Raw genomic sequence first — 47,597 nt, forward strand, 5'->3', positions numbered from 1 at the left:
CTTGAATATCTCTAAGACTTACTTTCTCTGTCAAGTGTGCATACATCATCGTATTAAGTTGCCGAAGAACAGTAAATTTCTTTGTTCCGTGTTCTGCATTGGTTTCCTCAATGGCTTTTTCCAAAATGTTCTTGGGTAAAAGGCCTGTTAAAGTTTCAAAAACTGTAGTACAATCAACCATATCATTAGCTCCTTAGTTAATTATTGTGGTTGCTTGTCAGGCCAACCCACTTGATATTAACAAAGGAGCTTTCACATTTTTACAGGTAAATATTACAGTTGATTTTTATTAAAGTTTTTTATGCAACACTAATATAATTATGTATAAAACTAAGAGGTGAAAATTATATGAAAGTTACAAATTTACAAAGTAAAGTTAGGGTACTATACTTAAAGATTTTAAAGAATAAGGTTATAACAGTGTGCATTCTATTTTCTGTTTTTACATTGTTGGATACCATATCAATCCTTTTAGGTTTATGGCCTGCAAAGGAGGGATTGGGACCGTATGTTCACTTGTTAGGTAGATTTGTTTTGCATTCAATACTTGTCGTCGGATTATACATATTTGATATTTTAAAAAAATGGCTAAAGTCAAAAATAGCAATATATTTTATAACATTTATTATAACGTGGGGATTTCTTTTGTCTTATATTTGGTGTAATAGTCTTTTTATAGAATTACATCCAGATGCATATATAGATATGTCTATTAGTTATACATTTATGTATACTCTTTTAGGAATAGTAATTTTAATTTTTGAAAGGATTAAAAGAAAAAAATAATAAAGTGATAATGAACTGATTTACGGATAAATATAATCTCTACAGAGTGATTATGGTAAAAATAAAGTTAAGTTTTTAAAAAGAAGAAATTGTAAAAATAGGTAATTAATTAGGTATTCCTTAAGGGTCAGTATGATTTCCATCACCTAACAAGGTTATTCCCGTTCGCTGAAGCACATTCCTTCACTGGGTGCAAGCACCGCCTACGAAGAAGGGCTCTTCGGGTCCAGTTCAGGAACGTCGGGAATAACAAAACGTTAGGCGAAAGACCATGCGGGGAGGCCGGGCATCCATACCCGGATTTGCTAGGGTTGGTCTTTGGAGTAAAAGAAAAAATCAAAAATCAAGGAGCATTATATGAAAAAGATTTGTTTGTTTTTGGTCACATTAGTTTTCTTATCTCTTTATTTGATGGGGTGTTCTAACAAGTCTGAAGATGTTAAGGTCAAAGAGAGTTTTTTGAAAAGTGGTTCAGATGATTCGAATTATGTGGAATTAACAAAGATAAATGATTATATTTGGGTACATACTACATATGCAAACTATAATGGCAGTAGGACACCATCCAATGGTGTTATTGCTGTTTCTTCGAAAGGATTAGTCTTAGTTGATACTCCGTGGAATAATCCTCAGACAAAAGAACTTATAAAGTTTTCAAAAAGTGTATTTAAGAAAGATATCGTTCTTGCAATTATAACTCATGCACATGAAGATAGGATAGGTGGAATTGATACCTTGATTGAGAATAAAGTAGATGTAAGAAGTACAAGTCTGACAGTTAAAGAAGCTGAAAAGAATGGTTTTAAGAAACCAGTGCCAGAACTTGATTCTGAACCCAAAATTACTTTTGGAAATATTAATATAGAGGTATTTTATCCAGGAGAAGGTCATACTGTAGACAATATAACTGTATGGTTTCAGCAGTATAAAGTGCTATTTGGTGGATGTTTGATTAAATCTTTAGATGCAAGTGATATTGGAAATATAGCAGACGTAAACGTTAAAAGGTGGCCAGATTCGGTGAAGAAAGTTTTGGAAAAGTATGCAGATGCTGAAGTAGTTATACCTGGACATGGAAAGTGGGGGAGTTTGGATTTGTTAAATCATACATTGGAGCTAGTCAGTAAGTAAGGAGATTTAAGGCCGCAGCATCCGTACTGTTTGCAACGTGGGGCGTGGTCCTTCGCCTAACAAGTCCATTTGCGTAAAGGGCAAAGCATGGAGAACGTTCTCTGGAGTAGGAGCATGAAGGCATCATGCCCGCATCGATTCATCGGGTGCCGAGCACCGCCTTCGCAAAAGGGCTCTGTAAGTCCGATTCTTCGACGCCACAAATGGCGGACGTTAGTTGAAAGATGACGCGTTCGTGAAATGCTGCCGTTTGTAATTTTTTGATTTAGAATTAATTCTAAGAAATATGATTTTTTGGAGGATTTCATGGTAGAAAAAATGTACTTATCATATTTTGAAGTAGATAAGGATATTAAAAGGCATAAAGATTTTGATATTAAGGTTCCAAAACTTTTAGAAGAATTAAAAAATCATGGTGTTCGAATAGTATATTTAAAAGGTTTCGTAGGATATGATAGAATTGAGAAAACAATATCAGATTGTGATAGTCTACTTGCAATTGTTGATGAATATTGGTTAAGTTCAACATGGAAAGCAAGTGAGGTTACATATGCAAACGGTGATAGTGAATCGGGGGCAATTAACAATCCACGGATTCAAAGAAAACCTGTTTTTATACTTCCTGTTTATGAAAATGTTCAATTGTCATTTTTAGAAAGATATAAAGGGCCAATTATTCTTCCAAGTGATGTGGAAGAGGCAGTTAAAAAGTATTATTAGTAGGCTACGCGGGGAGTCATCCATCAACTAACAACAGATTCACACAAGGGCTCATAAGAAAAAGCATGAAGCAGTTCTCAGGAGCGTGAACATGAAGAAGGGCTCGCCACATACTTAAAAATTATTGATAGGATTGAGTTACTAACAGATGGATCAAATAGAGAGTTTCAGACTTGGATTTATTTTGATGGACTTTCGGGGGTAAATGATGCGATTTACTTTCATACAAGTAATCCAAATAGTGGTTTTCCTTTTAGTCTACCTAATTTTGAACCAAACAGCGAGGGATCTAAAGAAATTATTGAACTGCTTGATTTATCTAAGTACACTATCGGAAGATTTTGCCGTAGTAAGGGAGAAGGTTTTGATTATATTATCCAGAAAAGAGGGGTAGGTCTGGAATTTAAACAGAAGACTTAAGGTGCAGCGTCCGTGCTGCTCTGAGCTACGGGGCATGGGACTACATCTAACAAGATCATTCAAGTAAAGGGCAAAGCATAAAGTAAGGCTATGAAGTAGGAACATGAGGTCATCCTGCCCAAATCCATTCGCTGGTGCAAGCACTCCAAGAGGGATTCCTCACGGGTCCAGCTCATGGACTTCTTGAATGGCGAACGATATATGAAAGCTAGGTGCAATTGCCGTGACATCCTTGTCACGGGTTTTTAGGTAAAGCTCTGAAGTTTTTTTATTTCATGTTAGTTTGAAATTGAGAAAGTTATTTATGCACTGTTTGTCGGCAATTTGTTGTTTCATAGGAGGTATAATGAAGATTGCAGTGTTTCACGGGAGTCCCCGAAAGGGTAATACCTATAAGGCTACAAAAATTTTTTTAGATGAGTTGACAAAATACGGAGATGTTCAATACACAGAGTTTTTTCTTCCTGAAGCCATGCCAGAGTTTTGCACAGGGTGTCAACTTTGCCTTGGCAACCCGTATGAAAAATGTCCTCATTCGCAATATGTCACTCCAATTTTGAACACAATAATTAATTCTGATGCACTGATATTTACCACTCCGCATTTTGGTGCTTGCAGCATGTCATCTTGTATGAAAAACTTATTGGACCATCTGGATTTTTTGACAATGAATGTTGCACCCAGGACCGAGTTGTTTAAAAAGAAAGCATTTATCATTACGACAGGTGCAGGTTCTATTGCAGCGATAAAACCAATTAAGAAGTATCTTAAGAATTGGGGTGTCAACCGTGTTTACTCGCTTGGGTTTAGGATGTTCATTGATAGATGGGATAAAATGTCGCAACCAAAACAAATGAGATTTGGGAAAAAGCTACGTAGAGCTGCAAATATATTTTATCATGCCCGGCAAGAATATCCATATATTACTACGATTTTCATGTATTACATGTCAAAGTTTATATTAAGGAAATACGTTGGTATAGGCAAATATCCATATGAGTATTGGAAAGAAAAAGGTTTTTTTAATAAGCGACCATTTTAAGAAATTTGATGAACTTAATAAGTATAATCTACATTATGGATAATTCGCAAACTTAATATAATGCGAAACAATGTGGTTGATGTAGTTTTCAAGGGCCGCGTCCGTGCGGCTCGGGCTTCGTGGGGCACCTAACCTTCACATATCAACACACTTACGTAAAGGGCGTGCTTACGGGTCATGCTTACAGGGAGGTTTATACATGTTGCTTAAACCTGGAATAAGCGGATTTACAAATATAAAAGAATGTTCCATGAATATATCAAATGATAGATGTAGTAGTCTTGATTTTAAAAGGTATGCCATTTGTTGGCAAACAGTGGGTTGTTTAAGGTTTTATCCTTTGATTTTGAAACTATTGGTAAAAATTTTTATACATGTGAAGTATATTATAAAGATAAGAGTATTTTTATTTTATTAAACATAGTCTTTCCGTATATTTGTTTTGCGAAAAGTATACAGTACTTTAATATCAAATACTTTGATGATGAGGTTCTAGAAAATAAGTTTAATGAGTTTTATGATGTTATAAAGACAAATGAACTTTTAAAGCCTTTAAATTTTGAGGATTATAAGCAATTGAACAAAACTGAAATAAAACAATTAAGGTATTATGATTCTTTGACTGTGGGAGAAGTTATTTTTAATTTCTTGGACTGAGTAAAGGGCGATTTGAGGATGGGACGTCCTGTCGCATGCTGGTCTCTGGGGACCTCATCCATCCGATAACAACAGGTATGCACAAGGGTGCGGGCGGGAAAAACATGAAGTAAGGCTAATGTGTGTCATCCCATGAAGAATGCCTCACCACAGCTCTTCGTCGAGCTAAAGCTGCCAGGGGATATTCCTTACGGGTCTGACTCAGAGCCGTCGCATACCTAGACGTTGGAGCGGAAGCGAGTGTAATTGAAGAGCCCGGTGCGGTAATTCCGCACGCTGGGATCTGTACGGGGTGTGCTGGGTAACTGGCACGTCTACCGTGACCAAAGAAGCCCGAGAAACGCCGTCGCAGATGGGAGACGATATATAAAATTCTTTTTCCGTTTTATCTTAGGTATGAGCGGGGCTATCGAGAGTAAGTTTTTGTGGTATAATATTAGTAGATCTATTTTAGAGAAGGTGGTTTATATGAAGTGGAGTGAAGTGAGAAATATATACCCCAATCAATTTGTAAAGTTTGAAGTGTTGAAATCTCATATAGAAGAGAATAAAGAATTTGTTGATGAGATGGCTGTTATAGGTCCTGTTGCAGATGATGAAGCAACAAAGGAACTTTTGCATGCAAAGGACAAGGTACTAGTTTATCATACATCCAGAGATAATGTTGTTTTAAAGATCCGGTCAAGAATTGGGTTGAGGAGAGTATACAAAGGATGAATATTGAGTATAGGGATGGCTTGCTTTTTACTGACATTGAGATTTCATTTAAGGGCAAATCCAAGATAATAAATAATGTTGTGGTTGATACAGGAGCTGCACAAACTTTGATTTCTCAGGATGCTGTAGATGATATTGGTATAAAAGTTAGCGGCGATGATGAGGTAGTCACGTCTTATGGAATAGGTGAAAAAGAGCATGCTTTTGTAAAGACCATTGATAGAGTAAAACTGGGTGAGTTTGTCTTAGATAATTGTTCATTGGATTTTACAAGTTTTCAGTATGATGATATAAATGGTCTGATAGGATTGGATTTATTAATAGAAGCTGGATTTATAATTGATTTAAAGAAACTAAAGAAACTAAAAATGTACCTGCAAGAATGACTTGCGGGATTTTTTTATAAAAAAGGAAGGGAACCCCTCAAAGGCTTCTTATGCAAACGATATATGAAAGACTTTGCCCTTATGAGCTGCTCGCCGCCCTGGCTCTCTAAGTAAGTCTTTGTAAAAGGTTTATTTACAAGAGGTGATAGAATGCAGATTGAATATTTATGTGACAATAAACAATATGTGGATATAGTTGTAAAATGGATATATAATGAATTTATTGATGGAATTAGGTCTGGAATTTCCTGCGAAAAAGTTGAAGAGAGTTTTAGAAATAGGAAAAAGGAGTTTCTGCCAATAACAGTAGTAGCTGTAGAAAACAAAGTTTGTATTGGTGTAGCATCATTGGTCGTAAATGATTTAAAGGCTAAGGAATATGCTCCTTGGTTGGCAGGTCTTTATGTTGACAAAGAATATAGGAACAAAGGAATCGGAAAAGTTTTAGTTGAAGAAATTCAATCTATTGCAAGTAGACTTGGATATGATATTTTGTATTTGAGAACAGAACATGCTTCTGAGTATTATAAAAATCTTGGTTGGGAATTTGTTGAAAGACTTATAGACGAGTTTGGGCTTGAAACAAGCATATTTTTAAAAAGTTTATAGGGAAAGTCTCTGAAGAAAAACGCCTACGCCATCCAGGGCTCCAGTTGGGCAAAGTCCATCATATATCAACACATGCTCGTAAAGGTACGGATAGAAATTCATGTAGAATTGCTTCGAGGGACATCCCATGTAGAAGAACCGTACCACACCGCTTCACCGGCCACACAGCGGCACTTACTGGTTATCCTCTGGGGTCCAGTTCAGACGGCGTCGGTCATGTACACGTTATATGGAATCGCAAGGGTTGACCGACATATCGTATGGCGGGGTTGAGGTATGGCTTACTTGACAATGTATAAATATAGTGGAGGTTTGAAGATGAGAGATATTAATTATCAAAATTATTTTTGGCAAAATGAAATAGTCCGTTTGCGAGCAGTAGAGGAAGGGGATTGGGAAGTGCACTACTATAACCGCTTTGATTCAGAATCAAGAAGACTTTTGGATTATGAAGTTGAACTTCCGCCAACAGTACAAGAAGCTAAAGATTTGATATGTAAGTTTATAAATTTTACACCAGGTACTGGACGTATAATGTTTACTATTGAAACTCTTGATGGTGTAAATGTTGGAGGGTTAAATCTAAATTCAGTAGATGAAAGAAATGGAACGTTTTCTATTGGGATGCAAATAGATCAGAATCACAGAGGCAAAGGTTATGGGACTGCTGCAATGAAAATTTTATTCAAGTATGCATTCCATGAAAGAAGGTTAAATAAATATTATGGAAGTATTCTAGATGGAAACATTGCATCAGGAACAATGTTGAAAAAATTAGGTTGTAAGGAAGAAGGACGAAGACGCCAGATGGTTTATTCAAATGGTAGATATTATGATGAGATTCTTTTCGGACTAACAAAAGAAGAATTTGAAGAAGCAAATAAATAAGCGTTTTTTGAGGGAACGACGTCCTGTCGTTCTCTGAATATAGGGTCTTGCGACTTCATATAACAAGGCGTCTCCGCAAGGGCTTCGAGGGAAAGAGCATGAAGAAGGCTCTTCGAGGTCATTCCATGAAGAATGACTCAGTCACGGCCTGGAAGCTAACGGACGTCGCCGTAAGCTTCCAGGCCGTCGGAGACGCGGGACGTTAGTCGAAATACACCGAAAACCGCACATCCATGTGCGGATTGTACGAGAAGAGCTTTGAAGGATTATTATAAAGAGGTAAGGGCTTAAATGAAGGATCAAACAGTTTGTATGACGTATTTTACAATTATTGGCGATATTAATCTTGATGAGGTGTCAAGTATTCTAGGAATAAAGAATACAGGAGGTCATTCAATAGGTGAAAAGAAAAAGCATGGTCCAGGTTTATATGATTGGGCTGCTTGGCAATATGGGACTGGTTATATTGAAACATTGTTAGCTGACGAACAGGCAGAAATAGTAGTAGCACCATTATTGTCTAAAGTTGATGAGTTGCTATTAATAAAAGAACGGTATGATTGCTGGTTTATCCTTATGCAAGTTCCAAAGATTGAGAATGGAAATACTCCTGCTTTAGGCTTTAAAAAAGATGTAATTGAGTTTTGTGCAAAAACTGGCACAGAGATTCAAATTGACTTATATGCTAACCCATACAGTTCAGAATTTGATAGTGAATAGTAAAATGAAGTTTTTCTGAGGGATAGCCGTCCATGGCTCTCTCTGAACAAGGGGGCGGTGTACTTCGACTAACAATCCATTTACATAAAGGGCAAAGCATTCAGAATGCCGGTGGAGCAGGGCATGAGGTCATTCGTGCGTCAAGCCAAGTTCAACATCATCTTGCAGGGTGAAAGTCCCTGTTGGGAAGGCCTAGCCAGTCACCTATATCGAGTGTTGCATTGAAGCTGGTAACAGTTAAATGAAGCGTACAAAGAGAACTATGTAGGTAAAAAGGGAAACCGTATTCACTGAAGCATATTAAGCCCCGTAAACTCGTTAAATGCAAATGACGATGTGGTGGATGACACAGAAGTCAACACAATGGATTTGCAAAGGCAAGAATCAGGAGGATCTGTCGGGGTCAAAGAACGTGACATGTATAGAGAGAAGATGTTGAAAACTTGAACACGTAGCTGGCAAAGGAAACATTGTCCGGACTGGGGGACTGGATAAACAATGCAAACCTCACTGCTGGGAATAGCAATTAAAGCAAAACAAGATAAGAAATACAAATTTGGCAACTTATACGAACTCATAAACAAACAAGCTCTGCATGAGGCGTGGAAGAGGATTAACAAAAGTTCAGCTGCTGGAGTGGATAAAGAAACAGCAAGGGAATTCAGAGAACACATTGAAGAAAATATTGAAGAGATGGTAGAAGAATTCAAAAGCAAGAAATACAAAGCGAAGTTGGTAAAAAGAGTTTGGATGCCAAAAGGGCAAAATGACAAAAGACCGTTAGGATTGCCGACATTACGAGATAAGATAATCCAAAGAGCAGTCTCCGATATATTGGAAGCTATATTTGAGCAGGACTTTATTAACGATAGCTATTGGATATAGACCAGGGAAGAATGCACATCAAGCTATAGACGCCATCAAAGAAGAGCTTAGAGGTAAATATAATTATGTAGTAGAAGCAGACATAAATGGATTCTTTAACAACATAGACCATAACCTGGTTAATAAGGATGTTGGAAGTACGAATAAAGGACAAGCAATTCATAAGGCTTATAAAGAAATGGTTAAAAGCAGGAGTATTGACCAGTATTGACCGAAGATGGAGAAATAGAAAAGCCATTCAATGGATGCCCGCAAGGGTCTGTAATAAGTCCGATACTTGCGAATATTTACCTACACTATGTATTAGATTTATGGTTCGAGAAAGCAATAAAGCCGAAGTGTGAAGCTGAGGCTTACTATTGCAGATCGGCTGATGATTTTATCTGTGGATTCCGAAACAAAAGTGATGCAAATAGCCTAATGAACATATTAGGAGCAAGACTGCAGAAATTTGGTTTGGAACTGGCAAAAGAGAAGACTGGGATGGTGGTATTCTCAAGATTTAAGAAGCATTTAAATACTAAATTCAGTTTTCTAGGATTCGATTTCAGGTGGGTGCTATCGAGAAAGGGAAAGGACTATATACGAAGGGAAACGAATCCCAAAAGAATGACGAAATCATTAAAAGCCTTTGCAACATAGTGCAAGAAAAACAGGAATAAAAGAATCAAAATGGTAGTGGAAATGGTGAATATGAAGTTGAAAGGCTATTTTAATTATTATGCTATATAAGGAAATAGCCATAAAATCAACAGATTTTATGATATAGCTGTTAGGACGTTGTATAAATGGATGAATAGAAGAAGCCAAAGGAAAAGCTTTATTTTTGAAGAATTCAAGGAAAAGATGAAACACTACGGATTGATAAAACCGAGGATAAAGAAAAGTTTGTACAAGCAATTGAGTATTGAAGATTATTGTTTTGTTTGAAGCGGAAGCGAGTGTAATTGAAGAGCCCGGTGCGGTAATTCCGCACGCTGGGATCTGTACGGGGTGTGCTGGGTAACTGGCACGTCTACCGTGACTGCCCAGATCCATTCGTTGAGGGCGTGGCCCACGAGGGGCCAACTCATGGACTTTGCAAATGTACACGTTCTCTGAAATCCTTTTAAATAAAGTGCTGATTTAAGTGATGTTTTAAAAGGCATCAAGTTAAATTTTGTTTGATATTACACATAAAATGAACTCAAATACAGTTTTAGAGAGGAGCAAAACTCTATGTTGAATATTGTAAATTCGAGAAGAATAGTGTTAGATTTGGCAGTGACTCTGGATGGATTTATCGAAGGTCCAAAGGGAGAAGTTGATTGGTGTATAATGGATCAAGATATGGGTTTTACCGATTTCTTGGATAGTATAGATACAATTTTTTATGGTCGTAAAAGTTATGACTTATGGGGACAATATATTCCAGATGATGGGGCTTGTGAGTCAGAAAAAGAAATTTGGAAGTTAGTTCATAGTAAAAGGAAATATGTATTTTCGAAGACTCTTACAGAAATTGATGGAAAGGCAATACTGATTAATGAACATTTACAGCATGAGGTGGAAAAAATAAAAAAAGAACCCGGTAAAGACATTTGGCTGTATGGAGGAGCAAGCCTTGTGACAACATTTATAAATTTAGGACTTATTGATGAATATAGATTGTCTGTTCACCCTGTAGTTTTGGGATCAGGTAAACCTTTGTTTAGTAATATAACTCAGAGAATAGAGCTTAATCTTATTAATATAAAGAGATTTACCTCCGGAGTAGTACAACTTTTTTATCATCCAAACTGATTGAAGCAATCATGGTGATGAAGTAACTGTTTTTTTATATATTCTGCACCCAGTGAAGGGTTTAATAGTGCTCATTTGGAATATAGTGTCGGCGGACTTCAGAGAACAAAATCTTCCCGTTCGTTCCGGGCGAAAAGCATGCCCTCCACATATCCCCAAGCCTAACCGAGGCGGAGGCACCCCTAACCTAAGATATGAGCTATCTAAGACTGGGTGCACCTCCTGTAAGGCTTGGGGACGGCGGGAAGACGAGACGTTATGTGAAAAGTGGTGCGTTAAGCTGGGCTGACGCGGGCTTTTTACGGCTAATAGGACAACATTATTATTAAAAAGATCGGAATGAAATTACAATGGGGAAGGGCTCGTGAGAAGGGGCATGAAGCAGTTCGCTGGAGCATGAACACGAAGAAGGACTCGCCACATTCCTTCACCGGGCCAAAGGCCGCCAAAGAAGAAATGCTCTGCGGGTCCGGTTCAGGAACATCGTGAATCAAAACGTTAGGCGAAAAACCACGCATAGACCGCGACATCGTGTCGCGGATTTTAAAAACATCGTAATAAATGCATTATTAAAGGAGAAGAATATGATAAATAAGATTATTACAAGCAGGATGCAAGAATCAGATATTACCCAAGCCCTAAAAATTTGGGGAGAACAATATGGTCGTCATTGTAGTAGTGAAGCATACCCTGATCATTGGAAAAAAAACACAAGAGAAATAGAAGAGTTTTTAAAGCGTAAGGTTGAAAGTAGAACTGGTATCGTTGCTAAGCTAGATAACAGTTTAATTGGGTACTTAACATATGATGAATTTCCGTTTAATGGCGAAAAGTCGGTATTCTGTCCATCAATAGCACATGCTGCCGTTGAGGAATATAAGGAAGAAGCATATTTATCTTTATATAAAAGTATTTCCAAAGAGTGGGTAGATACGTATATCTATAATCATATGTGGACAATCAACTATAATGATACTAAACTTAGGGATATTTTATACGATTTGGGTTTTGGTTCTTACTTAATTGATGCATTCACCATCACAGATAATAAGATATATAGTAATTCACCATATGAGATTAGAAGGGCCGAATTGCAGGACGTTGAAATATTATATAGTTTGGTAGAGGAATCAAGACAATACTACCATTCAGCTCCTCTTTTCCTGAAAAGAGACCAAAGTTCAAAAAATGAAATACTAGAAATTATACAAAAAGGCAATGTATTTATCGCATGGGAAGATAATAAAGCAATAGGATTTATTAATGTAAGTGTATCTAAAAGGGATAATATTATTGATTTGTCTGTAAGTAATAGCGGTTTGATTGATGAGATAGGTGCGTACATACAGCCAGAATACAGAGGCAAGGCACTGGGTAAAGAACTGTTAAAAAATGTATTTGACTATTGCAATAAAAATGACATAAAAAGTGTACACGTTGATTTTGAAACAGGGAATTTATTTGCTAACAAGTTTTGGAGGAAGTATTTTAATCCAATGCTTATATCGGTTAGAAGAACTATAAATAAGAACATTAACGATTGATTTTCATGAAATGAGATGCTAGGGGACGACATCCTATTGTCCTCTCGTTACGGGGGACATGGTTCATCACCTAACAAGTCCATTTTCGTAAAGGGCAAAACATGTAGAACGTTCTCTGGAGTATGAGCATGAGGTCATCCTGCCCGCATCGCTTCATCGGGTGCAAGCACCGCCAAGGGGTATTCCTTATGGGTCCGATTCAGCGATGGCCGCAAATGGCGGACGCTAGGCGAAAGACCATGAGTTATTGCGACGTTGTGTCGCATGATTTTTAGAAGGGTTTTGCAAGAAAAAATTATGGGGTGGTTTTATGAGAATATCTATAAAATATGCTGAATTTGTGGATTTAGAGTATCTTTTAAAAAATGATAAACATATAAGTAAAGAAATGCTTGAAAAAAAGATTGGGGAAAAAGAAGTAATTACAATTCGTGTTGATGACAATTTAGTAGGGTGGCTGAGATATAATTACTTTTGGGATAATACACCATTTATGAATATGTTGTATTTTGATGAAAGCTATAGACAAAAAGGATTAGGTTCAAAAGTTGTTTATTATTGGGAAAAGGCTATGAAGGAAAAGGGATATACAAGGGTTATGACATCAACATTGGCAAATGAACAAGCTCAGTTTTTTTATAGAAAACAAGGTTATAAGGATGCTGGATGTTTATTACTTGAAAACGAAGCCCTTGAAATATTATTTACTAAAAATATATGAGTACTATACTTGGGTTATGTATTAAGGCCACCACATACGTGTGGCTCTTGCTTCGCGGGTCATGGTCCTTCGCCTAGCAACGTATCTGAGTAAAGGGCATGCTTACGGGTCATCCTGCCCACATCGATTCATCGGGAACAAGTTCCGCCAAGGAGAAGGGCTCTGTAAGTCCGATCCATCAACGTCTCAGATATACACGTTAGTCGACAGACCAAGCAGAACGGTGTGTCCTTGCACCGATATTGAAAGAATGGCTATGTAGTTTTGCAAAAGAAAAATCATTTATTAATATATTTTAGTTTGTTCTGGTTTTGGGGTGGAGATGGAATTTTTAACCTTGTTATAGTTCCAATACTATTAGTTGCTTTCCAATTACCATTATTATTCTGCTTAAAAAACGTAAGTGTGTTTATAGGATAAAGCTTATTTTGTTAAATATTATATTGTTTGTATGCCCTACTGTAACAATGCTAATAACAAATGCAATAGCTTGGATATTTGGAATAGATAATTCAGTATCATAAAGTTTTAATATACTTAATATACTTTGCTTATTAAAATAAGTAAAGAGTGATGAATAGTTTAAGGCCACCGCATCCATGCGGTTCTTGCTCCGTGGGGCACCTGACTCCGTGTAACTAGTCCATTTGCATAAAGGGCAAAGCATGGAGAAAGTTCTCTGGAGTATGAGCATGAGGTCATTCTGCCCGCATCGCTTCATCGGGTGCAAGCACCGCCAAGGGTATTTCTTATGGGGTCCGATTCAGCGACAGCCGCAAATGGCGAACGTTCTCCGAAATCGTTATTAACTATGTGCAAACTTTAAGTGATTTTTGAAATGAGTTTAGATCACATTTGTTTGGTAACTCGAAATTGAGATTATGAGGTATTGCGTTTATGGAAATTAAAATAATTTCAAATAATAAGAAACAATTTATTGATTTGTTGTTGCTAGCAGACGAGCAAGAAGATATGATTGATAAATATTTAGAGCGTGGGGATATGTTTGCTCTATATGATGATGACTTGAAAAGTATCTGTGTGGTGACTCAAGAGGATGACGAAACATATGAACTTAAGAATATAGCAACATATGAAAAATATCAAAGTAAAGGCTACGGGAAAAAATTGATTAAATATATATTAGAATATTATAAAGACAGATGTAAAACAATGCTTGTTGGAACTGGAGATTGTCCGTTTATTATTTCTTTTTATGAGAGTTGTGGATTTGTAAAGTCTCATCGAATTAAGAATTTTTTTACTGACAATTATAACTATCCAATTTATGAAGGTGAAGTACAGCTAGTTGATATGATATATCTGAGAAAAGATTTTTGAGAAACTTGGATAAACTTTGTTCGTATTATTTATATATTCTGAACTACGAAGAGGTTTGGTGTAGTACTAATTTAAGCTTAGAGTTGACGGACTTCGGAGACCAACACATTTGCATAAAGGGCAAAACATGTAGCATGATGTTGGAGCAGGGCATGTAGTCATCCTGCCCAAATCCACTCGTTGAGGGCGGAGCTCCGCCAAGAAGAATGGCTTTGAGGGCCCAAATCGTGGACTTTGCAAATGTAGACGATATATGGAATTCCATGCGTTCCGACGCGTCCTGCGTCGGGTTTTATGGAATGACATAACTGAATCAATAAATATATGTAAATCTGATAAAGGAATAGGTGCGAGTAGAGGGTATTTAATTTTGAAAGTGGCAGGAAACTCCACATATCAACACATGCCCGTAAAAGTGCGGATAGAAGGGCATGAAGAATTGCTTTGCGGGTCATTCCATGTAGAAGATCCGCACTACACCACTTCACCCACGCAAGCGTGCCAAAGAAGAAGGGCTTCGTGGGTCTGGTTCAGTGGCGTCGGGCATGTGCACGATATAAAATCGCACGCAAGTTAAAGCCTAATATTCTGATAATTGGAATGAATAACATTCCAATTGAGCATGAACTGGAGTTTGAAGTGGTATTTAATGTATATTAAAAAATGTAGTAAATTTATTTGATGTTTGGTAAAATATATATTAAATGTTGTGCAAATGTGGATTAAATGTTAAAAATATTAAAATATATTGAATATATTGAATATATTGAATATATTGAAAAACGGATAACATTTTAAGTAAAATAGGTAGAATCAAATCGGACATTTCTGCTTTAAATAATACGTCAAAGCAAATGGATAAAAATTGATTTAATATCAAGTGCTGCAGTAAATTTAATGTTAGATACGGCGATAGCTTCTAAATTTTGGGTCGATGCATATTGACTAACAATTCATTTAAGACCATGAAAGGGATGGAATTAATGTTAAATAGTATGATGCTAAAGATTATTATGGTGTTATTTCTATGCTTCTTGAGTATATTTATATTTACTACCTGTGATTCTTCTTATTCTAGATATGAAGAGCAATACACAATTTCAGATAATTCTAAGGATATTAAACTCGCAATTGAAAATGAAATAAATACTTCTAACAAAAATGTTGGAAAACCTACAAATATCACAATCATTATAAGAAATGAAGCCATTATTGATGATTTAAAACTAGTATTATCTACAATGAGTGATGGAAATTTAGCACTTTATCAGTTTAAGATAAATGAAAAAAATATGTTGAGATCTGTTAGCGGAGGATATTCTTCTGGTTCTATTGGAATGCCAGTTATTGAAACAAAAAAGGGAAAATATCTATTAGTGTATGGAGGAAAATTTGAAAAGAAATTAAGTTATATTATTGTTAAACTCATGGAAAAAGAATATGTTTATAATATTGCAGATAAAGAATATTTTATTGATTATTATATGGTCGACAAAGATGTGCAGAAGACAAGTGGAGAATCTTATAGATTATTAGATGAGAAAAATATAGAAGTAACTGGATTTTGAAATAGTGATTAAATTAATATAAGGGGATAATTGGATTATGACAATTAATGAAATGAGACTAGATATTGCAAAGAGGAATAAAAAAGGTATATCCTTTATACTTGCCTCGATTATATTATGGATGGGGATTTTTGTTATATGGCTTTTACCTATAAAAGATATTCTTACCAGAAATCTATTTACCTTCTTTTGTACCGCACCGCTGGTTCCTTTAGCATTTCTGATTTCAAGAATAATAAAAGCTGAATTTTCAGCGAAAGATAACCCACTAAATAATTTAGGAATTCTATTTTCTATAAATCAATTTCTATACATTTTAATTGCTATGTGGGCATATGCCGCAGCTCCAAGCAAAATGGTAATGATCCTGGCAATAATTTTCGGTGCACACTTGTTACCGTTTTCATGGCTGTATAGGTCTAAAGCGTATATGGTAATGTCCATTATAATACCAATAGTTATTCTTGGTGTTGGAAGTAGCTTGAAATCAGAGCATACATTTATTCTTCCAGGAATAATGACTATTTTTGAAATTGTGTTTGCAATATGGCTTACTTTAGAAAATAGAAAAGAAATCTAGTAGAATTGACATTGTCATATAAAAATGTTAAAAAATGGGTATAAACAGGTGAGAAGATGAAAAAAACTATAATTTTAATATTAGGACTTTTTATTCCACTTACTTTGCTATAGGATGTGGAAGTGAACTTAATCACAAAGAGATTGCGACTAGCATAGCCGAACCAACTTTAGATATACCTGTAACGGAGGTTTTAGTTAATGAGGAAATTGAGTTTGTTCAACATCTGGTAAAGGTTGTTAAAGAAAAAGATATTTCTTCCTTTAAAAAAATAATGCCTGATGAAAACAGCATTCATATAGTGCGGTCATTTTGCTCGGGTAACGGCACACGAGGAAAAAACATCTCATTAAACGTTAAAGCAGAAGACATGAATGATAATCTAACTATACCTGTAGAAGATGAAACCCCTATAGAATTCGATATACTGCTTCAACAGTCTTTAAGCACTGATGTTTCTAATATTTCTAAAGAGGTAGTGGATGATAAGATAGATTTTGACTCAATTCTCATTTCACAAGATGTATGGGATAAGTGTACAGAGATAGTGGATAAGCTTGGTGACAAGGAGTGGAAACCCTATATTATTGCCTTAAAAGATAATCAATATGCCTTATATGAAGGTGGAGATGTGAGCGGTTTTCCTGTTGGTGGGTGGTTTACGAGAAAAGCATTAGCAACTATGAACTGACTCATAAAGATAAACTGACAGGTTTGGGAAACAGAATAATGCTTGAAGAAAACCTTATGAGAATCATGAAACATGAAACGGTAGTAATAAGCAATTTGAAATATGCAGTGATTTTTATTGATCTTGACGGAGTCAAAGAAGTTAATGACGAATATGGGCATGAACCCAGCACAGATTGTTTTCTACTACCCTTCTTACAAGAATGGAAAGGATGCATATACAATAAAATTTATTAAGGGAGATACAGAATTCCATAAACTGTATATAGAGAAAGAGCTTTGGAAGAGAAGCAAATGCAAATCAATGTCATTTTGAAAAAATCATAATATAGTTAACGTAAATAATTATTTACGATTTTGTGTTAAACATGGTTGATTTATGTACGAAGATGATATAAAATATTAAAGCAATGTGTTTTTATAATGAGAGGCAGTGTTGAGCAAGCATAATACAGAAGGCAACAAGACAATAGGGGAGTAATGAAAGAATATGACCAGTCAATAGGGTCATTTTCTTTTTGTGTAAAATAGTAGAACATTGAGTATTGTTTGTTTTGTGGAAATTACAGTAAATTATCTGCTTGTATACTAAAATACCATATAATATAATAGACGTACAAAGAGCAGCTGACTAGTGTTCTTTGTCAGCAATCAACATGATTTACTATATTGAAAGTGGGAGGACTTTTAAATGGCTCTGAGAACCCTTAGAAAATTAGATGATGAAGTCTTTAGAAAAGTAGCTAAAGAAGTACATATTATAGATAATAAAATATTAACATTCCTCGATGACTTGATAGAAACAATGAGAAAAGAAAATGCTATAGGCCTTGCTGCTACACATGTAGGTGTTTTGAAGAGAATAGTAGTTGCGGATATAGGAGAAGGTCTTATAGAAATTATAAATCCCAGAATAATAGGTGAATCAGGGGAGCAGGTAGGTGTTGAAGGCTCTGTAAGTTTGCCTGGAAAATATGGTGAAGTTAAAAGACCCCAAAAAATTATAGTAGAAGGGTTAAACCGCAAAGGTGAAAAGATAGTCGTTTCTGGCGAAGGACTTTTAGCAAGAGTATTATGCCATGAAATAGACCATTTGGACGGTATAATATTTACAGATAAAGTCATAAAATAATGCGATAAAAATAGGGTCAAACAGTTTCCATCGTTTGGCTATATGGTATATAATGTTGATAATCAAATAAATAAAGAAATAAAGTGCAAAAGAGGGGGATAAAATGGAGACTAAGGCTGTTAGTGCTAACTTAGTTCAAGAAAAAGCTGCTGGCAAATACGGGTTTTAACTGCCATCAAGTCCAACTAAGGTGAGATTGTAGCATTGGCTGTAAATAGTGAAAAACTCAGGACTTGGCATCAGGGGCCGGGAATGGTAGATTACCTAAAATCCAGATGGACATTCAGCTGGAAAAATGCAGATATAGAAGAATCAGGACTGTTGATTGAATTCTCCTATGAATTGACAGACATATTTAGAGATCCTAAAAGCAAACAGGTATATTTATCTATTAATGGTCAGAGGCCACATTTTTTAATATAAATAATCCGTTATATACCATATCAAAATTGGATCAGAATGAATATGGACTTGAAACAAAAGCTATAAGAATAGTGCTGGTGGTATGGATTGCAGAATAAAAGTATTCAGTTGAGAATAACAAGGAGGATAAGATGGGTTTAAAGGATGGAAAATCAACATTGCCGGTTAAGTTTATGGCAAGTTGTGAAGATTATAACGATGCAAAAACAGTTTTGGTTGGAGTGCCGATGGATTTTACCTGCAGCTTTAGGCCAGGAACAAGGTTTGGACCTCAGAAGATCAGGGAGGTATCTGTTGGCATAGAAGAATACAGTGTGTATATGGATAAGGATTTGACGGACAAGTCATTCTTTGACTGCGGTGACCTGGACATGCCTTTTGGAAATGTTGAAGAGAGCTTGAAGCTTATTGGAGATTCGACACAAGAAATTTTGGGTGACGGTAAGTTTCCTATATTTATAGGGGGGGAGCACCTTATAAGTGTTCCTGTAATTAAAGAAGTCCATAAAAAGTATGGTGACGAGCTTATTGTTCTTCATTTCGATGCTCACGCTGACCTGAGAGAAGGGTATTTGGGATGTCCGAATTCCCATGCGTCTGCCATAAGAAGGCTTATTGATTTTATGCCTGGCAAAAATATTTACCAGTTGGGTATAAGGTCCGGCACCAGGGAAGAGTTCCAATTTGCAAAGGATAACACCAATATGTTCAAGTTTGATGTTATTGAACCATTGGAGCAAGTTATTAAAACACTTGGAAATAGGCCTGTATATGTTACACTAGATATAGATGTTGTGGACCCGGCTTTTGCAAACGGTACAGGAACTCCTGAGCCGGGAGGTATAACCTCAAGGGAAATGCTAAAAGCAGTGGGAATGTTGAAAAGTCTTAATATTGTGGGTTTTGATTTGGTGGAGGTTTCACCGATTTTTGATCAATCGGATAGGACTGCACTTTTAGCGGCAAAAATAATCAGGGACATAATTCTAATAGTCTAGAAGGTGGAGAAAATGCAGCTTATTAAAAATTGCTTGGGACAGTCCCATGATATAGCAGAGAGGATAGTAAAAGAAGGGGATAAGGTGGTTGATGCTACTGCCGGAAATGGTAATGATACCGTTTTTTTAGCAAAGCTTATTGGTGAGACAGGAAAGGTTTATGCCTTTGATATACAGGAAAAGGCACTGGAAAAAACCAAGGAGAAGCTTAAAAGCCAAAGCTTGGAACACCGTGTTGAATTGATAAAAGATGGTCATGAAAATATGGGCAAATATGTAAATGGTCAGGTATCACTTGCCATGTTCAATTTAGGATATCTTCCAGGTGGGAATCATAGTATTTGTACAAGATTTCAGACTACTAAAAAAGCAATTGAAGCTGCCATGGAGCTTCTTAAGAAAAACGGTCTTGTAATTTTGGTTGTTTATTACGGTGGAGACAGCGGTTTTGAAGAGAAGGATGCACTTATGGATTATATTACCACAATTGACAGCAGGAATTACTCCGTATTAAGGTCTGAGTTTGTAAACCAGCCAAATTGTCCGCCGCTTCTTGTGTTAATAGAGAAGCTTATGTAAAGTTTATAAAGGTTGCAAAATTACTGTGTGATTTTGTTACGTTATAGGGGGAAAACAATGAAAAAATTATTAGTATTATTATTTGTTCTATTGAGTGTCAATATATGTTCAGGAGTTGCGGCAAGCGGGGCCAAGCCTACGCCCCTGCCAAATCCCACAGCTTCAAACATTAAGATAAAGTATCCATCAACAGATGCTGTAGTTGCAATAAATAAGGCAGCAATAGAGTGGGTGGACAGCTATAAAGGAACCGACCACTACTTGTGGCTTGTTGAGGAAGGCAGCAACAAGATTATATTAAAAAACATAACTATAAAAAAAGGTGTTAATAAATACAGCATACCTGCAAAGCTTCTGACTCCGGGCGAAAAATACCGCTATAAGGTAGGTGTCATGGATGCTAAGAAGAAGACTACTTATACTGCTCTTAAATACTTCCAGGTAGCGGAAAAACCTACAATAACCTACCCGTCTAATGGAAGTGATGTTAAAAGGTCCGATGCATCCATAATGTGGAACATAGCAAGCTCAGCTTCCAACTATGTTTTGAGGGTTGCAGATGATGAAAACGGGACAGTTATACTAAATAACATAACACCGCTTAAGGAGGGGGAGCATGTAGTACCTCCGCTGGATATACAATATGGCAGGAGTTATCGTTTTGTATTGGGCGTTAAAGATACATACGGCAATATAACATGGTCAGAAGTTAACAAGTTCAAGGTTAAGGACAAACAAGCCCCAACCTTTGCTGTTGATCTAATAGATAAAGACTCATATCAGAACGATGTAAATACAAAATTTTATATCAATATGGATAACAAACCAATTAAGCTAAGCCATGTGGAATATAAAAATAGTATTGTGCAAAGACCTGGTTCGATTATAAAAATACCTCTGGGTAAAAAGTACATGATTTTTTCAAGTGTAATAGGTCTGGATGACTCGGTGTATACCAAAGGCGGATCTGTAATATTTAAATTATATGGAGACGGTAGGCTTTTATATGAGAGTAAAGTGATATCAAACGATATATCAAGGTATTATCACTCCATGCAAAGAAAGATTGATGTAAACGTATTCGGTATTGAAGAACTGACATTGCAGGTAACTGATGCAGGTGATGGTACCGATAATGATTCTGGCGTGTGGGCAGACCCTTACTTAGCTATCGAGTCCAAAGATGAGAGTTACCCGACAGCCAGGTATGTGCAGGGAGATGATGAGCCGGGAACATTGCTTTACAGCAATTTCCCTGAATCTGTTATGGATAATCATGTGAATAACCAACCTGTTTGTGTATTAATGCGTAGGGATAGTGTTATTGGAAAAAATGCTTTCATAGCTGACCACATGAACGTCACTTCAAACAGCAAGCCCAAGCATTTTGGAGTGCTATTGCACAACAAGACCCAGAGTGTTGCCCACGTAGTTATATCCAAAAAAGGCATAAGTTCGGTTCCATCCCATGGCAGTATATTCATGAAGGATGCACTAAGAGAATATGTTTTAAGTAATCAATCAAGCATAGATATTGAACCGGGAGGTTACTTTTGGCTTTTTGACAATCCCACATTGCTCATGGAGCCTGCAAGTCAAACCTGGGGTGACTTTGTGAATGCAATGGCTGAATTTGACACAGATCAGGTTTTGGAAGTAACTGTATGCATAATGGACAGCCCGACTTACTTTAGTGAGCCTTCAAAGGTGGATGCATTTACGGAGGTTCCTTTTGAAGCTTCAGCAAGACAGTACAGAGGCACAACAGATACTTACCCTGTCACAAACCTGGATCTAAGCGTCAGCATTAATGACTGGGATGTAGACAATACTCCTCTGGTAGTATCATATCCGTTGTACAATGCTAAGGAAAACAAATGGAACAGAAACTTTGAAAACTTTCCGGGATGGGTAACCAATATTACGTCTGATAAGAATGAGGGAGCAATAATAAGTGATATGTTCACCTTTAAAGAAAAATATAACGGTGCTGATCTTCTGCTTTCACCGACATTAAGGTTTCCTGAAGGAGCAAAGTATCTGACAAACCTGGGGAATTGGGGTATCTGGTACAATGAAAAGATACACATTAAGAATAACACCGATAAAGATAGAAAGGTAAGCTATTATTTAGGATCTGTAGTTGCAGGAAGCGGTTATCAGCAGGCACTTATATTTTCACCTGAGGGAGAAGCTTTAAAAGATATGGACCCTAATAGGCAGGTCTACAAGCAGGAGCTTATAAAACTTGTAAAAGAGGTTGAGGTACCGGCTTTCGGAGAAGCGGATATAGTATTCCAATATATTCTTCCAAACAACTCTTCAGGCGGTATATACCATGCCATTGTACAGGCTCCTAATGAGTAGATTTGTGACTTAATACAAAATTTTAAAATAACGACATAATAATTATGAGCAGACGAATTTTAATTTAGGGATAAACATTATGATTGTTAACACTTTAATATGGGTGATGTTTGTTCCTGAATTTTGCAAATGGTAATTGCAATACTTATACCTACCTAATTTTATATGTTTTTAAGGCTGCACTGATTAATCTCAATGCAGCCTTTTTTTAATATGATGTATTCAATGCCATCTACTCTACGGTAAAAATCTTTATATTATCATCACCGTTTAGATTATGAGAATTATGTTTTGCATAGGCACTTTCTATAATATTTGCTTTACCGGTAACGCCTTCAAATAAAATGAATACTGATTTTTTATTGGGGTTGCTTTTTTGTTTGCTGATAACTGTATCAATCTGCCCGTAATGTACTCTATCGGTATTGCCTAAATATATATTTATCAAATATTGTCCGTGCAAGTCCAGATCAGGCATATATATTTCGTACGATGGGTCCGCAGTCTTGATATATTCCGCAACTCTTGAAATTCTATTTGGATTATCCTGTGATTTTTTTATAAGTACATTAAAATAATCATTATAATTTTCAAAGACAACATAAGTTAGGAGAACTGCCAGAGCAACAGTCAAATATGATTTTTTGAAAGTAAATCTACTGGAAATAAAATAACAGATTTTATCTATTGCAAGTGCTGCAAATATTGGCGGCAGAGATAGCAAAACTACTGCCCTTTGGTAGCTTGGTTGTCCTGTCATAGCTACCAGCCCAACTATTGTGCCAAAAAATAGCAATAATAGAATCATGGAATTGGGTTTTTTCCACATGGTTATGAGATAAAAAAGTCCTATAGCAAACAGGATGGATGTAACAAACGGAAGCATAGGGCCGGGACCCGCATAACAATAACCTATATCAGGATAGAAATTAAATTCTAGTAAAGCTTGAACTGAATAATCCTTCAATAAAACAAGCTTGTCTAAAAGGGTTAGCACCTGATCCTTATGCGGCGACATAAAGCCGCCAAAAATAAAGTCTCGCTTTGCTCCTTCTATAAAGTTGGGGATTTTATCTTGAAATGGAACAATATACGGCATGAAGGCAAATATGAAACCGATAATCATCGCCGATATATGCATAATATGATTCTTTAAATACTTTCCTTCCTGTATAGTTTTGAAGATCAGATAGCAAACAGCAACGGCTATAAGAACTCTGGCAGCGGACCAGGTATACTGAGCTATGCCTATTGATATACCTGCAAGAGCGAATATGTACATATACCTTTTTTTCTCACACATCACCAACAAGAGTATTACAATTGCACCAAACAACGCATTTTGAATAAAAGGAAAACCAAATCTGCTAAAATGTATATGTGCACCCATTAAGGCAACCAAAACACCGGATATATAGGAGATTCTTTTATTAAATACAGCCCTTGCAATTGCCATTGTAATCAACACAGCTATTATACCGGAAACCGCAGCGAACATTCTGTTGCCAGTCATATTGAGCCCAAAGATATTGACAAATAGAGCATGCCCATAATAATAAAGCCCCGAATAGTAAGTCCATCCCCAAACAGTTTTAGGACCAATCTCAAAAGGACCTTTCATAGTACCGTTAATAACATCCATGGCACCAGCGGCTGCAAAGCCTTCTTCCTGATTAATTGGTTTTGGAATACTTCCGAGTTCGTATATGCGAAGAAACGATGCAAGCAGCATGATGCCTGTCATTATTAACCAATCAATTCGGTGTATGCTTCTCAACCTTGAATTGATCTTTTTTATAGTATCTCTGACATTTAAAAATGAAAAAACGTATAGAATAAGAAGTAAGCACCAAATCAAAAATGTTAGGAAAGTATCTTTTTTGCTATATGCTGTATAAATAACATACACAAAAAGAACTAACGCGGCTATTTGCAGATAAAGCTTAAATTTATAATTCTTTTCCACTCTAAAATTTAAAGATTTATCCTGATTGGCTTTTCTGCAGCATAGAGAAATTATAACTACCGATAAAAAACTAAACAAATATAAGCAAATACCTAAACTCACATCTTTAAATATTGAAAAGCAAATTTGTCCGCTAATGGCAAATAACAGCATAAAAATAGTTAGATATAATTGCAGTCTCTTGTATTGATCGACCTTTAGTACCACTGGTTTAAAACCCCCTATTTAGAAATTTTTAATGTGCATAAAAAAATAATACCATATTGTTTGATAATGTTCAACATGGTATACAGTAAAATTGTTGAATAGGTGTAAAACTAGATGTACAAAGCTTATATATTCAAATACACCGAAGCGGGTATATCGGGGTGGTTATACCTGTCTTTACCTATTGTGGAATTTTTGTATTCAATTGATCTTTTAGGGCAGTAGTTAATACATGCCAAGCAGAACTGGCAGTTATTCTGCCATAAGGGCTTTCCGTCATCCAATCTGATGTTGTTGAATTTGCAAATTTTCTCACATAAACCGCAGGAATTGCAGGTGTCTTTTACTTTAAATCCCTCATCGATTTTATTCAGTCTTTCTATAAACTTGTTGTGCACCGATGCCCTTAGGAATGACAAAATCTCTTTTTCTTGTCTTCTGGCACTGGAATTTATGTAATCAGAAATTATTTTTAGTTTTTGTGATGCTTCATTAAACATTCTTTCCTGAACTTTTATAGGTGGAACTTTAAAATTTGGTATATAATTTTCAGGCATTCTTATATAAAAACTTGCTGAGAGCTTTGTACCTTTATTTTCCAAAACTTTTTTAAGATGGCTGAAAACCCCTCCCTGGAAGGCGATTCCACCCCTTGTAACTACAGCAAATAGGTATTCAACATTTTTTAAGTCCAATTTTTCTATAAATTCCATAACTACCTTAGGCATACTCTGAAAATACAGAGGAAAAATAACGCCTACCTTTTGGGAGTCGGGAGTAATCTTTATATCCTTGTATGCTTCTGTAATAGCTATGAGTCTGCAATCCTTAAGCTGCTTATGGAGTTCTTTTGCAATGTAATATGAGTTACCGGTTCCTGAGAAATAGTATAATGTTGTGTTCATATTTTTCTCCTTTCATTTTTACACTTTCATAACTGTCGAAGTATTGTTCGATAAATAATATTAAAATTTAACTGTTTTATACCATATAAGCCTAAAATTGCTTATTAAATAAACTTCCCAATTCACTCAAAACCTCTTTATTCACCCTGGCGACTAAATATTTACCCTTTTTTTCGGTAATTATAAGCCCCACACTGGACAGTTCCTTTAAATGGTGGGATATAGTAGGTGCACCTATTTTAAAGTACTTTGTAACCTCCGATATCAGGCATTCACAGTTCTCGAAGTCTTTTTCCTGACATTTTGCAATCTCAAGAAACAGCTCCAAACGGTGGGGGTGGGAAAGGGCCTTCAGTATGTTTGAGTATTTTTTTGTATCCAAACCATACACAACCTTTTTACGATTTTATAACTATCGAACTATTTATTATATAATATCACAGTTTGATAAATTGTCAATATTTAGATAAATATTAAAAAATAGTTTTAAAAAGCCTAATTTTATTTTATAATGTTATAAGCTGCCAAATAGGCACAAATTAATTCATTTATTAATAAAGGGGAGAATAGTTTATGAAAAAGACTCTTTTATATGCCGTAATGTTTATTACAGTATGCATTTTTGGGGTAACTTCACATGCACAGCAAAAAGCTGCTATCAAGGAGATACCTACTCTTAAAATCATCATTGACGGCACGCAGTTAAAGCCTTCCAGTACACCTATAAACTATGGCGGCAGAACTTTAGTTGGTTTAAGGGATTTGCTTGTTTCGCTGGGTGTTCAAAATGATTCAGAACATATCGTATGGGATAAGACTAATAAGACAATAAAGGTTTTAAAGGATTCAAAAGAAATAAGCCTGGCCATCGGAGACAAAATGGCAGTAGTGGATGGGGCAGAGGTGGAAATTGATGTAGAGCCTGTGATATATAAAAACAGCACATACATACCTGCAAGATTTATTGCACAAAGTCTGTCAAAGCTGGTTTTCTGGGATGGCTATACAAACAGTGTGGTTATTTGTGATGAGGAAATGTATAAGGAAGTTGCCGGTATAATTGGATCTGAGGCTTCCAGTAAAAGTGTTGTAATTAAAACAACTACAGATACATTATTACATAACGGTAAAAATGTGTATACCATAAAGGATGAAAGCAAAAAGGATCCGGTTAAAAATATAGAATTTACAAAGTCTACAATTGATGTAGGCGGTCAATTGGATTATATTGACTATTTTGAAAATGATAAATATATATATAGGAGACCTGATGTTCACCAAAAGTGGCTCAGGGCATCCAAAACAGTTCGTGATGTTGATGTTGAAGACATCGATAGCAATAATAATGATAACAGCTCTATAAATGCTTTCATGGCAAGTTTGGTAGTGAAAGAGAAAAATGAAGGCAGGATTGTGATTGAGGGGGATACATTATATTATGCAGTTGCTATGACAAGTGCCAATGAAATGGATGTTTTAAAGGACAAAACAAGCACATCCAAGGTTCAAATGGAATACAATGCTTCTTCTAGTAGACTTAATAAAATAGAGATTAAAGTAAAGGGAAACATAAATGATTCCGGTACCAAAAAGTCATATGAATTGACAAGGTCAATTGTAGTTAACAGGGATGAATCGGTGACATCCGTGCCTGTTCCTGAGGATCTCAATAATTATTATACAGTGCCTGAAGGCAGTACAGAGTATTATCATATTGACGGGTTTTTTATGACAGTTCCCAAAGAGTGGAATTTTCCAAGTATGATAGAAACAGATCCTATGATTTCATATACAGATCCTAAAGATCCCAAGAAGTGGTGCAGTGTTATGCCGGATATTCTATATTTTGAAACTACTGATAAGTCATTACTTAACGATATAAGCCTTGAGCTTGAAAAGAACTTTAAAACTATATTAATAAACTCCAAGGTGATAAAAAAAGAAAAATTGAAGTTTCAGGGGAAAGACGCAATAAGAATAACAATAAAGGGTATTGATGACGAATCAAAGAAGGCTACCAAAATTCAGCTAACTTTGTTCCAAAACCTTAACACAGTTACAGTATTTACGTATATGGGTGAAGAAAAGACATTTGATCAAAAAGCGGGAGAGGCTAAAAAGATTATGGATTCATGGTATAACCCAGGCAGAGGATAAATTTATTTTGATGTGTAAGAAATTATGGTGTATCATATACCATAATTTCTTACGATAACAATCTAAATGTTTTGCAATAATCATTTCGTCATTTCATTCTCACTCAAATTGGATTTTAGATTATTAAAATAATCCTTTAATTTTCTAGGACCTGCCATTGTATTCCGGCCTATATACAAGGTTCCGTCACTCCTGGCTTTAACCTGCCATTTTACAAGGGTAATAGTACCATTAGTAATCTCTATTACTGTTATACCATGAGGGTGTACACAGCTGCCTGTATTAAAATAAGGAGGTTCACCAACTTCAGGAAATGTAGACCTATGGGTGTGTCCCGTTATGAGTATGTTTTTGTTTATTCTGGCCCATTCAATCAGCCTTTTTCCAACAGACTTTTGCTTGTCGTAATTTTTGGCAGCACTTGTCGGGTCTCTAAAACCAAATAATTCTAGCTGTTTCCAAAGGTGTCTAACCAAAAAACCGCTAAGCCTCCACAGCCTATCGTTAAAGAAATCTGCCTGGTGTCCGTGGGTAAGAAATATTCTGTCATTAGTGATACTGTGCTTTAATATAAGACCCTCATGAATATTGATATTTTTAAATAAAGATATAAACCTTCCGTCTAGCTCATTAATATAATAATACAAATTCTTTTTAACAAAGCTTTGGCTTTTCTTTATCATATCATGATTTCCATAAAGAAAATGCAGTCTGCCTTTTTTATAGAACTGAGCCAGCTTGTTAAAAACATCAATATGAATATTAATTATATCGGAAAACTTGCTGTTCTCCCAAAGCTCATCACCATCACCAAGCTCTATATATGTGTAGCTACTATTGTAATAAAAATTTAGGGCTGCAAAATAAATGTTCTTGTTAGCTAAGAAATTATCCCCCCAGCTTCCATCACCCCTATGGCAGTCGCTTATTATGGCAATCCTGGAAAAATCGTCAAAAGGAATCTCCACAGCCGATTCAAACACTTTTGAAATTCTTTCTAGTTCATACATTTTAATAACTCCTGTTTAACAGATACCGAACTGATATATAACTTTACAGATCGGTATCTTTATGTTAAAAATCTTATTAATCCAAATAATTTTTAATCTTTTTATAGACATCAAATATGGCTGATGACTTGCCTGGATGCAATATCTTTTTATACAAATCAGGAGACTGTTCCTTTAATGCATTTAGCTTTTCGGACATATTCATGCAGCCGGCAGTAATTTCAACAAACTTTTCACACATAGCTTCGTTTTTTCTTTGTATAATCCATTCTGCCTGTTTGATCCTTGACAATGGCTGCTGGGTGTGGGGGAATACATATTTGATAAAAACTGTATTGCCCTCAATATCGAATTCTTTGTCTGAGTAATTTGCTTCCCTGAGACCACCAACAAATGCGTCTAGCATTTCCTTATCCTTGAGGGTAATTGATATATCCATAATAAGTTCATATGGCTCTGAAAATTCACCAAGTTTGAAACCGGTTAACCACCAGTGCTTTTCCCCTCTATGGAACAAAATCTCACCAAATTTGCTTAGAGTAAATTCCATGTATAATTGGTCTTCATCATCGACGCAATCATAAAAAGTACCGGTAAAAATATTGGGAATACTAAAGTCAGATTTATCGGTAGTATAAACTCCGATTTCACAGCCAGTAGTCAAATCATATTGACCTTTCCAAAACTCAATAAGCCACCTCTTACCGGCGTACTCAAATTTAATAGGATCACAGTCTACAATCATTCCGAATGGTGCTGCGGCCTCGTCATACAAACGGCAGTATCCGAATTTCCTTTGCCAGGAATCTTTATTGGAATAGTACATATCTTGCTCCTCATCATATGAAAAGCCTGCAAACTCAATAGTCTTTTCTATTTCATAATTTGTTTCCAATTCTCCCGAATCCAGACTGTAAAAAACACCTTTGAAAAGATTCTTTAGAAAAGAAATAGACTTTGGAATGTATCTGTATATTTTCGATATAAATATGTATATTAAAAGAACACCAAGTACAATTGACAGCAGAATTATTATATTTGATATAATAGCGGTATTAATAAGAAATAAAGTAATATGGCCTAACATAAAAACCTCTCCACTAATGTCTTTATATAACATAATATTCCTTTGTGAACCTTATGTGTGACTATTGATAAATCCATAGTTTCTTAGAGATTAAAAAGATAGCAGGCAAATCATTAACAAATGAATTGCCTGCCTAATAATTTCCGAATTACAACATCAAGGATATGTCAGGTATAGAGTATTAGAGGTTATTTTTGTGTCATTATACACATATGTTATGCTGAAGTAGTACTTTTGACCTGATATCAGCTGGCCGTTAAAATCTCCTCCATTATAACCGTTTGAGCTTCTTACAACATATGAGGTTTCATTTGTGGAATACCACATATAACCATCCTCAGGGTACACAGGGTGTGGGTTGGTTTTGGATATAACAACCTTATAGTACACAAATCCACTCCTTGTGTTCGGTGTCCATGATAGGTTTATGCTGTCACTTCCTACCTTTGCAGTAAGCTTTTGCCCTGTACTGGGCTTAGGAGTAGGAGTAGATGTAGGTGTTCCGGGGTATTTCATCGAAACGGCATTGCTGTGTATCTTTTTGTTTTTGAAAACTGCTGTTATTGCAAAGTAATATTTTTCACCAGGAATTATCTTGCCTCCAAAGTCGCCCCCATTATACTGGGAGTACTTATCTATGCTGATACTGGACGCATTTATATCTGTTATTACATACATGTAGCCGTCATCAGGATACTTAGGCTTTGAGTTTCCCTTTGAAATTACAACCTTATAGTATTGGAAGTCTTGGTCTTCCATAGGTGTCCATTTAAGTAAAACCTTACCGCTTTTAACCGACCCTGAAATATGCAGTGTATTATTATCATAAACAACCTTTATAGCAGTGGGAGTGGGCTTAAGCTTGGGTGTTGCTGTATTCTTAGGTGTAGGATTGGGTGTTGATGAAGCTCTTAACGACGAAGTAGGTTTTAAGTTTCCTTTTGCTGTTGGTGTAACCCTGTCCGGCGTTTTTGTATCATCACTTTCATCCCCGTTATCATAACCGCGTAAATTCTCGATCATAGTTGAAACATCGTGAACCTTTGCCTCATCGATGGTTATATCTTCATCGTTTTTTCTCATGCTTTCATAATATGTTTGACGTCCTATTGACAGATTGTTTTTGGAAGCCTTCCTCTTAAGGATTGGAGAGGCTTTTGTAACTAAGTATTTGTCTGTCTTGTCTTCAAGAGATATTTTAAGCTCCCTAACAAGGTCATCAATATAATTCTTCTGTTCTTCGATATCTTTTCCGTAGTAAGTGTATTCGTCATTCAATGAAACAGAAGCTAGAACATGATTGTTTTCCATATCTATATAGCCTAAATCCTCAGATTTTGCCAATATTTCAGTAATTGCCTTTTCAAGGTACATGTTATTAAAATCCAAACCCTTTAGAAGCTTTTGGGCATCATCATTCAATGAAAGAGTTTTTTGGACTTTGTTATCCTTATCAAGCATCAATTCAATGCTTGGATTGATGTCAAGATCCACAAATGAATAAATTCCTTCAAGGCCGCTATCTGAGGATTTCTGGAAGAATATAAAAAACAGGAAAACTATAAATATAATGGCAGCAGCACTTGCAATCAGTGGCATCAGAAATTTAACGGGCTTTCTTTCTTTTTTGATGTCAATTGGAGTAAATTGTACTTGCTGACCTACAAACATTCCGGGCTTTCTTTTTAAATTAATAAAATCGCAATCCCCAGTCATAACAAGTACACTGTCATTTTCCATTTCCAATATAGTTCCTTTACTCATACCTTCCACCTCCTTCCACATCACGAACATAACCTTGAAGAATATTAAGGTTGCTCTTAATTATAAGCACCATTGCTATTATAAATTTTCGATTGCGTTCAACAGTGCCATGGTAAACTTTTGTGATTTTCATCAGATCTGTTATAGGTATGTTACCCGTTCGCATAAACTTGTCATACAGAAGTTGGTTGTCTGCAATAAGCCGTGCAAGTTTTATGCAAAGTTGCTTTGAATCCTTATGCTTTGGTGCACAGGAAGCAAGGGACGAGAGGGATATATTAAATCTCATAAGCTCTCTTTTGAAGGCGATTATCTCCTCTTCAACCTCTACATTGTCTGTGGATGTATCATAATCCACCTTCAGATATTTCTCCTCAAAGTTATTGTTTTCCTCACTCTCGAAATAAGTAAAGGGATACTCTACCTGGGCTTTACTGTTTTTCCTTAAAAAATCAATAATTCTTCGTCGTATTACCTGATCCGAGAAGTTTAAAAAGTTCCTGCTTTGGTTTTCGTCATAACAGTTTATTGCCTCATCGAAGGCCATAAGGCCTACACTGTACTCTTCACTGTTAGCGGGATCTATGTACCTGCCTGTGACTCTGGAGACTGACTGAAGTATAAAGGGACGGTAATCGCTTATGAATTTTTCTTTCAAAGCAAAGTCACCTCTATGAATTTTAGCAATTATATCTCTTAAAGGATCGTTTTCCTGCTTTTGTTTTTTGAAGAATTTTATATTAAACAATAATATCCTCCTCCGTAATATTGTTCGATAAGAAGTATAAATGTTGAGAGTAGTATATCTAAAAAACAACAGCGTCAGGATTGAGTGTATCAGATAAAAGTTTTTTTTACAATAAATTTGTTAACTGTATGGATAGTAGCAAAATTAAATGTTATTATATAGAGTGGAAAAAGTATAACTTAAAAATGAGGGAGAATATGAATAATACAAATAAAAAAGCCGATCTTTCAGTTACGGTTGGTGGTCTTAAGCTAAATAATCCGGTAATAGCCGCATCGGGAACCTTTGGGTTTGGGAGAGAATACTCTGAGTATATGGACTTAAACGGCCTTGGAGGGGTTTCTGTAAAAGGTCTTACATTAAACCCAAGGCAAGGTAACAAGCCTCCAAGGATTGCTGAAACGCCAGCAGGCATACTAAACAGCGTAGGTCTTCAAAATCCTGGCGTTATGCACTTTATTAAAGAAGAAATACCATTCTTGAGAAAATACAACACAGCGATTATTGCAAATATTGCAGGAAACACCATTGAAGATTATTGTAAAATGGCAGAAACCCTTCAGGATGCGGACATAGATGCAATAGAGCTCAACGTGTCATGCCCCAACGTAAAGCAAGGCGGGGTCGCATTTGGAAATACCTGTGCAGGCATTTCAGAGGTGACAAAAAGGGTTAGGGAATATTGCAAAAAGCCTCTTATAGTCAAGCTGACACCCAATGTTACGAATATAAAGGAAATAGCTAAAGCTGCCGAGGATTCCGGTGCCGATTCCTTGTCTCTTATAAACACAATACTCGGAATGGCTGTTGACATTCATAAAAGAAGGCCCATATTGGCACAGAACTTTGGAGGGCTTTCAGGACCTGCCGTAAAACCTATTGCACTTAGAATGGTTTATGAGGTTGCTAATACGGTTAAAATCCCCGTTATCGGAATGGGTGGAATATCAACGGGAGAAGACGCTGTAGAGTTCCTGTTGGCAGGAGCAAGTGCCGTTATGGTAGGTACCATGAATTTTATAAATCCTACAGCATGCATCGATGTTGTCAAAGGAATAGAGAAATATCTTGATTTGTATAATATTAGTAGTGTAAAGGATATAATAGGAACACTAGAACTAAATGATACATCTACAGGATGTGGATGCGGGAACAAGTAGGAGGAATAGATGAAAACAAGGCTGATTTTTGTAAGGCACGCAGAAGCTGAAGGGAATCTATACAGGGAGTTTCATGGATGGACTGACTCGCCCATTACCGATAAGGGCCATAAGCAGGCAGAGCTTGCGGCGGGAAGGCTTAGGAACATGAAAATTGATGTAATATACTCAAGCAGCCTCAAAAGAACCCTTCAAACAGCACAATATATAGCGGATATCAAGGGTCTTCCCATAATCAGGACGGACAAGCTGAAGGAAATAAACGGCGGAGATTGGGAAGGTAAAAAATGGGATGAGCTTGCGAGTATATGGCCTCACGAAAATGAAACATGGGAGAAAAAGCCCCATATTCACAGGATGCCAAATGGTGAATCAATGGAAGAGTTTCAAGAAAGGCTTTTAAAAGAGATTCAATATATCATTGATAACAATAGAGGTAAAAACATATGCATCGTTACCCATGGGACTGCTATAAAGGCTATGATGTGCAGATTTAAGGGCTGCGAGCTGGAAGAGATGGTCAATATAAAGTGGTACGACAACACATCGGTTACTGTTATTGATTATGAGGATGGCAGCTACAAAGTTGTGATGGAGGGTGATGCATCACATTTAAGCAGAGAAATGAGCACAATTTACAACCAGGAGTGGTGGAGTCAATACGAAAAACAATTTGAAGACAGACAGAGATAAAAATTTAAGATTAAGGAAACTTTTTGTATAATATTGAAGTCTAATATAATTGAAATGGGAGGAATAAAAATGAATAATTTCAGAGATAAACTGGTTTCATGGCTTTTTGAAACCGAAGCATTGAGGGTATGCCCTCAGGATAAGCCCTTTTGGTATACATCAGGAGCCATAGGCCCCTATTACATAAATACCCATTTTCTATATGGAAGTGAGGAAAAAGCCAACAACTTACTTAAATTGATTGATGAAGTAAAAAAGGACATCATAGGTTGCCCAGGTAAGATTTTGGATAAGGTTTTGGAAAATTATAATAACGATAAAATATTCAAAGAGCTTATTGATGAAATGGTTAACTTTATCAGGCAAAATCAAGAGCTTCAGTCCTGCGATTATATATCGGGCGGAGAAAGAAGGGACTGGTTCTTTTCCATCATAATAGCACATATATTAAACAAGCCCCATATTACAATTTATAAGGACTTGAAAGCTGTCCTTACAGATGGCGGAAAAGTTGTTACTGATTTTGATATAAAAGATAAAAAAGTCCTCCATATTGTAGACCTCATAAATGAGGCATCAAGCTATGAAAGGGCTTGGATTCCTGCTATCAAGAGCCTTGGAGGAGAAATAATATGGAGCATGGCGGTTGTAGACAGAATGCAGGGGGGATCTGAGTTTTTAGAAAGTAACAATATTAAGCCGTTTTCAATGATAAATATCGACAAAGATCTATTTAAGATGGCACTTGATTCAAATTATATAAACAAAAGCCAGTTTGATATGATTGCAGCTTATCTAGATAATCCTAAAGAGGCAATGACAAGGTTTTTAAATGAAAATCCACAGTTTATGAAGAATGCACTTGAAGGTGACGAAAAGACCAGGGAGAGGGCTAAATTATGCCTTGACAAGGGGATATACGACTTAAAAGGATAAGTTCATGTTTATTATTTATATATAAAATAAAAAAGAATCAAATGTAATATACACATTAAAGTTACACTTTATAAAATATAGAAAATAAGGATTTTGAGGGGGATGATTTAATGGCAAGAAGGTTTTTATCAATCATGCTGACATTTATTATTGTGTTGGCATCCATCAATTTTACTACAGCTGCACCGGTTCAGAACACTGACCTGGCCAACAAGCTAAAAAGCCTAAACCTGTTTTTAGGAAGCGACCAGGGATTTGAGCTTGATAAGGAATTGACAAGGGAGCAGTCCATTGTCATGGTTTTAAGGCTTTTAGGTCTTGAGCAAACTGCAAAAAATCAAAAGATAAAGTCCATATTTACTGATATTCCTTCCGGTCATTGGGCAGAATTCTATGTTTCATACGCCTATTCAATAGGCTTGACCTCAGGTATCAGCAATAACAGGTTCGGTGCAGGCTCAAATATAACAGCTAACCAGTATATTACATATCTTTTGAGGTCTTTGGGATATGAGGACTCAAAAGGAGATTTTGTTTGGAGCGAGTCTATAGATAAGGCATATAGTATTGGACTTATATCATCGGTAGAATTTAAATACTACAAATCAACCCAGTCCATAATAAGGGATGATGTTGTAGCCATTTCATACAGTGCATTAAAAACAAAACTTAAAGGTACGGAGAAAACTCTAATCAGAAAGCTTGTAGATTCAGGAATTATTAAAATGGATCAGGTGACAGCAGTTAAGGATAATGATCTTGTCTTGGCTGTGAATTCCTATAGCACTCCCACACCTACAGCAACTCCAAAGCCTACGGGAACTCCGACTCCTACTGTTACACCAACGCCTATAACAAGAACAGCTTTTACACAGATAGAGGCAGAAAGCTTTAACAGCAACAAAGGTGTTGAGATAGCAACCTGTACTGAGGGCGGAAAAGATATAGAGTGGATAGAAAACGGAGATTATGCGGTATATGAAAACATTGATTTTTCAAATGGTGCCAACAGCTTTGAAGTAAGATATGCCAGCGGATCAACCGGTGGATATGTAGAAATAAGGCTAGACGGCATAAACGGCAGACTTGTGGGAACATGTCCTATCAGTTCAACAGGCGGCTGGCAGACATGGGCAACAAAGAAAATCGATATATCAAATACAACCGGTGTGCACAGCCTCTACTTGAAGTTTACAGGGGGAAGCGGTTATCTGTTCTCATTAAACTGGTTCAGATTCTATCAGACAACTGTTGTGCCTACAGGTATTGCTTTTTCCGACAATTTTAATGACGGTAATGCAAATGGCTGGACTACATACAACGGAACTTGGAAGGTTGAAAGCAACAAATATGGAGTAAGCCCTAGCGGGGAAGCAAAAGCTGTTGCTGACGGAACCAATTATACGGATTTCAGCTATACAGCAGATGTTGTTATCGGCACAGCAGGAAATGCTGGTTTGATTTTTAATGTCAGCAGTCCTTCCAATACAACCAATGGATTTAACGGTTATTATGCAAGTATTGATGCAAACAGCGACAAGCTTGAGCTTATAAGGATTTACAACGGCTCACCTGTTACATTAGGTGTTGCTTGGGTTACTATAAATCCATATACAGTATACAAGCTCAAAGTTATAAGAGTGGGGAGTTCCATCAGGGTATTTCTAGAGGATATGTCCTCATCCAAAATCGATATAACAGACGGTATGTATACCTCGGGTGCCATAGGAGTAAGAGCAATTGACACTTATGCCGAGTTTGATAATATCTCTGTAAGCTATGCTGTTGCTACACCAGCTCCAACGGTTACACCAACACCTACATCAGTATACAGAACCCCTGATAATCCCGGGTACACTGTAAATGGACTTGATTTTAAGTATTATGAGGGATATTGGAACGAACTGCCTAACCTTAACAACATACCTGTGGTTTCTCGCAGTTCAGTGGATAATTTTAAAATATTAACGGATAAATCAAACTTTGCATACTCCTTTACAGGCTATATAAATATTGAAACAAGCGGAAATTATACATTCTATACTAGGTCAGATGATGGAAGCAAGCTGTATATAGGAAGCAGGCTAGTGGTTGACAACGATGGAAGACACTCTGCAAAGGAAGAAAGCGGATCTATTTACCTGGCTGCAGGTAAACATGCCATTACTGTTGACTATTTTAACAGAGACGGAGATGATGTTTTGGAAGTCAGGTACTCAGGACAAGGAATATCAAAGACCCTGATTCCTAGTTCGGCACTTTTTAGGGCGACAGCATCACCGACTCCTACATCTACTCCAAGACCGACTCCTACATCTACACCGACGCCGACTGCAACTGCAACAGCTACACATACTCCGACACCCACACATACCAGCACACCAACTCCAACAGAGAGATAAAACTTTGTAATAAGAAAGGCAGTAGCTAGAGATAATTCTAGCTGCTGCCTTTTATGTGTGTGCCCAGCATGGGCGTTCTCTCGTCGGTGAAAGTCCGATATGGGGATTACCAATCCCAAGACTGGAGAAAAACAAAAGTAAGAAAACTGTATATGAGGTAAGATTTCAGATGCAAACATGTAGGACGAACGTAGTTTACCCCTTCCTATGCAGATAAGCCGATTAATGAGAGAGTTCATCGAGATATTGAAATTCTTGGATTGTAGAACCTGACCAAAAACTTGTAAGCGTATTTACATTTTAAAACCAGCCTTTGATATGGTGTAACAAAAAATCTGTTTACATCTACCGTAAAAGTGGTATAATTAGAACATAGTTAAAAAAATAACAAAGGTGAATTATGACAAATCAAAACAGAATCGCAGTTATAGGGATAGTTGTAAATAACCGAGTGGAAACAGCAAAGAAAGTAAATGACATTCTCAGCAATTTTGCGAATATAATAGTGGGTAGGATGGGGCTTCCTTATAAGGAAAGGGAGATATCTGTTATTTCCATTATTGTAGACGGGACAAACGACGAGATTGGTGCACTCACCGGAAAGCTTGGAAACATACAAGGTATAAAGGTGAAGGTAGCACTTACATATTAAGGTATGATTAAAAAATTACTTCCGCTTTTGAGCGGCTGGTCGTTTAGCTTCGCTAAACTGCTCGCCATGCATCCTGGGTGATGACGAGCTAAGTCAGCACGGGAGCGAAATTTATAGCGGAAGTTATTTTTTGATCGTGCTAAGAACACTTATATTGATGATTTTATTATCTAAAACTGAATACTTTTTTCTAAAGGTTAAATACCTGACGAGAGGGAGATATATCTTATCGAAGGGGGACTAATTATGGTAAAACTATACTCTAATTCTTCCTGACATTTGGGAGGAATTTTTTAATGTCTAGGAAATTAAGGTGTATATTGTAAATGTTATTTTAAATAGGGAGCTGATTGTATGGTTGATTATATAAATGAGGATCTGATTTTTTCACTTCTTGAAAAATCAAAAAAAGTTAACAAACAGGAAATAAGAGAATTGATTAATAAGGCTAAAAGCTGTAAGGGTCTTAATCTTGAAGAGGTGGCAAAACTTCTTTATGTTGAGGACGATGAGCTTTTGGAAGAGGTATTTGACGCTGCAAGATATGTAAAAAATAAGGTATACGGTAAAAGGGTAGTGTTATTTGCACCTCTTTACACAAGTAACGAGTGTACTAACAACTGCCTGTACTGCGGCTTCAGAAGAGACAATAAAGAGCTTCACAGAAAAACCCTATCCCTTGAAGAGATAGTGACCGAGGCAAAGGCCATAGAAGCACAGGGCCATAAAAGAATTTTGTTGATTTGCGGTGAGTATCCTGGTAAAACAGGAGTGAAGCATTTGACTGACGCCATGGATGCAGTTTATAAATGCGGTGACATTAGAAGGATAAACGTTGAAGCAGCTCCTATGAAGACAGAGGAATACAGGCAGCTCAAGGAGCATGGAATAGGTACATATGTTATTTTTCAGGAAACATACAATAGAGAGGTTTATAAGAAAATGCACCCGGTAGGCCTTAAAGCAGATTTTGACTGGCGTATAACAGCCATTGACCGTGCCTTTGAGGCGGGAATCGACGATGTTGGTATAGGTGCACTTCTTGGATTGTATGACTATAGGTTTGAGGTTCTTGGGCTATTAATGCATGTAAATGCTTTTGAAAAGAGATATGGGGTAGGGCCTCATACAATCTCGGTCCCGAGGATGAGACCTGCTTTAGGGTGGGGGCTTGATGAGATCCCTTACCTGGTAAATGATAAGGACTTTAAGAAAATTGTTGCCATATACAGGCTGGCAGTTCCTTACACAGGAATTATACTTTCTACAAGGGAGAGTCCTAAGCTTAGGGATGAGCTCCTGTCTCTAGGAGTATCACAGATAAGTGCCGGCTCAAAGACCAGTCCCGGCGGTTACGCTGAGGAAGAAGAAAAGGCCGATCAATTTGAGGTTAATGATCACAGGACTTTAAACCAGATGCTTGAAACTATTTGCGACAATGGTTATATCCCTAGCTTTTGTACTGCATGCTACAGAAGATGCCGCACGGGAGAAGCCTTTATGGAATATGCAAAAGAGGGCGAAATTCACGAGTTTTGTCAGCCGAATGCTATCCTTACCTTTAAGGAAAACCTTATGGACTACGGCACTGAATCGCTTCGATTAAAAGGCCGGGATATTATAAATAAGGCTCTTGATGAGATTGATGATGAAAATATAAGAAACTCAACTAGGGTGAAGCTTAAGGAAATTGAAGGCGGCAAAAGGGACATTTATTTTTAGGCATGAAATTTTTCTTTCATGCCTTAATGAACTATAAAATTATTATTAGGATGTGTTTAAATGGGTGAGAAGGATTTTTTGATAGTTGCACACAACACTGCAGGTATGCTACTTATAAATAAAACTCTGCAAAATGCTAATATAAAGACGGATCTGGTTCCGGCCCCTCCTGAAACAGGGACTGTATGTGCCATTGTAGTAAAGGTTTCGGAGCAAGACCTGGAAACATCCAAGGCCTTGCTTGAAAAAGAAAATGTCTCTTTTAAGGATATAATCGAAGACAGAAAGCTCAAGCTTCAGGGATTGATTGACAAAAAGCTGGGACTGTCGGTGTCTAAAGAGTTTTTGGATATTCTAAAAAAGATTGAAAACGGCGATGATCTGGAAAAGGATGAAATAGTTTATCTTCTCAAGACCGACAAGCCGAAAGAAATAGAAGTTATATTTGCTACCGCTGACAGGATTAGAAAAGGGATGGTTGGGGATGTTGTTGAAATAAGGGGAGCTATTGAGTTTTCCAATTACTGCTGTAAAAGCTGTACTTACTGCGGTATAAACTCGCAAAACGGTTCCGTTGCAAGATACAGGATGTCGGAAGAAGAGATTTTAAGGGTTGTTGACAGCCTTCATGAGGAAGGTATAAAGACTGTTATTCTGCAATCGGGAGAAGACTCCTTGTGGTCTACCGAGCGGATAATAAAGCTTATAAGGGTTATCAAACAAAGAACCGGAATGCGGATAACACTAAGCGTAGGTGAAAGAACCAAAGCTGAGTACGAAGAGCTTAAGGCAAACGGTGCGGATAATTTTCTGCTTAAAATAGAAACCACAAACAGGAAAATATTTAAAGAAGTCCACCCTGATGACGATTATGACAGAAGAATACAATGTTCAAAATGGCTAAAGGAGCTGGGATATATTAACGGTTCCGGTAACATAATAGGTCTGCCGGGCCAGCAAATAGAGGATATTGCCAATGACATTATATTTTTTAAGGAAATGGGAATCAATATGATAGGAATAGGACCCTTTATTCCTGCAAATGGAACACCGTTAGAGCATTTGCCCCACGGGAATATAGCACTTACAGTAAGGACCGTGGCTGTTACCAGGATTGTTTGTAAAAAGGTTTATATTCCTTCTACAACAGCATTGGCTTCCTTGGATAAGGATGCACAGGTATGGGCTCTGAATGCGGGGGCAAATACCATAATGCTCATAAATACTCCGGAAATTTACAGGGGCAGTTACAGGATTTATGATAATAAAAACATGGTGGATATGGAAGCTGCATTATACGCTGTTAAAAAGACCGGAAGAAAGCTTCCTGCTTACTTAAAGAGGTACCAAAACGATACATAAACGAAATTTATAGCGTAAGTTATTATTAGATCATGACTAAAGTGTTAAAAATCCTATATTTTTTATAGATTAATGGGGTTGGTAATAAATGAGAAAAGAAAAGGATATGCTGGGTGAAATGAACATTCCGGATGATGCCTACTATGGAATACACACAAAGAGGGCTCTGGAAAACTTTTGCATTAGCGGAAGGTGTATTCATGTTGAGCTCATAAAGGCACTGATTACAGTAAAAAAAGCGGCTGCTATTACAAATGGGGAGATAGGGCTTTTGGAAAAGAGCATATCGGATGCGATTTCAAAGGCCTGTGATGAAATACTGTCAGGCAGCCTTATGGACCAGTTTGTTGTTGACCCGTTGCAGGGAGGAGCAGGGACATCAGCCAATATGAATGTTAACGAGGTTGTTGCCAATAGGGCGATAGAGCTTCTAGGGGGTAAAAAAGGCGAATATTCACTGGTGGATCCCCTTGATCATGTGAACATGTCCCAATCCACAAACGATGTCTTTCCAACCGCAGTCCGCATAGCGGCCATTAAAATGCTAAAGCCTGTAAGTGAACTGTTTGCCGGATTTCAAACTGCTTTGCAGGAAAAGGAAGAGGATTTTTCCAAAGTTCTCAAGGTGGGAAGAACCCAGCTTCAGGATGCGGTGCCGGTTATGTTAGGGCAGGAATTCGGAGCCTGGGCACAGGCCATATCCAGGGACAGATGGAGGATTTATAAGGTTGAAGAGAGGTTAAGACAGGTTAATATAGGCGGAACTGCTGTAGGAACCGGTATCAATGCGGACAGAAAATACATATTTATGATGATTGAAAAGCTAAGGAGTCTTACAGGAATTGGACTTGCTAGAGCAGAATACATGATGGATCCCACTCAGAACAACGATGTGTTTGTTGAGGTGTCGGGGCTGTTAAAAACCTCTTGTGTCAATCTTTCAAAGATTGCCAATGACTTGAGACTTATGGCATCAGGGCCAAGGGCAGGCTTAGGGGAGATAAATCTCCCGGCCGTACAGGCAGGATCATCCATAATGCCTGGAAAAGTAAACCCTGTAATACCTGAAGCGATAAACCAGATCGCGTTTCAGGTTATGGGCAATGACATGACAATCACCATGGCAGCCCAGTCGGGGCAGCTGGAGTTAAATGCATTTTTGCCCGTTATAGCACATAATCTTTTTGAGATGCTTGATCTTCTAAGAAACGGCATAGAGATTTTTATAAATAGATGCATAAAAGGAATAACTGCAAATAGGGAAAGGTGCAGCCAAATGGTGAAAGAGAGCTATGTTGAGGTGCCTGCCCTTATACGGCACATCGGGTATGGTGAGGCATCAAGATTAGCCAGGGAGTGTGTAGAGAAAAATAAGAACATAAGGGAAATTCTTATAGAAAAAGGTATCATGGATAAAGACACAATTGATAATATATTAAACCCATTGGAATTGACAAAGCCTGGCATACCAGGTACAGGAAAGAGGTAGGTGATTTGGGTGAATAACACACCGGTTTCAGAAAGGATGCATATTGCAATATTCGGAAGGAGAAATGCGGGAAAATCAAGCCTTATAAACGCACTGACAGGACAGGAACTGGCTGTTGTCTCGGATGTACCGGGGACAACAACGGACCCTGTATATAAGTCTATGGAGCTGCTGCCCATAGGTCCTGTAGTCATTATAGATACTGCAGGAATGGACGATGAAGGCGAACTAGGAAACTTAAGGGTTGAAAAAACATATGATGTATTAAGAAAAACCAACTTTGCAATAGTAGTTGTAAACGCTCAGGAAGGAATCACCGACTTTGAGCTGGACTTCATAAAAAAGGTCAAAAGCAGGGATATTCCTGTTGTTTGTGCCATGAATAAGCTGGACCTAAAGCCTTTGTCCGAAGATGAGGTATTTGAAATACGAAACAGTGTAGGAATACCTGTTATAGGTATAAGCTCATTGATAAGAACAGGAATAGACGAACTCAAAAAAGTCATATCGGAAAATGCGGTTTATGATGACAGGGACTTAAGCATTTGCGGTGACCTTATAAGGCCTGGTGATTTTGTAGTGCTTGTCACACCTATAGATAAGGCAGCCCCGAAGGGCAGGCTGATACTGCCTCAGCAGCAGACGATCAGGGACATAATAGAAAACGATGCCATGGCTGTTGTTACAAAGGAATATGAGCTTAAGGAAACAATTGAGAATTTAAATAAAAGACCGTCATTGGTAATTACCGATTCCCAGGCTTTTTTAAAGGTTTCGGCGGATGTGCCGGAGGATATACCCCTAACATCATTCTCCATACTGTTTGCAAGGTATAAGGGGGAGCTTATGGAAATGGTAAGAGGCCTAAAGAGGATTGAAGGCCTAAAAAGCGGCAGCAGGGTACTTGTAGTGGAAGGCTGTACACACCACAGGCAGGCGGATGACATAGGTAAGGTGAAAATCCCCAGGTGGGTGAGGCAGTTAAGCGGCGGAGAAATTGAATTCGAATGGGCGTCGGGAAATTTCTTCCCTAAAGATATTGAAAAATTTGATTTGGTAATACATTGTGGGGGCTGTATGCTCAATAAGCAGGAAATGCAGTACAGGATAAATTTTTCTAAAGAAAACAATGTGGCAATCACCAATTACGGTATGCTTATTGCATATGTTCAGGGAATACTTAAAAGAGCACTGGCTCCGTTTCCGGCAGCCTTGATGATACTGGAGGAACAGGTGTAGAATATGATTTATCTGGATAACGCAGCAACATCCTTTAAAAAGCCTGAAGCTGTATATGAAGAAGTAATGAAATGCATGAGAGAATATGGTGCGAACCCCGGAAGGGGAGGGCACTCTTTATCTATAAGGGCATCTATGGAGATTATGAAGGTAAGGGAAAAATTGGGTTGGTTTTTTAATATAAAAGACCCTATGAGGATATGTTTTACCAAAAATGCCACAGAAGCTTTAAATATTGGCATTTCAGGGTATTTAAAAGAGGGCGATCATGTTATAACAACATCAATGGAACATAATTCTGTTATTAGACCATTAAATACTTTGAAAAGAGACAGAAAAGTAGAGTTTGACGTCATTGATTGTAACCAATTCGGTGAAATAGATTTAGATGACATAAAAAAGGCAATAAAGCCTAATACAAAGCTTTTGGTAAGCACTCTTTCATCAAATGTAAACGGCATAATAATGCCTGTAAAGGAAATGGGAAGTCTGGCAAGTGAAAGCGGCATATATTTCTTGCTGGATGCTTCGCAGGGAGCTGGCTCTATCAGGATAGACGTGGAAGAAATGCATATTGATATGATGGCTTTTCCTGGTCATAAAGGACTTTTAGGTCCCCAAGGAACAGGTGGGATATATATAAGAGACGGTCTGAAGCTTTCACCCATAATATTTGGAGGGACGGGAAGTCATTCCGAAATTGTGTTTCAGCCTGAAATGCTTCCTGACAATATGGAAAGCGGTACACTGAACACTCCCGGTATAATTGGGTTGGGAGCAGGTATCGGCTACATAGAAGAAGCAGGAATAGATAATATTAAAGCAAGAAAGCATGAGCTTGTTAAGACTCTTCATGAAGGTGCGGAGGAAATTGGGTGTGTTAAAATATATAGCAAAAACGACCCTAAGTCCAACTCCGGCATAGTTGCTATGAATTTTAACGGCATTGACTCAACTGAGGTCAGCTACGTTTTAGACAAGGTCTATAATATTGCAACCCGAGCAGGGCTTCACTGTTCCCTAATGGCACATCAGACATTAGGTACCGTCAAGTCAGGGATTGTAAGGTTTAGTCCAGGTCCCTTCAATACGCTTGATGAGATTGATATAACTCTTAATGCATTGAGAGAGATTTCCAATAGCATATAATTCTATGATAAATTAATTTTTTTATAAAAAATATTAATTATATCTAGAAAAAAGTTAAAATATTGTGTATAATGAATTAAAATAATCAATTATATAAATCAATTCGGGAGGAATTGCAAATGGATAATAGAACTAAAAATATAATTGGGATAATATTAGCGGTTGTTGCAGTTATTATAGTATTAAGAGTTCTCAGTTTTTTGATGAAACTTTTACTGCCTCTAATCATTCTTGGTGCCATAGGTTTTGGCGTATATTATTTTCTCAAAAAAAGAGGATAGAAGCATTTGTAGCCTAATCCTAATAAAAAGACTTCCAATGTACTTAGTTTAAAAATACCGAACTGGAGTATAACTTTACAGTTGGGTATTTTTAATTATTTCAAAAACAAATAGTAAAAATTGTTTTGCAAGTAACTAAAATATGATATTATTTATTTTATGATGTTATTTTTTTTGATATTGATAAATAATAAACAATTTTATAAAAATGCTGATTTTATTTAATCTTGCCAATTAATTGGTTTCAATTATTTAATAAATGAAGGGGTTTATAATGACGAGGGTTCTGTTTATTTCATTTGATGATGAGACCAGGAAAAGTTATGTTGATGCCTGGTTTAAAAGAGGTTCTTATTCCATTTTAGAGGCAAAAAATAAGAGTGACCTGGTCAAATTGTTAGATCAGTATAGCGATACAAAACTTATAATTATTAACATGGATATAGATTTAAAAAGAACTCTGAATATTATTTCATATTTGAAGAGTATTGAGATAAATGCAGTTATAATCGCGACTTCAAACAATCCCGATTTCAATACAGCCAGGGAAGCATTTAGGCAGGGTGTGTCAGACTATTTGCTTAAATCCGAAATAACAAGCAGTTATTTTAAAAAGCTGCAGAGCAGATTAAGTGAGATAGAACTGAAAAATTCAGGGGATTTAAATGAATATATATCTGATATGAGATCAGGCAAGGAAAGATTTTTAAAAGATATTCTGGAGACAGATAAAATAAACAGTTTAGACGAAGCTATAAATAATTACGGTATCAGGTTCAAGCCGGATAATTTGATCTTATGCTATTTATGGGTTGATGACTTTCAGACCATAAGCGAGAAATATGATGGTAATACCATTGGGGATTTTTCCAATAGTGTAAAGAAGCAGATTGATACAGTCATACATGATAACTGCCTGGGTGAGAGTGTAATCTTATCCCCTCAGGAGTACCTTTTATATCTATCGTTACACTATAATGATATGGAAAATCTATTGGATAATGTGTATGATACAGTTATGCTTATTAAGGATAATTTGCATGATTCAATGGAAATAAGTGTATCTGCAGGTATCAGTTCCTTAAGCACAGAAAACAAGAAGGTCAAGGAGCTTTATGAGGAAGCAAAATATAATGTTAAACTCAGATTTGTATTCGGTAAAGGTACAATAATTACTCCAGAGATTTCAAAGATGATAACACCTAAAAAAATCGACAGCATTTTTGGAAAAGAAGAAAAGTTTATCCGCACATTGATAGAGGCAGATAAAGAGAAAGCACAATATGAGCTTGAAGCACTCTTAAAGCTCATCAGAAACTCAAATCCCGGAAGGCTTGATAAAATCTATGCAAGCTATATGGAGATAATTTACATAATAATAAAATTTATAAACGAGAAATGCTATGATACAGTGGAGGTTTTTGGTCAAAACCTGGACTTTTATGACATAATCGCCAAATTCGAAACCCAGGAAGAAATCAATGAATGGATTAAGGATATTACAGATATCGTAGTAACATATCTGAAGGAAAAACGTGATGTTAAGGTTAACAGAGCGATACTGAGGGTTCAGGAGTTTATCCGCAATAATTACAACAATGATCTAACATTAAAGATGGCAAGTGATTTTGTAGGCTTAAGCGAAAGTCACTTAAGTAACATTTTTACCAAAAAGACAGGTCAGACTTTTACTGACTACCTGACGTCAGTTAGAATAGAAAAGGCAAAAGAGCTACTTGAAACAACAAACCTAAAGGTTTATGAAGTTGGTGTAAGTATTGGATATGCCAATGTAGAGCATTTCAGCAGGGTATTTAAGAAATTTACTGGTTTAAGTCCGAATAATTATAAAAACTCATAGTTGTTGCATAAAAATTTTTGATTAAAATCAACTGTAATATTTACCTGTAGAAAGCATGAAAGCTCCTTTGTTAATATCAAGTGGGTTGTCCTGATAGCAACCACATTAATTAACTAAGGAG

General features: G+C 36.8%; 47 protein-coding genes. 39 read left to right on the forward strand and 8 right to left on the reverse strand.

The features are described 5' to 3' along the window. On the reverse strand, positions 1-181 hold a 181-nt coding region (locus VIO64_RS11535), incomplete at its 3' end, for a DUF4372 domain-containing protein (RefSeq protein ID WP_331918282.1). A gap of 167 nt (positions 182-348) precedes the next feature. Between VIO64_RS11535 and VIO64_RS23105 the strand changes: the two genes are divergently transcribed. The 26 genes from VIO64_RS23105 (at position 349) to VIO64_RS11660 (ending at position 22,686) form a co-directional block, all read left to right on the forward strand. After that, complete coding sequence (locus tag VIO64_RS23105) at positions 349-786, forward strand: DUF6608 family protein (RefSeq protein ID WP_414705270.1); 438 nt, start codon at positions 349-351, stop codon at positions 784-786. Between the two features lie 357 nt (positions 787-1,143). Next, positions 1,144-1,917 carry a subclass B1 metallo-beta-lactamase gene (gene bla, locus VIO64_RS11540; protein WP_331918284.1) on the forward strand — a complete coding sequence of 258 codons (774 nt, stop codon included), beginning with the start codon at positions 1,144-1,146 and terminating at the stop codon, positions 1,915-1,917. Between the two features lie 306 nt (positions 1,918-2,223). Continuing rightward, positions 2,224-2,637 (forward strand): hypothetical protein, encoded by a 414-nt coding sequence (locus tag VIO64_RS11545; protein ID WP_331918286.1) that lies wholly within the window; start codon positions 2,224-2,226, stop codon positions 2,635-2,637. Positions 2,638-3,403: 766 nt separating this feature from the next. Continuing rightward, positions 3,404-4,099, forward strand: coding sequence for an NAD(P)H-dependent oxidoreductase (locus VIO64_RS11550; RefSeq protein ID WP_331918288.1), 696 nt, complete (start codon positions 3,404-3,406; stop codon positions 4,097-4,099). Positions 4,100-4,402: 303 nt separating this feature from the next. Beyond that, a complete protein-coding gene (locus VIO64_RS11555; RefSeq protein WP_331918290.1) occupies positions 4,403-4,756 on the forward strand; it encodes a hypothetical protein in 354 nt (117 codons plus the stop codon). Between the two features lie 468 nt (positions 4,757-5,224). Next, complete coding sequence (locus tag VIO64_RS11560) at positions 5,225-5,473, forward strand: hypothetical protein (protein ID WP_331918292.1); 249 nt, start codon at positions 5,225-5,227, stop codon at positions 5,471-5,473. Continuing rightward, entirely contained in the window at positions 5,470-5,859 is a 390-nt protein-coding gene (locus VIO64_RS11565) for a retropepsin-like aspartic protease (protein ID WP_331918294.1), read from the forward strand. Before VIO64_RS11560 ends, VIO64_RS11565 begins: the two co-directional genes overlap by 4 nt. Before the next feature lie 150 nt (positions 5,860-6,009). Continuing rightward, on the forward strand, positions 6,010-6,468 hold the full coding sequence (locus tag VIO64_RS11570; RefSeq protein ID WP_331918296.1) for a GNAT family N-acetyltransferase: 459 nt from the start codon (positions 6,010-6,012) through the stop codon (positions 6,466-6,468). Positions 6,469-6,786: 318 nt separating this feature from the next. Then, a complete protein-coding gene (locus VIO64_RS11575; RefSeq protein WP_331918298.1) occupies positions 6,787-7,356 on the forward strand; it encodes a GNAT family protein in 570 nt (189 codons plus the stop codon). Between the two features lie 291 nt (positions 7,357-7,647). Beyond that, positions 7,648-8,076: a DUF4279 domain-containing protein gene (locus VIO64_RS11580; protein ID WP_331918300.1), complete on the forward strand. Its 429-nt coding sequence runs from the start codon at positions 7,648-7,650 to the stop codon at positions 8,074-8,076. 498 nt (positions 8,077-8,574) lie between these two features. Then, a complete protein-coding gene (locus tag VIO64_RS11585; protein WP_331918302.1) occupies positions 8,575-8,961 on the forward strand; it encodes an RNA-directed DNA polymerase in 387 nt (128 codons plus the stop codon). Beyond that, positions 8,924-9,172, forward strand: coding sequence for a hypothetical protein (locus VIO64_RS11590; protein ID WP_331918304.1), 249 nt, complete (start codon positions 8,924-8,926; stop codon positions 9,170-9,172). The genes VIO64_RS11585 and VIO64_RS11590 overlap by 38 nt, the downstream gene beginning before the upstream one ends. Beyond that, positions 9,169-9,603, forward strand: a complete 435-nt coding sequence (locus VIO64_RS11595; RefSeq protein ID WP_331918306.1) for a reverse transcriptase domain-containing protein — start codon at positions 9,169-9,171, stop codon at positions 9,601-9,603. Before VIO64_RS11590 ends, VIO64_RS11595 begins: the two co-directional genes overlap by 4 nt. A 576-nt stretch (positions 9,604-10,179) precedes the next feature. Next, complete coding sequence (locus tag VIO64_RS11600; protein WP_331918308.1) at positions 10,180-10,743, forward strand: dihydrofolate reductase family protein; 564 nt, start codon at positions 10,180-10,182, stop codon at positions 10,741-10,743. A 584-nt stretch (positions 10,744-11,327) separates the two neighbouring features. Beyond that, positions 11,328-12,287 carry a GNAT family N-acetyltransferase gene (locus VIO64_RS11605; protein ID WP_331918310.1) on the forward strand — a complete coding sequence of 320 codons (960 nt, stop codon included), beginning with the start codon at positions 11,328-11,330 and terminating at the stop codon, positions 12,285-12,287. Positions 12,288-12,597: 310 nt separating this feature from the next. Beyond that, a complete protein-coding gene (locus VIO64_RS11610; protein ID WP_331918312.1) occupies positions 12,598-13,008 on the forward strand; it encodes a GNAT family N-acetyltransferase in 411 nt (136 codons plus the stop codon). An 897-nt stretch (positions 13,009-13,905) separates the two neighbouring features. Continuing rightward, a complete protein-coding gene (locus tag VIO64_RS11615; RefSeq protein ID WP_331918314.1) occupies positions 13,906-14,349 on the forward strand; it encodes a GNAT family N-acetyltransferase in 444 nt (147 codons plus the stop codon). 983 nt (positions 14,350-15,332) lie between these two features. After that, entirely contained in the window at positions 15,333-15,917 is a 585-nt protein-coding gene (locus VIO64_RS11620) for a hypothetical protein (RefSeq protein ID WP_331918316.1), read from the forward strand. A gap of 37 nt (positions 15,918-15,954) precedes the next feature. Further along, positions 15,955-16,497 carry a DUF7010 family protein gene (locus VIO64_RS11625; protein ID WP_331918318.1) on the forward strand — a complete coding sequence of 181 codons (543 nt, stop codon included), beginning with the start codon at positions 15,955-15,957 and terminating at the stop codon, positions 16,495-16,497. A gap of 301 nt (positions 16,498-16,798) precedes the next feature. After that, complete coding sequence (locus VIO64_RS11630) at positions 16,799-17,188, forward strand: hypothetical protein (protein ID WP_331918320.1); 390 nt, start codon at positions 16,799-16,801, stop codon at positions 17,186-17,188. Further along, the gene (locus VIO64_RS11635) at positions 17,152-17,424 is read left to right on the forward strand and encodes a diguanylate cyclase (protein WP_331918322.1); all 273 of its coding nucleotides are present in this window, start codon (positions 17,152-17,154) and stop codon (positions 17,422-17,424) included. The genes VIO64_RS11630 and VIO64_RS11635 overlap by 37 nt, the downstream gene beginning before the upstream one ends. A 454-nt stretch (positions 17,425-17,878) precedes the next feature. Next, positions 17,879-18,319: a peptide deformylase gene (gene def, locus VIO64_RS11640; RefSeq protein WP_331918324.1), complete on the forward strand. Its 441-nt coding sequence runs from the start codon at positions 17,879-17,881 to the stop codon at positions 18,317-18,319. 204 nt (positions 18,320-18,523) lie between these two features. After that, a complete protein-coding gene (locus tag VIO64_RS11645; protein WP_331918326.1) occupies positions 18,524-18,742 on the forward strand; it encodes a hypothetical protein in 219 nt (72 codons plus the stop codon). A gap of 131 nt (positions 18,743-18,873) precedes the next feature. Further along, positions 18,874-19,740, forward strand: a complete 867-nt coding sequence (gene speB / locus VIO64_RS11650) for an agmatinase (protein WP_331918328.1) — start codon at positions 18,874-18,876, stop codon at positions 19,738-19,740. A gap of 12 nt (positions 19,741-19,752) precedes the next feature. Further along, positions 19,753-20,319 carry a tRNA (mnm(5)s(2)U34)-methyltransferase gene (locus VIO64_RS11655; RefSeq protein ID WP_331918330.1) on the forward strand — a complete coding sequence of 189 codons (567 nt, stop codon included), beginning with the start codon at positions 19,753-19,755 and terminating at the stop codon, positions 20,317-20,319. A gap of 57 nt (positions 20,320-20,376) precedes the next feature. Then, entirely contained in the window at positions 20,377-22,686 is a 2,310-nt protein-coding gene (locus tag VIO64_RS11660; protein ID WP_331918332.1) for an NPCBM/NEW2 domain-containing protein, read from the forward strand. Between the two features lie 232 nt (positions 22,687-22,918). On the opposite strand, the gene VIO64_RS11665 is transcribed toward VIO64_RS11660, so the two are convergent. The 3 genes from VIO64_RS11665 to VIO64_RS11675 all read right to left on the reverse strand — a co-directional run bounded on the left by VIO64_RS11665 (position 22,919) and on the right by VIO64_RS11675 (position 26,146). Then, positions 22,919-24,430, reverse strand: a complete 1,512-nt coding sequence (locus VIO64_RS11665; RefSeq protein WP_331918334.1) for a glycosyltransferase family 39 protein — start codon at positions 24,428-24,430, stop codon at positions 22,919-22,921. A 554-nt stretch (positions 24,431-24,984) separates the two neighbouring features. Continuing rightward, positions 24,985-25,764 (reverse strand): EFR1 family ferrodoxin, encoded by a 780-nt coding sequence (locus VIO64_RS11670; protein ID WP_331918336.1) that lies wholly within the window; start codon positions 25,762-25,764, stop codon positions 24,985-24,987. A 91-nt stretch (positions 25,765-25,855) separates the two neighbouring features. Next, positions 25,856-26,146, reverse strand: coding sequence for an ArsR/SmtB family transcription factor (locus VIO64_RS11675; protein WP_331918338.1), 291 nt, complete (start codon positions 26,144-26,146; stop codon positions 25,856-25,858). 191 nt (positions 26,147-26,337) lie between these two features. Here VIO64_RS11675 and VIO64_RS11680 point away from each other — a divergent pair, with 191 nt between their 5' ends. Then, on the forward strand, positions 26,338-27,921 hold the full coding sequence (locus VIO64_RS11680) for a copper amine oxidase N-terminal domain-containing protein (protein ID WP_331918340.1): 1,584 nt from the start codon (positions 26,338-26,340) through the stop codon (positions 27,919-27,921). Between the two features lie 80 nt (positions 27,922-28,001). Here the strand turns inward: VIO64_RS11680 and VIO64_RS11685 are convergent, their stop codons facing one another. From VIO64_RS11685 to sigI, 4 genes are all read right to left on the reverse strand, one after another. Continuing rightward, positions 28,002-28,931 carry a metallophosphoesterase gene (locus VIO64_RS11685; RefSeq protein ID WP_331918342.1) on the reverse strand — a complete coding sequence of 310 codons (930 nt, stop codon included), beginning with the start codon at positions 28,929-28,931 and terminating at the stop codon, positions 28,002-28,004. A 76-nt stretch (positions 28,932-29,007) separates the two neighbouring features. Then, entirely contained in the window at positions 29,008-30,018 is a 1,011-nt protein-coding gene (locus VIO64_RS11690) for a DUF4474 domain-containing protein (RefSeq protein WP_331918344.1), read from the reverse strand. Positions 30,019-30,174: 156 nt separating this feature from the next. Next, positions 30,175-31,782, reverse strand: coding sequence for an anti-sigma factor domain-containing protein (locus tag VIO64_RS11695; protein WP_331918346.1), 1,608 nt, complete (start codon positions 31,780-31,782; stop codon positions 30,175-30,177). Beyond that, positions 31,775-32,530, reverse strand: a complete 756-nt coding sequence (gene sigI, locus VIO64_RS11700) for an RNA polymerase sigma-I factor (protein ID WP_331918348.1) — start codon at positions 32,528-32,530, stop codon at positions 31,775-31,777. The genes VIO64_RS11695 and sigI overlap by 8 nt, the downstream gene beginning before the upstream one ends. Positions 32,531-32,727: 197 nt before the next feature. Here sigI and VIO64_RS11705 point away from each other — a divergent pair, with 197 nt between their 5' ends. From VIO64_RS11705 to VIO64_RS11760, 12 genes are all read left to right on the forward strand, one after another. Further along, positions 32,728-33,690, forward strand: coding sequence for a dihydroorotate dehydrogenase (locus VIO64_RS11705; protein ID WP_331918350.1), 963 nt, complete (start codon positions 32,728-32,730; stop codon positions 33,688-33,690). Positions 33,691-33,699: 9 nt separating this feature from the next. Then, positions 33,700-34,383: a histidine phosphatase family protein gene (locus tag VIO64_RS11710; protein ID WP_331918352.1), complete on the forward strand. Its 684-nt coding sequence runs from the start codon at positions 33,700-33,702 to the stop codon at positions 34,381-34,383. Positions 34,384-34,452: 69 nt separating this feature from the next. Further along, positions 34,453-35,319 carry an orotate phosphoribosyltransferase gene (locus VIO64_RS11715; protein ID WP_331918354.1) on the forward strand — a complete coding sequence of 289 codons (867 nt, stop codon included), beginning with the start codon at positions 34,453-34,455 and terminating at the stop codon, positions 35,317-35,319. A gap of 110 nt (positions 35,320-35,429) precedes the next feature. Then, positions 35,430-37,721, forward strand: coding sequence for a carbohydrate-binding protein (locus VIO64_RS11720; RefSeq protein ID WP_331918356.1), 2,292 nt, complete (start codon positions 35,430-35,432; stop codon positions 37,719-37,721). Between the two features lie 400 nt (positions 37,722-38,121). Further along, the gene (locus tag VIO64_RS11725; protein WP_331918358.1) at positions 38,122-38,373 is read left to right on the forward strand and encodes a TM1266 family iron-only hydrogenase system putative regulator; all 252 of its coding nucleotides are present in this window, start codon (positions 38,122-38,124) and stop codon (positions 38,371-38,373) included. Positions 38,374-38,727: 354 nt separating this feature from the next. Then, positions 38,728-40,095: a [FeFe] hydrogenase H-cluster radical SAM maturase HydG gene (gene hydG / locus VIO64_RS11730; protein WP_331918360.1), complete on the forward strand. Its 1,368-nt coding sequence runs from the start codon at positions 38,728-38,730 to the stop codon at positions 40,093-40,095. A 60-nt stretch (positions 40,096-40,155) separates the two neighbouring features. After that, the gene (gene hydE / locus VIO64_RS11735) at positions 40,156-41,457 is read left to right on the forward strand and encodes a [FeFe] hydrogenase H-cluster radical SAM maturase HydE (protein ID WP_331918362.1); all 1,302 of its coding nucleotides are present in this window, start codon (positions 40,156-40,158) and stop codon (positions 41,455-41,457) included. Between the two features lie 88 nt (positions 41,458-41,545). After that, entirely contained in the window at positions 41,546-42,946 is a 1,401-nt protein-coding gene (locus tag VIO64_RS11740) for an aspartate ammonia-lyase (RefSeq protein ID WP_331918364.1), read from the forward strand. A gap of 3 nt (positions 42,947-42,949) precedes the next feature. Further along, entirely contained in the window at positions 42,950-44,185 is a 1,236-nt protein-coding gene (gene hydF, locus VIO64_RS11745) for a [FeFe] hydrogenase H-cluster maturation GTPase HydF (RefSeq protein ID WP_331918372.1), read from the forward strand. A gap of 3 nt (positions 44,186-44,188) precedes the next feature. Further along, entirely contained in the window at positions 44,189-45,334 is a 1,146-nt protein-coding gene (locus VIO64_RS11750) for an aminotransferase class V-fold PLP-dependent enzyme (protein WP_331918366.1), read from the forward strand. A 119-nt stretch (positions 45,335-45,453) separates the two neighbouring features. Further along, positions 45,454-45,615: a hypothetical protein gene (locus VIO64_RS11755; RefSeq protein ID WP_331918368.1), complete on the forward strand. Its 162-nt coding sequence runs from the start codon at positions 45,454-45,456 to the stop codon at positions 45,613-45,615. 274 nt (positions 45,616-45,889) lie between these two features. After that, positions 45,890-47,476: an AraC family transcriptional regulator gene (locus tag VIO64_RS11760; RefSeq protein ID WP_331918370.1), complete on the forward strand. Its 1,587-nt coding sequence runs from the start codon at positions 45,890-45,892 to the stop codon at positions 47,474-47,476. Positions 47,477-47,597 lie beyond the last annotated feature (121 nt).

The sequence above is a fragment of the Pseudobacteroides sp. genome (assembly GCF_036567765.1).
Classification (GTDB): domain Bacteria; phylum Bacillota; class Clostridia; order Acetivibrionales; family DSM-2933; genus Pseudobacteroides.

What these genes read in the sequence shown, in the direction of transcription:
- VIO64_RS11695 (WP_331918346.1), bottom strand. Translation starts at nt 31,782, where the DNA reads ATGAGTAAAGGAACTATATTGGAAATGGAAAATGACAGTGTACTTGTT.
- VIO64_RS11620 (WP_331918316.1), top strand. Translation starts at nt 15,333, where the DNA reads ATGTTAAATAGTATGATGCTAAAGATTATTATGGTGTTATTTCTATGC.
- VIO64_RS11575 (WP_331918298.1), top strand. Translation starts at nt 6,787, where the DNA reads ATGAGAGATATTAATTATCAAAATTATTTTTGGCAAAATGAAATAGTC.
- VIO64_RS11715 (WP_331918354.1), top strand. Translation starts at nt 34,453, where the DNA reads ATGAATAATTTCAGAGATAAACTGGTTTCATGGCTTTTTGAAACCGAA.
- bla (WP_331918284.1), top strand. Translation starts at nt 1,144, where the DNA reads ATGAAAAAGATTTGTTTGTTTTTGGTCACATTAGTTTTCTTATCTCTT.
- VIO64_RS11625 (WP_331918318.1), top strand. Translation starts at nt 15,955, where the DNA reads ATGACAATTAATGAAATGAGACTAGATATTGCAAAGAGGAATAAAAAA.
- speB (WP_331918328.1), top strand. Translation starts at nt 18,874, where the DNA reads ATGGGTTTAAAGGATGGAAAATCAACATTGCCGGTTAAGTTTATGGCA.
- VIO64_RS11665 (WP_331918334.1), bottom strand. Translation starts at nt 24,430, where the DNA reads ATGACAGGCATCATGCTGCTTGCATCGTTTCTTCGCATATACGAACTC.
- VIO64_RS11720 (WP_331918356.1), top strand. Translation starts at nt 35,430, where the DNA reads ATGGCAAGAAGGTTTTTATCAATCATGCTGACATTTATTATTGTGTTG.
- VIO64_RS11725 (WP_331918358.1), top strand. Translation starts at nt 38,122, where the DNA reads ATGACAAATCAAAACAGAATCGCAGTTATAGGGATAGTTGTAAATAAC.
- VIO64_RS11705 (WP_331918350.1), top strand. Translation starts at nt 32,728, where the DNA reads ATGAATAATACAAATAAAAAAGCCGATCTTTCAGTTACGGTTGGTGGT.
- hydG (WP_331918360.1), top strand. Translation starts at nt 38,728, where the DNA reads ATGGTTGATTATATAAATGAGGATCTGATTTTTTCACTTCTTGAAAAA.
- VIO64_RS11580 (WP_331918300.1), top strand. Translation starts at nt 7,648, where the DNA reads ATGAAGGATCAAACAGTTTGTATGACGTATTTTACAATTATTGGCGAT.
- VIO64_RS11740 (WP_331918364.1), top strand. Translation starts at nt 41,546, where the DNA reads ATGAGAAAAGAAAAGGATATGCTGGGTGAAATGAACATTCCGGATGAT.
- VIO64_RS11680 (WP_331918340.1), top strand. Translation starts at nt 26,338, where the DNA reads ATGAAAAAGACTCTTTTATATGCCGTAATGTTTATTACAGTATGCATT.
- VIO64_RS11600 (WP_331918308.1), top strand. Translation starts at nt 10,180, where the DNA reads ATGTTGAATATTGTAAATTCGAGAAGAATAGTGTTAGATTTGGCAGTG.
- VIO64_RS11670 (WP_331918336.1), bottom strand. Translation starts at nt 25,764, where the DNA reads ATGAACACAACATTATACTATTTCTCAGGAACCGGTAACTCATATTAC.
- VIO64_RS11755 (WP_331918368.1), top strand. Translation starts at nt 45,454, where the DNA reads ATGGATAATAGAACTAAAAATATAATTGGGATAATATTAGCGGTTGTT.
- VIO64_RS11585 (WP_331918302.1), top strand. Translation starts at nt 8,575, where the DNA reads ATGCAAACCTCACTGCTGGGAATAGCAATTAAAGCAAAACAAGATAAG.
- VIO64_RS11565 (WP_331918294.1), top strand. Translation starts at nt 5,470, where the DNA reads ATGAATATTGAGTATAGGGATGGCTTGCTTTTTACTGACATTGAGATT.
- VIO64_RS11610 (WP_331918312.1), top strand. Translation starts at nt 12,598, where the DNA reads ATGAGAATATCTATAAAATATGCTGAATTTGTGGATTTAGAGTATCTT.
- VIO64_RS11750 (WP_331918366.1), top strand. Translation starts at nt 44,189, where the DNA reads ATGATTTATCTGGATAACGCAGCAACATCCTTTAAAAAGCCTGAAGCT.
- VIO64_RS11685 (WP_331918342.1), bottom strand. Translation starts at nt 28,931, where the DNA reads ATGTATGAACTAGAAAGAATTTCAAAAGTGTTTGAATCGGCTGTGGAG.
- VIO64_RS11550 (WP_331918288.1), top strand. Translation starts at nt 3,404, where the DNA reads ATGAAGATTGCAGTGTTTCACGGGAGTCCCCGAAAGGGTAATACCTAT.
- VIO64_RS11560 (WP_331918292.1), top strand. Translation starts at nt 5,225, where the DNA reads ATGAAGTGGAGTGAAGTGAGAAATATATACCCCAATCAATTTGTAAAG.
- def (WP_331918324.1), top strand. Translation starts at nt 17,879, where the DNA reads ATGGCTCTGAGAACCCTTAGAAAATTAGATGATGAAGTCTTTAGAAAA.
- VIO64_RS11570 (WP_331918296.1), top strand. Translation starts at nt 6,010, where the DNA reads ATGCAGATTGAATATTTATGTGACAATAAACAATATGTGGATATAGTT.
- VIO64_RS11615 (WP_331918314.1), top strand. Translation starts at nt 13,906, where the DNA reads ATGGAAATTAAAATAATTTCAAATAATAAGAAACAATTTATTGATTTG.
- VIO64_RS11710 (WP_331918352.1), top strand. Translation starts at nt 33,700, where the DNA reads ATGAAAACAAGGCTGATTTTTGTAAGGCACGCAGAAGCTGAAGGGAAT.
- VIO64_RS11655 (WP_331918330.1), top strand. Translation starts at nt 19,753, where the DNA reads ATGCAGCTTATTAAAAATTGCTTGGGACAGTCCCATGATATAGCAGAG.
- VIO64_RS11545 (WP_331918286.1), top strand. Translation starts at nt 2,224, where the DNA reads ATGGTAGAAAAAATGTACTTATCATATTTTGAAGTAGATAAGGATATT.
- VIO64_RS11690 (WP_331918344.1), bottom strand. Translation starts at nt 30,018, where the DNA reads ATGTTAGGCCATATTACTTTATTTCTTATTAATACCGCTATTATATCA.
- hydE (WP_331918362.1), top strand. Translation starts at nt 40,156, where the DNA reads ATGGGTGAGAAGGATTTTTTGATAGTTGCACACAACACTGCAGGTATG.
- VIO64_RS11760 (WP_331918370.1), top strand. Translation starts at nt 45,890, where the DNA reads ATGACGAGGGTTCTGTTTATTTCATTTGATGATGAGACCAGGAAAAGT.
- VIO64_RS11660 (WP_331918332.1), top strand. Translation starts at nt 20,377, where the DNA reads ATGAAAAAATTATTAGTATTATTATTTGTTCTATTGAGTGTCAATATA.
- VIO64_RS23105 (WP_414705270.1), top strand. Translation starts at nt 349, where the DNA reads ATGAAAGTTACAAATTTACAAAGTAAAGTTAGGGTACTATACTTAAAG.
- VIO64_RS11605 (WP_331918310.1), top strand. Translation starts at nt 11,328, where the DNA reads ATGATAAATAAGATTATTACAAGCAGGATGCAAGAATCAGATATTACC.